Origin of the sequence: Rhizobium sp. GCM10022189, assembly GCF_042656325.1 — a bacterium.
In the GTDB taxonomy this organism is placed as follows: Bacteria; Pseudomonadota; Alphaproteobacteria; order Rhizobiales; family Rhizobiaceae; genus Rhizobium.
In genome coordinates this window covers 1,423-54,395 of the sequence record NZ_JBHSOR010000049.1, presented here as the reverse complement: position 1 = coordinate 54,395, position 52,973 = coordinate 1,423, and the positions used below count along the sequence as shown (strand labels likewise).

At 65.0% G+C, this 52,973-nt stretch carries 62 protein-coding genes and 1 pseudogene (1 of these 63 running past the window's edge); 29 read left to right on the top strand and 34 right to left on the bottom strand.

What is annotated here, in order from left to right; genetic code table 11:
• Positions 1-590 carry the 5' portion of an oxidoreductase gene (locus ACFPWW_RS21300; protein ID WP_377313155.1) on the bottom strand. 382 nt of this gene lie to the left of the window's left edge, so only the first 590 of its 972 coding nucleotides appear in the window; it begins with the start codon at positions 588-590; the stop codon falls past the left edge of the window.
• A 104-nt stretch (positions 591-694) separates the two neighbouring features.
• Here ACFPWW_RS21300 and ACFPWW_RS21295 point away from each other — a divergent pair, with 104 nt between their 5' ends.
• On the top strand, positions 695-1,615 hold the full coding sequence (locus ACFPWW_RS21295) for an AraC family transcriptional regulator (RefSeq protein WP_377313154.1): 921 nt from the start codon (positions 695-697) through the stop codon (positions 1,613-1,615).
• A 73-nt stretch (positions 1,616-1,688) separates the two neighbouring features.
• Here the strand turns inward: ACFPWW_RS21295 and ACFPWW_RS21290 are convergent, their stop codons facing one another.
• Together ACFPWW_RS21290 and ACFPWW_RS21285 are read right to left on the bottom strand one after the other, a co-directional pair.
• Positions 1,689-2,732, bottom strand: a complete 1,044-nt coding sequence (locus tag ACFPWW_RS21290; RefSeq protein ID WP_112757924.1) for a DUF2336 domain-containing protein — start codon at positions 2,730-2,732, stop codon at positions 1,689-1,691.
• Between the two features lie 258 nt (positions 2,733-2,990).
• Positions 2,991-3,197 (bottom strand): hypothetical protein, encoded by a 207-nt coding sequence (locus ACFPWW_RS21285; RefSeq protein ID WP_112568663.1) that lies wholly within the window; start codon positions 3,195-3,197, stop codon positions 2,991-2,993.
• Positions 3,198-3,740: 543 nt separating this feature from the next.
• On the opposite strand from ACFPWW_RS21285, the gene ACFPWW_RS21280 reads away from it, so the two are divergent.
• Positions 3,741-3,911 carry a hypothetical protein gene (locus ACFPWW_RS21280; protein WP_377313153.1) on the top strand — a complete coding sequence of 57 codons (171 nt, stop codon included), beginning with the start codon at positions 3,741-3,743 and terminating at the stop codon, positions 3,909-3,911.
• Between the two features lie 88 nt (positions 3,912-3,999).
• Here ACFPWW_RS21280 and ACFPWW_RS21275 read toward each other — a convergent pair whose 3' ends face one another.
• Positions 4,000-4,959: an NmrA/HSCARG family protein gene (locus ACFPWW_RS21275; protein ID WP_377313152.1), complete on the bottom strand. Its 960-nt coding sequence runs from the start codon at positions 4,957-4,959 to the stop codon at positions 4,000-4,002.
• Between the two features lie 44 nt (positions 4,960-5,003).
• Between ACFPWW_RS21275 and ACFPWW_RS21270 the strand changes: the two genes are divergently transcribed.
• Positions 5,004-5,423: a winged helix-turn-helix transcriptional regulator gene (locus ACFPWW_RS21270; RefSeq protein WP_377313151.1), complete on the top strand. Its 420-nt coding sequence runs from the start codon at positions 5,004-5,006 to the stop codon at positions 5,421-5,423.
• A gap of 119 nt (positions 5,424-5,542) precedes the next feature.
• Here ACFPWW_RS21270 and ACFPWW_RS21265 read toward each other — a convergent pair whose 3' ends face one another.
• Positions 5,543-6,265 carry a helix-turn-helix transcriptional regulator gene (locus tag ACFPWW_RS21265; protein ID WP_377313150.1) on the bottom strand — a complete coding sequence of 241 codons (723 nt, stop codon included), beginning with the start codon at positions 6,263-6,265 and terminating at the stop codon, positions 5,543-5,545.
• Between the two features lie 91 nt (positions 6,266-6,356).
• On the opposite strand from ACFPWW_RS21265, the gene ACFPWW_RS21260 reads away from it, so the two are divergent.
• Complete coding sequence (locus tag ACFPWW_RS21260) at positions 6,357-6,755, top strand: VOC family protein (protein WP_377313149.1); 399 nt, start codon at positions 6,357-6,359, stop codon at positions 6,753-6,755.
• Between the two features lie 82 nt (positions 6,756-6,837).
• Here the strand turns inward: ACFPWW_RS21260 and ACFPWW_RS21255 are convergent, their stop codons facing one another.
• A complete protein-coding gene (locus tag ACFPWW_RS21255; protein ID WP_112568673.1) occupies positions 6,838-7,386 on the bottom strand; it encodes a DUF1254 domain-containing protein in 549 nt (182 codons plus the stop codon).
• Entirely contained in the window at positions 7,379-7,966 is a 588-nt protein-coding gene (locus ACFPWW_RS21250; protein ID WP_112568780.1) for a DUF1214 domain-containing protein, read from the bottom strand. Before ACFPWW_RS21250 ends, ACFPWW_RS21255 begins: the two co-directional genes overlap by 8 nt.
• A gap of 150 nt (positions 7,967-8,116) precedes the next feature.
• On the opposite strand from ACFPWW_RS21250, the gene ACFPWW_RS21245 reads away from it, so the two are divergent.
• Complete coding sequence (locus tag ACFPWW_RS21245) at positions 8,117-8,401, top strand: type II toxin-antitoxin system RelE/ParE family toxin (protein WP_377313148.1); 285 nt, start codon at positions 8,117-8,119, stop codon at positions 8,399-8,401.
• Entirely contained in the window at positions 8,373-8,693 is a 321-nt protein-coding gene (locus ACFPWW_RS21240) for a HigA family addiction module antitoxin (RefSeq protein ID WP_377313147.1), read from the top strand. Before ACFPWW_RS21245 ends, ACFPWW_RS21240 begins: the two co-directional genes overlap by 29 nt.
• A gap of 13 nt (positions 8,694-8,706) precedes the next feature.
• Here the strand turns inward: ACFPWW_RS21240 and ACFPWW_RS21235 are convergent, their stop codons facing one another.
• Positions 8,707-10,890: a transglycosylase domain-containing protein gene (locus ACFPWW_RS21235; protein WP_112705426.1), complete on the bottom strand. Its 2,184-nt coding sequence runs from the start codon at positions 10,888-10,890 to the stop codon at positions 8,707-8,709.
• A gap of 190 nt (positions 10,891-11,080) precedes the next feature.
• On the opposite strand from ACFPWW_RS21235, the gene ACFPWW_RS21230 reads away from it, so the two are divergent.
• A complete protein-coding gene (locus ACFPWW_RS21230) occupies positions 11,081-11,566 on the top strand; it encodes a YcgN family cysteine cluster protein (RefSeq protein WP_112568681.1) in 486 nt (161 codons plus the stop codon).
• A 3-nt stretch (positions 11,567-11,569) separates the two neighbouring features.
• Here ACFPWW_RS21230 and ACFPWW_RS21225 read toward each other — a convergent pair whose 3' ends face one another.
• Entirely contained in the window at positions 11,570-13,078 is a 1,509-nt protein-coding gene (locus ACFPWW_RS21225) for a mechanosensitive ion channel family protein (RefSeq protein ID WP_112568683.1), read from the bottom strand.
• Between the two features lie 126 nt (positions 13,079-13,204).
• On the bottom strand, positions 13,205-13,774 hold the full coding sequence (locus tag ACFPWW_RS21220) for a TetR family transcriptional regulator (protein WP_377313146.1): 570 nt from the start codon (positions 13,772-13,774) through the stop codon (positions 13,205-13,207).
• A 98-nt stretch (positions 13,775-13,872) separates the two neighbouring features.
• Here ACFPWW_RS21220 and ACFPWW_RS21215 point away from each other — a divergent pair, with 98 nt between their 5' ends.
• Positions 13,873-14,787 (top strand): SDR family oxidoreductase, encoded by a 915-nt coding sequence (locus ACFPWW_RS21215; RefSeq protein ID WP_377313145.1) that lies wholly within the window; start codon positions 13,873-13,875, stop codon positions 14,785-14,787.
• A gap of 58 nt (positions 14,788-14,845) precedes the next feature.
• Positions 14,846-15,655, top strand: coding sequence for an endonuclease/exonuclease/phosphatase family protein (locus ACFPWW_RS21210; protein ID WP_377313144.1), 810 nt, complete (start codon positions 14,846-14,848; stop codon positions 15,653-15,655).
• Between the two features lie 38 nt (positions 15,656-15,693).
• On the opposite strand, the gene ACFPWW_RS21205 is transcribed toward ACFPWW_RS21210, so the two are convergent.
• Both ACFPWW_RS21205 and otnK read right to left on the bottom strand, forming a co-directional pair.
• Positions 15,694-16,329, bottom strand: a complete 636-nt coding sequence (locus ACFPWW_RS21205; protein ID WP_377313143.1) for an aldolase — start codon at positions 16,327-16,329, stop codon at positions 15,694-15,696.
• On the bottom strand, positions 16,322-17,584 hold the full coding sequence (otnK, locus tag ACFPWW_RS21200; RefSeq protein WP_377313142.1) for a 3-oxo-tetronate kinase: 1,263 nt from the start codon (positions 17,582-17,584) through the stop codon (positions 16,322-16,324). Before otnK ends, ACFPWW_RS21205 begins: the two co-directional genes overlap by 8 nt.
• A 326-nt stretch (positions 17,585-17,910) precedes the next feature.
• On the opposite strand from otnK, the gene ACFPWW_RS21195 reads away from it, so the two are divergent.
• Positions 17,911-18,879, top strand: coding sequence for an acetylxylan esterase (locus tag ACFPWW_RS21195; RefSeq protein ID WP_377313141.1), 969 nt, complete (start codon positions 17,911-17,913; stop codon positions 18,877-18,879).
• Positions 18,876-19,604: an esterase family protein gene (locus tag ACFPWW_RS21190; RefSeq protein WP_377313140.1), complete on the top strand. Its 729-nt coding sequence runs from the start codon at positions 18,876-18,878 to the stop codon at positions 19,602-19,604. The genes ACFPWW_RS21195 and ACFPWW_RS21190 overlap by 4 nt, the downstream gene beginning before the upstream one ends.
• Positions 19,605-19,626: 22 nt before the next feature.
• On the opposite strand, the gene ACFPWW_RS21185 is transcribed toward ACFPWW_RS21190, so the two are convergent.
• Together ACFPWW_RS21185 and ACFPWW_RS21180 are read right to left on the bottom strand one after the other, a co-directional pair.
• The gene (locus ACFPWW_RS21185; RefSeq protein ID WP_112568784.1) at positions 19,627-20,532 is read right to left on the bottom strand and encodes a S1C family serine protease; all 906 of its coding nucleotides are present in this window, start codon (positions 20,530-20,532) and stop codon (positions 19,627-19,629) included.
• Positions 20,533-20,678: 146 nt separating this feature from the next.
• The gene (locus ACFPWW_RS21180) at positions 20,679-21,599 is read right to left on the bottom strand and encodes an AraC family transcriptional regulator (RefSeq protein WP_377313139.1); all 921 of its coding nucleotides are present in this window, start codon (positions 21,597-21,599) and stop codon (positions 20,679-20,681) included.
• Between the two features lie 101 nt (positions 21,600-21,700).
• Between ACFPWW_RS21180 and ACFPWW_RS21175 the strand changes: the two genes are divergently transcribed.
• Positions 21,701-22,678 (top strand): SDR family NAD(P)-dependent oxidoreductase, encoded by a 978-nt coding sequence (locus ACFPWW_RS21175; protein ID WP_377313138.1) that lies wholly within the window; start codon positions 21,701-21,703, stop codon positions 22,676-22,678.
• Here ACFPWW_RS21175 and ACFPWW_RS21170 read toward each other — a convergent pair.
• On the bottom strand, positions 22,651-24,273 hold the full coding sequence (locus ACFPWW_RS21170; protein WP_112705417.1) for an ABC-F family ATP-binding cassette domain-containing protein: 1,623 nt from the start codon (positions 24,271-24,273) through the stop codon (positions 22,651-22,653). The genes ACFPWW_RS21175 and ACFPWW_RS21170 overlap by 28 nt on opposite strands.
• Positions 24,274-24,439: 166 nt before the next feature.
• Here ACFPWW_RS21170 and ACFPWW_RS21165 point away from each other — a divergent pair, with 166 nt between their 5' ends.
• The 3 genes and pseudogenes from ACFPWW_RS21165 to ACFPWW_RS21155 all read left to right on the top strand — a co-directional run bounded on the left by ACFPWW_RS21165 (position 24,440) and on the right by ACFPWW_RS21155 (position 25,686).
• The gene (locus ACFPWW_RS21165) at positions 24,440-24,880 is read left to right on the top strand and encodes a DUF1801 domain-containing protein (protein WP_113500515.1); all 441 of its coding nucleotides are present in this window, start codon (positions 24,440-24,442) and stop codon (positions 24,878-24,880) included.
• Positions 24,881-24,891: 11 nt separating this feature from the next.
• On the top strand, positions 24,892-25,305 hold the full coding sequence (locus ACFPWW_RS21160) for a DUF1801 domain-containing protein (RefSeq protein WP_377313137.1): 414 nt from the start codon (positions 24,892-24,894) through the stop codon (positions 25,303-25,305).
• A gap of 7 nt (positions 25,306-25,312) precedes the next feature.
• Positions 25,313-25,686, top strand: a pseudogene (locus tag ACFPWW_RS21155) (VOC family protein).
• A 4-nt stretch (positions 25,687-25,690) separates the two neighbouring features.
• On the opposite strand, the gene ACFPWW_RS21150 reads toward ACFPWW_RS21155, so the two are convergent.
• From ACFPWW_RS21150 to ACFPWW_RS21135, 4 genes are read right to left on the bottom strand one after another with little or no spacing between them, the layout of a single operon-like run.
• Complete coding sequence (locus tag ACFPWW_RS21150) at positions 25,691-26,461, bottom strand: SDR family oxidoreductase (protein ID WP_377313136.1); 771 nt, start codon at positions 26,459-26,461, stop codon at positions 25,691-25,693.
• 25 nt (positions 26,462-26,486) lie between these two features.
• Complete coding sequence (locus ACFPWW_RS21145; RefSeq protein WP_377313817.1) at positions 26,487-27,326, bottom strand: alpha/beta fold hydrolase; 840 nt, start codon at positions 27,324-27,326, stop codon at positions 26,487-26,489.
• Positions 27,327-27,381: 55 nt separating this feature from the next.
• Positions 27,382-27,984, bottom strand: a complete 603-nt coding sequence (locus ACFPWW_RS21140; RefSeq protein WP_377313135.1) for a TMEM175 family protein — start codon at positions 27,982-27,984, stop codon at positions 27,382-27,384.
• Between the two features lie 25 nt (positions 27,985-28,009).
• Positions 28,010-28,720, bottom strand: a complete 711-nt coding sequence (locus ACFPWW_RS21135; protein ID WP_112757904.1) for an alpha/beta fold hydrolase — start codon at positions 28,718-28,720, stop codon at positions 28,010-28,012.
• A gap of 160 nt (positions 28,721-28,880) precedes the next feature.
• On the opposite strand from ACFPWW_RS21135, the gene ACFPWW_RS21130 reads away from it, so the two are divergent.
• The gene (locus tag ACFPWW_RS21130; RefSeq protein ID WP_112757903.1) at positions 28,881-29,501 is read left to right on the top strand and encodes a CGNR zinc finger domain-containing protein; all 621 of its coding nucleotides are present in this window, start codon (positions 28,881-28,883) and stop codon (positions 29,499-29,501) included.
• On the opposite strand, the gene ACFPWW_RS21125 is transcribed toward ACFPWW_RS21130, so the two are convergent.
• From ACFPWW_RS21125 to ACFPWW_RS21110, 4 genes are all read right to left on the bottom strand, one after another.
• Positions 29,488-29,949 (bottom strand): SRPBCC domain-containing protein, encoded by a 462-nt coding sequence (locus ACFPWW_RS21125; RefSeq protein ID WP_112568714.1) that lies wholly within the window; start codon positions 29,947-29,949, stop codon positions 29,488-29,490. The genes ACFPWW_RS21130 and ACFPWW_RS21125 overlap by 14 nt on opposite strands.
• The gene (locus ACFPWW_RS21120; protein WP_112568716.1) at positions 29,949-30,293 is read right to left on the bottom strand and encodes an ArsR/SmtB family transcription factor; all 345 of its coding nucleotides are present in this window, start codon (positions 30,291-30,293) and stop codon (positions 29,949-29,951) included. The genes ACFPWW_RS21125 and ACFPWW_RS21120 overlap by 1 nt, the downstream gene beginning before the upstream one ends.
• The gene (locus ACFPWW_RS21115; protein WP_377313134.1) at positions 30,293-30,976 is read right to left on the bottom strand and encodes a glutathione S-transferase family protein; all 684 of its coding nucleotides are present in this window, start codon (positions 30,974-30,976) and stop codon (positions 30,293-30,295) included. The genes ACFPWW_RS21120 and ACFPWW_RS21115 overlap by 1 nt, the downstream gene beginning before the upstream one ends.
• A gap of 106 nt (positions 30,977-31,082) precedes the next feature.
• Positions 31,083-31,946, bottom strand: a complete 864-nt coding sequence (locus ACFPWW_RS21110) for a DMT family transporter (protein ID WP_377313133.1) — start codon at positions 31,944-31,946, stop codon at positions 31,083-31,085.
• 88 nt (positions 31,947-32,034) lie between these two features.
• On the opposite strand from ACFPWW_RS21110, the gene ACFPWW_RS21105 reads away from it, so the two are divergent.
• Positions 32,035-33,474: a PLP-dependent aminotransferase family protein gene (locus tag ACFPWW_RS21105; protein ID WP_377313132.1), complete on the top strand. Its 1,440-nt coding sequence runs from the start codon at positions 32,035-32,037 to the stop codon at positions 33,472-33,474.
• On the opposite strand, the gene ACFPWW_RS21100 is transcribed toward ACFPWW_RS21105, so the two are convergent.
• The 9 genes from ACFPWW_RS21100 to ACFPWW_RS21060 form a co-directional block, all read right to left on the bottom strand.
• On the bottom strand, positions 33,452-34,309 hold the full coding sequence (locus tag ACFPWW_RS21100) for a Pnap_2097 family protein (RefSeq protein WP_112756491.1): 858 nt from the start codon (positions 34,307-34,309) through the stop codon (positions 33,452-33,454). The genes ACFPWW_RS21105 and ACFPWW_RS21100 overlap by 23 nt on opposite strands.
• Positions 34,310-34,311: 2 nt before the next feature.
• Positions 34,312-35,583, bottom strand: a complete 1,272-nt coding sequence (locus ACFPWW_RS21095; protein ID WP_112756488.1) for an MSMEG_0569 family flavin-dependent oxidoreductase — start codon at positions 35,581-35,583, stop codon at positions 34,312-34,314.
• A gap of 14 nt (positions 35,584-35,597) precedes the next feature.
• Positions 35,598-35,885, bottom strand: coding sequence for an MSMEG_0570 family nitrogen starvation response protein (locus tag ACFPWW_RS21090; RefSeq protein ID WP_112568728.1), 288 nt, complete (start codon positions 35,883-35,885; stop codon positions 35,598-35,600).
• Positions 35,878-37,272 (bottom strand): MSMEG_0565 family glycosyltransferase, encoded by a 1,395-nt coding sequence (locus ACFPWW_RS21085; protein WP_112756486.1) that lies wholly within the window; start codon positions 37,270-37,272, stop codon positions 35,878-35,880. The genes ACFPWW_RS21090 and ACFPWW_RS21085 overlap by 8 nt, the downstream gene beginning before the upstream one ends.
• Positions 37,269-38,246 (bottom strand): sll0787 family AIR synthase-like protein, encoded by a 978-nt coding sequence (locus ACFPWW_RS21080; RefSeq protein ID WP_112756484.1) that lies wholly within the window; start codon positions 38,244-38,246, stop codon positions 37,269-37,271. Before ACFPWW_RS21080 ends, ACFPWW_RS21085 begins: the two co-directional genes overlap by 4 nt.
• Positions 38,246-38,788 (bottom strand): MSMEG_0567/Sll0786 family nitrogen starvation N-acetyltransferase, encoded by a 543-nt coding sequence (locus ACFPWW_RS21075; RefSeq protein WP_112568734.1) that lies wholly within the window; start codon positions 38,786-38,788, stop codon positions 38,246-38,248. Before ACFPWW_RS21075 ends, ACFPWW_RS21080 begins: the two co-directional genes overlap by 1 nt.
• Positions 38,785-39,903, bottom strand: a complete 1,119-nt coding sequence (locus tag ACFPWW_RS21070) for an MSMEG_0568 family radical SAM protein (RefSeq protein ID WP_377313131.1) — start codon at positions 39,901-39,903, stop codon at positions 38,785-38,787. Before ACFPWW_RS21070 ends, ACFPWW_RS21075 begins: the two co-directional genes overlap by 4 nt.
• A complete protein-coding gene (locus ACFPWW_RS21065; protein ID WP_377313130.1) occupies positions 39,830-40,870 on the bottom strand; it encodes a Nit6803 family nitrilase in 1,041 nt (346 codons plus the stop codon). The genes ACFPWW_RS21070 and ACFPWW_RS21065 overlap by 74 nt, the downstream gene beginning before the upstream one ends.
• Before the next feature lie 62 nt (positions 40,871-40,932).
• Positions 40,933-41,415, bottom strand: a complete 483-nt coding sequence (locus tag ACFPWW_RS21060) for an MSMEG_0572/Sll0783 family nitrogen starvation response protein (RefSeq protein WP_113427328.1) — start codon at positions 41,413-41,415, stop codon at positions 40,933-40,935.
• Positions 41,416-41,815: 400 nt separating this feature from the next.
• Between ACFPWW_RS21060 and ACFPWW_RS21055 the strand changes: the two genes are divergently transcribed.
• From ACFPWW_RS21055 to ACFPWW_RS21040, 4 genes are all read left to right on the top strand, one after another.
• Complete coding sequence (locus ACFPWW_RS21055) at positions 41,816-43,219, top strand: PLP-dependent aminotransferase family protein (RefSeq protein ID WP_112568742.1); 1,404 nt, start codon at positions 41,816-41,818, stop codon at positions 43,217-43,219.
• Between the two features lie 377 nt (positions 43,220-43,596).
• Positions 43,597-43,965, top strand: a complete 369-nt coding sequence (locus ACFPWW_RS21050; RefSeq protein ID WP_112573175.1) for a DUF983 domain-containing protein — start codon at positions 43,597-43,599, stop codon at positions 43,963-43,965.
• Positions 43,966-44,172: 207 nt separating this feature from the next.
• Positions 44,173-44,634, top strand: a complete 462-nt coding sequence (locus tag ACFPWW_RS21045) for a DUF1348 family protein (RefSeq protein WP_112573173.1) — start codon at positions 44,173-44,175, stop codon at positions 44,632-44,634.
• A gap of 16 nt (positions 44,635-44,650) precedes the next feature.
• Positions 44,651-45,217, top strand: coding sequence for a TetR/AcrR family transcriptional regulator (locus ACFPWW_RS21040; RefSeq protein WP_377313129.1), 567 nt, complete (start codon positions 44,651-44,653; stop codon positions 45,215-45,217).
• Between the two features lie 84 nt (positions 45,218-45,301).
• Here ACFPWW_RS21040 and ACFPWW_RS21035 read toward each other — a convergent pair whose 3' ends face one another.
• Complete coding sequence (locus tag ACFPWW_RS21035; RefSeq protein WP_377313128.1) at positions 45,302-45,436, bottom strand: hypothetical protein; 135 nt, start codon at positions 45,434-45,436, stop codon at positions 45,302-45,304.
• 157 nt (positions 45,437-45,593) lie between these two features.
• Between ACFPWW_RS21035 and ACFPWW_RS21030 the strand changes: the two genes are divergently transcribed.
• Together ACFPWW_RS21030 and ACFPWW_RS21025 are read left to right on the top strand one after the other, a co-directional pair.
• Positions 45,594-46,241: a hypothetical protein gene (locus ACFPWW_RS21030; RefSeq protein WP_112756474.1), complete on the top strand. Its 648-nt coding sequence runs from the start codon at positions 45,594-45,596 to the stop codon at positions 46,239-46,241.
• A gap of 134 nt (positions 46,242-46,375) precedes the next feature.
• Positions 46,376-46,687, top strand: coding sequence for a Dabb family protein (locus tag ACFPWW_RS21025; RefSeq protein WP_112705397.1), 312 nt, complete (start codon positions 46,376-46,378; stop codon positions 46,685-46,687).
• A gap of 424 nt (positions 46,688-47,111) precedes the next feature.
• Here ACFPWW_RS21025 and ACFPWW_RS21020 read toward each other — a convergent pair whose 3' ends face one another.
• Positions 47,112-48,326, bottom strand: coding sequence for an MFS transporter (locus ACFPWW_RS21020; protein ID WP_377313127.1), 1,215 nt, complete (start codon positions 48,324-48,326; stop codon positions 47,112-47,114).
• 274 nt (positions 48,327-48,600) lie between these two features.
• Between ACFPWW_RS21020 and ACFPWW_RS21015 the strand changes: the two genes are divergently transcribed.
• The 6 genes from ACFPWW_RS21015 to ACFPWW_RS20990 form a co-directional block, all read left to right on the top strand.
• The gene (locus tag ACFPWW_RS21015; RefSeq protein ID WP_377313126.1) at positions 48,601-48,849 is read left to right on the top strand and encodes a hypothetical protein; all 249 of its coding nucleotides are present in this window, start codon (positions 48,601-48,603) and stop codon (positions 48,847-48,849) included.
• A gap of 53 nt (positions 48,850-48,902) precedes the next feature.
• On the top strand, positions 48,903-49,574 hold the full coding sequence (locus ACFPWW_RS21010) for a response regulator transcription factor (protein ID WP_112573160.1): 672 nt from the start codon (positions 48,903-48,905) through the stop codon (positions 49,572-49,574).
• A complete protein-coding gene (locus ACFPWW_RS21005) occupies positions 49,564-50,967 on the top strand; it encodes an ATP-binding protein (protein ID WP_112573158.1) in 1,404 nt (467 codons plus the stop codon). Before ACFPWW_RS21010 ends, ACFPWW_RS21005 begins: the two co-directional genes overlap by 11 nt.
• 120 nt (positions 50,968-51,087) lie before the next feature.
• Positions 51,088-51,516: a hypothetical protein gene (locus tag ACFPWW_RS21000; RefSeq protein WP_112573156.1), complete on the top strand. Its 429-nt coding sequence runs from the start codon at positions 51,088-51,090 to the stop codon at positions 51,514-51,516.
• Between the two features lie 99 nt (positions 51,517-51,615).
• Positions 51,616-52,770: a c-type cytochrome biogenesis protein CcmI gene (gene ccmI, locus ACFPWW_RS20995; RefSeq protein ID WP_377313125.1), complete on the top strand. Its 1,155-nt coding sequence runs from the start codon at positions 51,616-51,618 to the stop codon at positions 52,768-52,770.
• On the top strand, positions 52,767-52,973 hold a 207-nt coding region (locus ACFPWW_RS20990; RefSeq protein WP_377312816.1), incomplete at its 3' end, for a cytochrome c maturation protein CcmE. The genes ccmI and ACFPWW_RS20990, both read left to right, overlap by 4 nt.

Here is a 52,973-nt window from a genome sequence, read left to right as displayed (position 1 = left end):
AGCGCGAAGAGCGCGTTGGCGGTCTTCGACTGGCCGTAGGCCTTCCAGGCGTCATAGGGGCGGTGCCGGTAGTTCGGGTCGTCGAAATCGATGGCCGAGAAGCGATGCGCGCCCGACGACAGCGCCACGACGCGGGCCTTGCCGGCGCGTTTCAGCGCCGGCCAGAGCCATGCGGCAAGCTGGAAATGGCCGAGATGGTTGGTCGCGAACTGCCGTTCGAAGCCCCTGCCGTCATGGGCAAGCGGCGTGGCCATGACGCCGGCATTGCCGATGAAAAGATCGAGCGGCCGGCCGCTGGCGGCAAATTCCTGCCCGAAAGCATCGATCGAAGCCGGGTCGGCAAGGTCGAGCGGGCGGATCTCGATCCGCGGCAGGCCCTTGAGCGCCGCTTCGGCCTTGGCGGTATCGCGCGCCGGCACGACGATCGACGCCCCCGCCTTCGACAGCACGCGCACAGTCTCCAGGCCGAGGCCGGCATAACCGCCGGTGACGACGGCAAGCCTGCCGGTGAGATCGGCATGGCCGAGCGCTTCTGCTGCCGTCGTTGCGCGGCTGAACCCGGAGGGAAGGGGATATTGGGATGTCGGCATCAAATCCTCGCATCTGTTTTGTCAGTGGTCGAGGCTAGACCTAGACCATCGGATGTAGGATGATCCATGCGCTGAAATCCAATCTGCTTGCGTGATCGTCCTAAATGCTGGCTGCCGACCCCCTTTCCGATGTCCTCTCGCTGCTCTCGGCCAGGAGCCTGCTGTCGGCCAGTCTCCGGGCCAGGGGCGACTGGTCGATCCGCTTCGCCTCCGATGGGGTGAAGTTCAATGCCGTGCTGGAAGGCGGCTGTTATCTCGTCTCGGAGGGCGGGCAGGCACGCCGGCTGGAGGCCGGCGACTGTTTCCTGCTCGTCAATTGCGGCGCGCATGTCCTCTGCAGCGACCCGTCGCTGCCGCCTGTTTCGCCCTCCGAGGTGTTCGGCCCCGACCACACCGCCTGCATCCGTCCCGACCTGCCGGGCGAGGGACTGTTTGCGGTCGGCGGGCGCGTGACTTTCGACGATGTCGATGCCGGCCTGCTGCTCGATGCACTGCCGCCGATCCTCTTCGTCAGCGGCAGGTCGCGACAGGCGGCCGCCATCCGCTGGCTGCTGGCGCGGCTGGGCGAGGAATGGGACGAGAAGCGCCCCGGCGGCTCGGTTGCAGCCGATCATCTGGCCCAGCTTCTCTTCGTCGAGCTCATCCGCGTCTGGCTCGATCAGGCGGAGGCGGCAACGCCCGGCTGGCTGCAGGCCCTGGGCGACCGGCGCATCGGCGCGGCGATCCGGCTGCTGCACGGCGATCCCGCACGGAACTGGCGGCTGCAGGATCTGGCCGAAGCCGCCGGCATGTCGCGCTCCAATTTCGCGCTGCGGTTCCGCAAGCTTGCCGGCATGTCGCCGCTCGACTACCTGCTGCGCTGGCGCATGCGGCTGGGCGCCAAGGCGCTGCGCTCGGGCGCGCAGCCGATCGCGGCCATTTCCTATTCGCTGGGCTATCGGTCGGAAAGCGCTTTCAGCAATGCGTTCAAGCGCATCAACGGCATTGCGCCGCAGCAGTACCGGCGCGACCGGCAAAACGGCTAGAGCAGTCCCAGGAATTGCAGGGAAAACAATGCGCTAGAGCATCGAAGGCGCACCGCTTTCGCCTCAAATGCGTTCAGCGCGCCCGGATGACGCTCTTCAGATCGCGCAGCGGCGCCTGCCGGGTGAAGCGGTGGGCCGGAGCCTGCGGCTGGGCCGCCGGCTGGGCGGCGGCGGGGCCTTGCGGATTGTAGGTATAACTGTCGGCCCGCCGCCAGGCCTCCACGCGGGCATGGCACTCTTCCGGGTCCAGCGCGTCGAGGATGAGGAAGGCGCGGCTGACATTGTGCTGCACCTCGCCAAGATGCGGATAGAGCTTTTCCAGCACGAAGACGGCATCGAGGAAGCCCATGCCGAGGCTCGTCAGGGTCGTGGCGAGCTGCTGGCCCGAGAGGTCGAGCATGATGCGCTCGGCCAGCCACCGGCTGGCCGACAGCGCATCGGCAAGGGCGGTGGCGAAATGCGTGGCCTCGCGCGTGCGGGCAAAGCGCACCAGCAGCGCCTCCTGAATGGGAGAGAGCGTGCGAAGGCCAAGCCGGTCCTCGTCATCGCGGCCGAGATGGCCGGCAAGGCCGCGGATGCGCTCGCGCAGCGCCTCTTCACCGGCAAGGCGCCGTGCCTCCTCCTGGTCGGCTTCGGTTGCCGCCGGCATGGGCGAAAGCGGCATGGCCGGCGGCTCGGCGGGGGCTGCGGCCGAGGGGCGCGGCTCGGCCTGGCGCAAGGCCACCAGCGCGTCGATGACCTTTGGCGACAGCGCGTCGCGGCTGACGATCGCCTTCACATGCGCCGCGCCATGGGTGCGCGCGATGGTGATCAGCGTGTCGTCGCTGATTGCCTTGGAGGCGGTAAGGAAGGGGGCTGCGACCTCGATCGGCTGGTTGCCGATGAAGAGCGCGACTGCGGCCGGCATGTTCTCGCACTGGGAAAGGGCCGCCACGGCCTGGCGCCTTGCCTCCTCCGAGGAGGCCTGGAACAGCGGCATGAAGAGTTCGGCAAACTGGCGCAGTTCGGAGCGTGTCGGATGCGACAGGTTCTCGAAACTGCTGACAGTCGCCATTAACACCACGTCCTTCTTCCTGATGGCCATGGGGCCTTCTAGGTCTCGAAACCGGTCACGCACACGAACACCCTGAAAAACGCAGAACGAGCGGGAAACCGTGGGCCGACAAGCGCTGGCGGGACGCGCGTCAGACCATACGGTTATGAACAAATCCTACACCGGCAGGGTTAATGCATGCTGAAGATTCTATTAAAATGCAACAGAATTATACACGTTTCGCGTGTCGCGACTTGGTAAGCCGGCAAAATAAATCCGCGCACCCCGGAAGCGGGGCGATTTGCGTCAATCAGCCATGTGGATAAATAGCCGGCGAAGAATCTAGAGACCCTTGCGGCCCCTCAGCGCCGACAGCAGCTTATCGTGACTGTCGTGGCCCGATTCGTAAAGGTCGAGCGCGGTCGAGGCGGCGAACTGCGCTTCGACGCTTCCGATGTCGATATGTTTTTCCGCGCACCAAGCATCCAGCGCGCCGCGCAATACATCCAGATCTTCCGGCGTGAATGCGGAACTATACAGAAAGGGCATGGGTTGCTCTCCGTCCGACGGCAAGAGCGCGTATGATCTCCCAAGCGGCCGACGCCTGAAAACTTTCGGCCGATGGGGGCAGAATACACGCAGCCGCCCCCGCCGCAATTAATATTTTTGTGACGTATATTTGCAACAGCGGCCCCGCAGCCGCCGATTCTGCGGGCATGTGCGATTAACTATATGAATTGTTTCTAATTTTATCCGGCCCCTTGCGGCCCTTCTTTTCTTGGCCGCGACTGAAACCAAACAACTGTTCTGCGCGTTATCTCAGCGTCGAGCAGACTGCTGAGAGCAGTGGCTGAATATTAGTAATCTGTTAACGGTCGTGTGTCTCAATTCGGACAGGAACGACGCGATTTGGAGAATACGGATCGTGGAAGCTCCGCAGCATCACGGTATTTCAGTCAGGTGCCGTGAGAAAGGCGCGAATGCCCTCGGTCCGGTCCACCCGGCGCCTGAGGACGCGCTGGCCCGCAGCATGGCGGGCAGGGTGAAATCCATCGCAAGTTCATCCGTCTCGGGCAGTGCATGGAGACGAGAATGGCAATTGTAGTCGCATTGGCGGATCGGCTGCGTGAGGAGCCGCGCCGCACGGGCAAGGAGCCCGGCGAAGCAAAAATCCTCTGGTTCACCGGCGTTCGTTACGAACGGATCGCCGAAACGTCCGACAAGAAACCGGCGCATTCTGCGCCGCGCGTCAAGAACAAGTAAGACACGAAAACAACCCTAGGTATTTGACCCCAGGCTTTGACGGCGCATTGTCGTCGCCGGCTCGGAGAGAGGCACCGTGGGACAGGTTCTACACGGCCGCGCCGGGCTTCCGCAGCACGGCACGGAGCGCGGCCCGGCCGCTGCCGGCAAGCCAGGACCGGAACGAGAGGAGTTCCGGATTGAGTTCGCGCATGAGGTTCAAATCGACGCGCTCGGCAAGCGGACCGTCTTCCAGGCTCGAAGCCATCTGCGCCAGGTCGGCATTAGCGGCCAGGACATCATCCGCAAACCGGGCATAAACGATGGGTTCGCCGGCAACCTGGGTGAAGGCGGCGGCCAAATCGTGGCCGGTCAATCTGTCGCCGGCAATTTTCATCGTCACGCCACCAAACCGGGCCGTGTCCGCGAAAGTCGCCGCAACGATTTTCCCTATGTCTTCCACCGCGATCAGCTGTATTGCGTGATCCGGCCGGATCAGAGAGAGCAGCCGTCGATCCTCGAGCCCGAAGCCGGGCCGAACGAGCATTTCCATGAAGATCATCGGTCGGACAATGGTGGCGGTGAGCGGTAGCTTACGGATATGCTCCTCGATACGCGGCTTGGCATCGAAGCGCGGAACGCCCGTCAATTTGTCACCGGCGCTCGCGCCCGAGGAATAGATGAAGTGATCGATCCGGCTCCTTGCGGCCAGATCGGCGATGGTCTTTCCGTAACGGACCTCGTCTTCCGCCGACAGATTGCCGGGCAGCACGCTGAAGACGCCAAATATGCCCTTCATCGCGTCCTCGATTGTCGCCGTCTCTTCGAATGACCCGCGCACCAGTTCCGCACCGGCTTGCTGCAGGGCAAGCGAGGCGGGCTTTGAAGGATCGGGCACAAGGGCTCGGACAGGCCATCCGGCTTTCAGTAGTGCCCTGGCAACGGATCCGCCCTGCCGGCCGGTGGCGCCGAAGACCAGAATCGGAAGTCGATCATGTGACATGGGATGCCCTCGTGTTGGACAAGGGCTATCCATATATACGGTTTTCGCCAGGCCGGAAGACGGCACATTCCTGAGCCTCGGGCACAAAAATGTATGTTTTGGAGAAGACGATGGTCAGCAATGCAGGAAACGAGACAAATGACGGCCGTCGCTTCAAGCCGTATCCGGCCAACGGCATTTGCGCAAAACTGGGTGACAAATGGACCGCTCAAGTGATCTGGCATCTGTCGCTCGCCAGCGGGCGAAGGCTTCGCTTCTCGGCTCTCCAGTCGGCGATCGACGGGATCACCCAGCGTATGTTGACGCTCAGCCTGCGGAACCTTGAGCGAGACGGGCTGGTGACGCGCCACTACTTTCCCGAGGTCCCCCCGCGCGTTGAATATGAATTGACCGATATGGGCGCGGAACTGTTGCGTGTACTTGAGGGCGTCAACACCTGGATATGGGATAATCTGCCGCGCATCGAGGAATGCAGGCGAATCTACGATCAGGGCGAACTGGCTGCGGAAGATAACGTCAAAGCAACGTGACGCCGCGCGGTGCATCCACGATGCACGAATTCGCGAGCGAAACCATTGCACGCGGGAGCAACGGACACCTGCGCCAATTGTTCTGACCGCGCAGAACCGCATGTACGAGAGGGTCGGGATCACTCTGGCTCGTCGGGCTGCGTGGCCGCCAGATCGGTCGTGACGCGGCGCCTCATCTCCTCCCATATCCGCAGCAGTTCGTGACGACGCCGTGGCGGTTTGCGCTCCAGAACCCTGATGTCGGACATGCGTTCGACGCGGAAATGGCGGATGGCTTCGCGCCGTTCGCACCAGGCGATCAGCAGGCAATGTACGTCATCGTAGCCTAGAAGGATCGGCCAGACGCAGCGCTGACCGGCCGCGCCTTCAAGCGTGCGGTAGGTGAAGGCCAGTACGCGTCCCCGCCGAAGCGCATCTCGCACCGGCGTTGTATCCAGCTTCTCCCGAGCGGCGGTGTCGACGGGACGTATGCCCAGCGTCGGCTGTTCCAGCACGAAACGGCTGCCTTCAGGCAATGCAAACCGGATCTTCGACAAGGCGTCCTGCGCTAGTCGGGCAAGTGCCTGATCCGGATGCTGAGCGACCCATTGCCCCCCGAGCGCGAGCGCCTCGGCCTCTTCCGGGCTCAGCGCCAACGGTGGCATCTCATAGTCGTCCGCCAGCAGGTATCCCAGGCCTGCCTCACCTTGTATCGGAACCCTCTGGCCGATCAATTCGGCAATATCCCGGTAGACCGTGCGCCGTGACACCTCGATCTCGGCCGCGATGGCCGCAGCCGTGATCGGCCGCGATGTGCGGCGCAGGATCTGGATGATCTGAAAAAGACGGTCGGCGCTGCGCATTCATTGACTCCTGTTGCCATAATGCTGGCAGCAGCATTCACCTACAAGGCTCCTGCTCCGATCATCGATCGGGTCGAAACAGGAGACCAAAATGAAATTCGCCTCTCTTCGCCTCATCGCGCAGGACATCAACCGCCTAGTCGCCTTCTACGAAATGCTCACGGGTCTAACGGCCGACTGGTTGGCCCCCGTCTTCGCCGAGATCGTGACGCCATCCGCGACCCTCGCCATTGGCAGCGCGGAGACCGTCGCTCTTTTCCAGGAGGGGACGGCCGAGCCAGGCGCCAACCGCACCGCCATCATCGAGTTGCAGGTGGCCGATCTGGAAGCGGAATTCGAAAGGCTGAAGGGACTTGTCGAGATTGTCCACCCGCCGAAGCTCTTGCCCTGGGGCAACCAGACCTTCCAGCTGCGCGATCCGGAGGGAACGCTGGTCAGCCTCTACATGCCGGTGACTGAACCGGCCAAGGCCCGTTTCGAAAACCGCTGAACTCCGGTTCTGAATTTCGGCAGTCCCGCTTTGGCGCATCCGGTGCGATAGCGGGGCGGTCATTCCTTGATCCTTATGGCGTCTAGCGGACGTCGAGTTCGTCGCAGCCCGCCCCGGTGAGGAAAGCGCGCGCGGCTTCGTCGAAGCTTGCCTGCGGCGCCAGCGTGCGCAGCACCGCATAACCTTCGGGATGCGTCATCTCCACCATGATCGTCTGCTGCAGGTCCTGCGGCAGGTTCTTGCGCAGGTCCGTCAGCTGGATCGGGCCGGCCGCCACGACGTCGAGCGCGCCGCCGACGGAGGTGCGGTCGTTCATGCTGAAGACCTCGTTGGAGGCGCTGTCGTAGATGGCGATCGACCAGAAGGGCACGTTGCCCTTGGCGGTGAAATGCACCGGCGCCTCGCCGACATCGAAGGAGCAGACGGCGGTGCGCACGAAAGGATCGCCATTGGCAAGCCCCGCCTCGTCGTAGCGGCCGGTCAGCAGGTAGAAATTGTTCGGATCGCCTTCCGCCTCCACCCGCGTCGCCGCGTCGCGCCCGGTGAAGTGCGGCAGCGCCAGAATAATGACGAGATGCAGCAGTGCCGCCCCGAAAAGCCCGGCCAGCAGCGCGAAGAACAGCCTAAGCATTGCCGCATCCGATCTTGGTCAGCTTCGGCATGGAAAGGTCGATCACGCCGGAACTGCCGGCCGTCGGCGTGTCGAACAGCGTCAGCACCAGCCGGAACGTGCCGGCCTGCGGCAGCGCCAGCCAGTTGCCGGGTGCCGCGCGCGTGGCGATGTCGATGGTGAAGCTGCTGTCCGGCTGGCGCAACACCGTCCACGAATTCAGCGCCGCCGGCAGGGTCTGCTGCAGCGAGGCGGGGTTGCCGGAATTGTCGGCGGTAAACAGCGTCCACAGCCGCGCCGGCGGCGTCTGGCCGACGATGCGGTAGCGGCAGGCGGCGTTCAGCCGCTCGCCGCTGTCGTCCACGCTGGCGGTAAAGGTCAGGCCCTCGGCGCTGCCGTAGAGCAGCTTGCCGGCGCGCGCCCGGTGCGATTTCGCATAGGGATCCGCATCGACGGTCTGGAGTTCCGGAAAGGCCTCCCAGGCGCCGAGCTTGATCGCCCCGAACCCTTGCGTCGCATCCAGCGCGTAAAGCGAGATCATGATGCCGCCGCCGAAGGCGACGATCAGCGTGACCAGGATGAAAAGGGGAAACCGAAACACCTTGCGCCCTTGAAGATCAAACTTGAAGATCAAATCAGTTGAAAGGGTTATCACTGATTCTGGCAGGGTGGAATGCCGTGAGGCGATGTGTCCCCGGCGCAAAAGGCTATAACGCCTTGCGTCATATGACACGGGGCGTTCTAAACACCCGTGATCGCGGGCTTCGCCGACGCCGGGACGGAACGAATCCGGAGCGGCGCAAGAAGCCGGAAATTGCCGCCCGATATCCAGGCCGTTGCGCTGCGCAAGCGGCGCCTGCTCAATCAGGCGAGGCGGGTGGACGATCTGCCCATACCGCCCGGACATTGGCTGGAAATCCTGAAGGGAAGCCGGCGCGGACGGTTTTCGATCCGCATCAACGATCAATGGCGCATCTGCTTCAACCGGGAAGGGGGGACGGCTCACCATGTCGAAATCGTCGATCATCACGACTGAAGACGCTCGTCTTGCGAATCCCCATCCGGGCGAGATCCTGCTGGAGGAGTTCCTGAAGCCGCTGAACCTCAGCCAGAACGCCCTGGCGCGCGCGATCCACGTGCCGCCGCGCCGTGTCAATGAAATCGTGCCGGGCAAGCGCAGCATCACGGCCGACAGCGACCTTCGGCTGGCCCGCTATTTCGGCCTGTCGGAAGGTTTCTTCCTCGGCCTCCAGGCCGATTACGATCTGATGGAAAGGCGCCGCGAGATCGGCGGCGATCTGGCGACGATCACCCCGCGGGCCGCCTGAACGGCCCGCATCCCTACTCGGCGCTCGCCACCTTCTGCACTTCGAGCGGCGCGGCATCCTTCAGCTTCTCGCCGATGCCTTTCAGGATGTTCGTCGATTGCACGGAGAGCATGCGCGGGCGGATCAGCGTCGGCACGCCGTCCTTCGGCTTGTTGGCCTGCGCCTTGGCGACGTCCTTTTCCGAGGGGAACGGGTTGTCGACGCCGGGAATGGCGCGCAGCGTCACGCCCTGATGGGCATAGTCCATGGCGCGCTTGAAGGTCATGGCGGGCAGCGAGCCGCCGGTCATGTTGTTGGTCGAGGTATAGTCGTCGTTGCCGAACCAGACGGCGCAGGTGTAGTTGCCGGTGAAGCCGACGAACCAGGCGTCGCGATAGGCCTGTGTCGTGCCGGTCTTGCCGGCGGTGAGGATGCCGTTGTCGAGCGCCGCCTTGCGCGCCGTGCCCACATAGGGCACGCGCGACAGCATCTGGTTCATGTAGGTATCGGCCTGTTCGGAAAGCACCCGCTGGGCGGGCGGCTCGTCACGGTCGAAATCGTAGAGAATGTCGCCGTCGTAATCGAGGATCTGCGTGATGCCGTGGCGGCGCGACTGGTAGCCGCCGGCCGGAAACACGGCATAGGCCGTCGCCTGGTCGAGCACCGTCACTTCCGACGTGCCGATCGGGATCGTCACGTCGTCGCGGATCGGCGTTTCCACGCCCATTGCCTTGGCCATGGCGCGGATCGGCTGGATGCCGAGCTTTTCCTTGGCGAGCCGCACCGGGATCGTGTTGATCGACTGGGCGATCGCGGTTTCCAGCGTGATGCGGCCGGCATAGCGGTTTTCGTAATTGTGCGGGCTCCAGTTGCCCCAGGAGATCGGCGCGTCGATGATCGTCGTCTTCGGCGTCATGCCGCTCTCCATGGCCACCGAATAGGTATAGACCTTGAAGGAGGAGCCCGGCTGGCGCAGCGCCTTGGTGGCGCGGTTGAACTGGCTCTCGCCGTAGTCGCGCCCGCCGACCATGGCGCGCACGGCGCCGCCATTCTCGATCATCACCATCGCGCCCTGCTTGGCGTGATAGGCCTCGCCATATTCGCGCAGCGACGTTTCGATGGAATCGTCGGCCGCCTGCTGGATGCCCATGTCGATCGTGGTGCGCACGATCAGCGAGCGCTGGTGGAAGCGCGGCGACAGGCGCTGCACCTCGTCGAATGCCCAGTCGAGGAAGAAGTCGGGCGATTCCACCTCGTTGCGGTCGACGACGGTGGCGGGATTGCGCCGCGCGGCGATCACCTGTCCCTCGGTCATCAGCCCGCTCTGCACGAGATTGGTCAGCACCTCGTTGGCGCGCGCGCGCGCCGCCGGCAGGTTCACATGCGGGGCATATTTGGCCGGCGCCTTGAACAGGCCGGCCAGCATGGCGGATTCGGCAAGGTTCACGTCGGTAATGTTCTTGCCGAAGTAAAATTGCGCCGCCGCCGCCGCTCCGAACGTGCCGCCGCCCATATAGGCGCGGTCGAGATAGGTGGCGAGGATCTCCTTCTTGGAGAGGTTGGCCTCCAGCCACAGCGCCAGGAAGGCCTCGGTGATCTTGCGGTCGATCGAGCGTTCGTTGGAAAGGAACAGGTTCTTGGCAAGCTGCTGCGTCAGCGTCGAGCCGCCCTGGACGACCTCGCCGGCCTGGGCGTTCGTCACCATGGCGCGGAACAGGCCGATCACGTCGATGCCGAAATGGTCGAAGAAGCGCCGGTCCTCGGTCGCCAGCACCGATTTGATCAGCGAATCCGGCAATTCGTCGATCGGCACGGAATTCTGGTGGATGACGCCGCGATGGCCGATGACGTTGCCGTAGCGGTCGAGGAAGGTGACGGCGAAATCGCCGCGGTTGCGCCAGTCTTCCTTGGTGGCCTCGAAGGCCGGCTGGGCGAGCGCCAGCATCAGCACCATGCCGACCGCGCCCAGCGACAGCCCTTCGCCGGCCAGTTCGAAAACCGCGCGTTTCCAGCCGCGCATGCGGAAGCGGCGGAAGAAGATGGTCGTGTCTTCCCAGATCTCGGCGGCGCGAAAACCGGCATTCCAGACAGTCGAATCGATCCACGAATCGATGCGCAGCAGCAGGTGGCGGTTTTTGCCTTCCCGCCTGCCTGGCGTCTTGCCTTGCCCGCCTTCGGGTTTATCTGTCCCACTATCGGGGTTGTCCGGGTCCTGCACGTCCTGTATTCCCGCCTGATCGCGCTCGGCGGCCGTTCTGAACCCGGACGCCGGAGCGGGGCCTGAAAGGGCCGCCTGACTCTCCGGTTAGCCGGAGCATGTTGAATAATTGGTTGATTTTGCGCACGAGAACAAGAGAGTTGAACGGTCGTCACGCGAATTTGCGGGCGGCTGTTGCAAGAAACGAACGATGAACGATCTGCCCTTCTGGAAGCGCAAGACGCTTGCCGAAATGAATGCCGAGGAATGGGAAAGCCTGTGCGACGGCTGCGGCCTCTGTTGCCTCAACAAGATCGAGGAATGGGATACCGGCGACGTCTATTTCACCTCGATCCGCTGCAAGCTGCTCGACAGCGAAAGCTGTCGCTGTTCCAGCTATGCCAACCGCTGGGATTTCGTGCCCGACTGCGTGCAGCTGACCAAGGAAAACGTGCCCGAGATCGAATGGCTGCCGCCGACCTGCGGCTATCGCCTCGTCAATGAGGGCCGCGATCTCTACTGGTGGCATCCGCTCGTCTCGGGCGATCCCGAGACCGTCCACCTTGCCGGCATTTCCGCCCGCGGCCGCACCGTCAGCGAAAACGATGTCGATCTCGACGACTTCGAGGATTATGTCGTCGACTGGCCATTGACGGTCGGGGACGATGCCGGGGAGCCGGTGGAAAAGGCGGGCTGACGGTTACTGCCAGCTGCTGTGCGGGATCTGGAACAGGTGCCGGATGCGCGTCGAAAGCGTCGTCGGGTGGCTGGCTTCGGCCGACACGCCGGCGCTGAAATGGTGTTTTTCGGCTTCGATCCGCCGCGACAGCAAGAGGCCGAGTTCTTCGGCCAGCGCCGGCCGCTCCTGCATGATCGCCGCCAGGTGATCCTTGGCGATCTCGTAGACCACGACGGATGTGAGCGCGCGGATATTGGCCGGCTCCAGCGCCCCCATCAGCACGCCGCGTTCGCCGAAGAGATCGCCGGGCGCGATCCTGGCGAGCTCGATCGTCTCGCCGCCTTCCTTGCGCTCCACCACGGCAACGCCGCGCCGCACGATCATCAGCGAGGTCAGCGACGTATCCTGCGTCGCGATCAGCGCGTCCTTGCGGAAGCTCAGCCGCTTCATGTCGGCCGCCAGCGATTCCTTCTCGTCTTCCGTCAGCGTCGAGAAGAGCGGGATGGCGTTGAGCAGCCGCCAGGCGGAATTCGGATGTTTGCCCGCCGCCTCCGCCGGATCGGCAACGGGGGCGGCCGGCGACCCGGCGGGCGAGGCCAGCTGCAGCCCCGCCGCCTTGGCATGACGATAGATGAGATCGTAGATCTCGTTGCGGGCGGCGGTCGCCTCGCCGAGCCCGGAAACGCGGAACGAAAGCTCGAACTCGACGGCATTGCTGTCGAGCCCGGTGACGCTGACGACGGGGGCGGGCGATTTCAGGATGGCGTTGCTGCTGAGCAGCACGGCGCGCATCGTCTCCTCGATCGCCGCCGGCGTGTTCGACGGCACCAGCCGGATCTTCAGCGAGACGCCGTGCGCTTCCTCGGGACTCGTCAGGTTCGTCAGCCGCGCCTTGGCGAGCGCGCTGTTCGGCACGATGACGAGGTCGTTGGTGCCGTTCAGAAGGTGGGTGGAGCGCCAGTTCGTCTCCACCACGCGGCCCTGCACGCCGTCGTCGAGGACGATCCAGTCGCCGACGCTGTAATGCCGCCCGAGATTGAGCGCGATGCCCGAGAACACGTCGTTCAGCGTGCTCTGCAGCGCAAGGCCGAGCACGATGGCGAAGACGCCCGACGTGGCGATCAGCGTGCCGACCGGGACGTCGAAGACATAGGACACGACCGACAGCGCCGCGCCGACATAGATGATCGCCACGAGCAGGTCCTGCAGCAGCCGCCCTTCGCGCGGTATGCGCTCGAAGATCAGGAAGAGCCGCACCGAGCTTGCCAGCACCATCGCCCCGCCGATCCACCAGACGGCCTTGGCGATCCCGACGAAGACGCGCCGGAACAGGTCCTGGGCCTCGCCCATGTCCGACGTATAGGGCGCGATCTTGTGCTTGACGAGCAGCGAGGTCAGCAGCGCGAAGAAGAAGATGTTGGCGATCAGCCGGAAGGTCGGGTTTCGCCTGAAGATGAATTGTGCCGCCGCGCTGAACAATACGAGGACGACGAACTGGAACAGCGGATCTTCCAGCATTGGCGATGACATGCATCCGTTCCTGGTTGGAGCCTCTGCCGCTATATCACGAATGCGCAAGGCCTGTCCCGGACACGAACGTATAGGTTGCCGGGCCGACCGGCCCGGTCGCGAACGGGCGGAAACCCGCGGCAGGCCCTAGTTTGGCCGGGGTTCAAGCGCGGCGAGAAAGAGCCGCAACTCCCGTTCTACGCAATCGGCAACCGCGCCCTCGGACGAAAAGCCCCACCACAGAAGCGACCCCTGCCATTGCGAAAGCATCAGCCGGGCAATGGTCCGCGCCTGCGCCGTCCCCTCGAAGCGCGCGGCCAGCGCCTCCGTCAGCGCCGCACCCCAGGCCGCACCTCGGGCGCGCAGCACCGGATCGCGGAAATCCTCGCGCAGCAGCAGCAGGCCTTCCGCATAGGAGGCGGGATTGTCGCCATAGTCCTGCGAAAGGCCGCTCAGCAGGGCAATCGCCCCGTCCGCTGTCTTCGGCAGTGTCGCGGCAAGCAGCGCCGTCTGCGCGTCCAGCCGGTCCCAGGCATGGAGCAGGGCGGCGCGCAGCATGCCGGCCTTGGTGGCGAAGCGCTGCACCAGCGTCGAACCGGAAAGGCCGCTCGCCCTGGCGACCGCCGCAAAGGTGGCCGCATCCGGCCCCTCGGACTGGATCACGTCGAGAACCATCGACAGCAGCTGTTCGTCGGAAAGCGTGCGCGGGCGCGGCATGAAATCTCCTCTTGCTTTCGCTGTATTTATGAACGAACATTCGTTTATATACAAGTTCGCCGGTTCGGCGGGATGTTTTTAGCGGGGAGGACAGCGAAGTGACAGTGGACCTGAAGGGAAAGGTGGCGCTTGTTGCCGGCGCAACGCGCGGGGCAGGGCGCGGCATCGCCGTGGAACTGGGCGCGGCGGGTGCGACCGTCTATGTGACCGGCCGCACCACCCGCACGCAGCAATCCGAATATGGCCGGCCGGAAACGATCGAGGACACCGCCGAACTGGTAAACGCGGCCGGCGGCCGCGGCATCGCCGTGCAGGTGGATCATCTGGTGCCCGAACAGGTGGAGGCGCTGGTTGAGCGCATCCGCGCCGAAGAGGGCAGGCTCGATATCCTCGTCAACGATATCTGGGGCGGCGAGCACCTGACGGAATGGGACAAGCCGGTCTGGGAACATTCGCTCGACAAGGGCCTGCGCATGCTGCGGCTTGCGCTCGACACCCATTTCATCACCGCCCGTTACGCTCTGGCGCTGATGATCGAACGGCCGGGCGGCCTGCTGGTGGAGATGACCGACGGCACGGCGGATTATAACGCCACCCATTACCGGCTCTGCCCCTATTACGATCTGGTCAAGACGGGCACGAACCGCATGGCCTGGGCGCATGCCAGGGATCTGGCGCCGCACGGCGCCACCGCCGTCTCGCTGTCGCCGGGCTGGATGCGCTCGGAAATGATGCTCGAAATCTTCGGCGTGACGGAGGAGAACTGGCGCGAGGGCGCAAAGGTCCAGCCGCATTTCGTCATCTCGGAAACGCCGCGTTTCACCGGCCGGGCGGTCGCCGCACTCGCCGCCGATCCCGACCGCGGCCGGTGGAACGGCCAGTCGCTCTCCAGCTTCCAGCTGGCCGAGGCCTACGGCTTCACCGATCTCGACGGCACCCGGCCGGATTGCTGGCGCTACCTCGCCGAGGTGCAGGAACCCGGCAGGCCGGCCGACGATACCGGCTATCGCTGATGCTCCATGAGGCATCCGCAGGCGAATCTGCTAGTCTCCCGCCCGAAAGGGAGTCTGCATGTCTCTGCGTATCGTTTCGTTGAATGCCTGGGGCGGCAGCGTCCACGCGCCGCTGATCGATTATCTTGCAACGGCCGATGCCGATGTCTTCTGCCTGCAGGAAGTGGTGCGCTCGGCTGCCGATGCGCCGCACTGGCTGGAATATCGCGACGGCGGCATCGTGCTGCCGCAGCGCGCCCATCTCTGTGACGAGATCGCCGCCGTCCTTCCGGATCACGACGGCTATTTCTGCCCGTTTGCGCGCGGCGATCTCTACCACGGCGCGAGGGCCTGCCCGACCGAATTCGGCATCGCTACCTTCGTGCGCAGGTCATACCCGGTGATCGGCCAGGCGGCGGATTTCATCCACGGTCGTTTTTCGCCCGACGGCTGGGGCGAGCATCCGCGCTCGCGCAACGCCCATTGCATCCGCCTGTTCGATTGCGCCGGCGGCTTTTCGCTCACCATCGCCCAGCTGCACGGCCTGCGCGATCCCGCCGGCAAGGGCGATATTCCCGCCCGCCACGCCCAGGCCGACGCGCTGGTCGAGCTGATCGAGCGCCTCTGGCCGGGTGACGAGCGCCTCGTCGTCTGCGGCGATTTCAACGTGCTGCCCGACAGCATAACCTTTGAAAAGCTCGGCCGCCTCGGCCTCGACGATCTCGTCACCGGCCGGGGTTTTACCGATACCCGCACCTCGCTCTATCCGAAGGAAGGTCGCTTTGCCGATTACATGCTGGTGACGCCGCAGGTTACGGTGGAGCGTTTCGAAGTGGTGGAAGCGCCCGAGGTTTTCGATCACCGGGCGCTGCTGATCGAGCTTGCCTGAACTATTCCGGCAGGTGCGCGGCGGCCCTGCCTCCGCAATCAACGCAGCTTGAAGTGCTTTTCGAGATCGGCGATCTGCGCGCCGTTCAGATGCCGCACTTTCATGCCGCGGGTGATGATCGAAAGCTTGGCCGCCTCTTCCAGCTCTTCGATGGCGAAGACGGCCGAATCGAGCGTGGCGGCCGAAACGATCGGCCCGTGGTTTTCCAGAAGCACGGCGCTGTGTTCGCCGGCGATTTGCGCAATCAGCGGCTTCACGTCCGCCGAGCCCGGCCGCGTATAGGGCACGACCGGCACCTTGCCGACGCGCATGACGACATAGGGCGTCAGCGGCGCAATGGCGTCGCTTGGGTCGGTATCGGCAAGGCAGGAAAGGGCGGTCGCATAGGTGGAATGCAGATGCACGACGGCGCCGGTCTGCGGCCGCTTTTCGTAGAAGGAGAAATGCAGCGGCAGTTCCTTGGTCGGCGCATCGCCCGAAACGTGCCTGCCGTCGCCGTCGAGCTTCGACAGGCGCTCGGCATCGAGAAAGCCCAGGCAGGAATTGGTCGGCGTCGCCAGATAACCGTCCGCCGTCTTCATCGAGATATTGCCCGAAGAGCCGGCCGTAAGCCCCCGCTCGAACAGCGATTTTCCCCAGCGGACGATGGCTTGGCGCAATTCTGTCTCATTCATGGCCGGCAATCCTGTCGAGAGCCTTGGCGAAAAAGTCGGGCGATCCGAAATTGCCGCTCTTCAGCGCCAGCCCGAGCGGCCGCATCGGCCGGCCGCGCTCGGAGACGAGAACCGGCACGCCGGGATCGATCTCTGCGCCGATCGTCATCTGCTTGAGGCCGAGCGCCTCGACGACCGCGCCCGAGGTCTCGCCGCCGCCGACGACGATCTGGCGCGTGCCGGAATCCGCAAGCCGCCTGGCAAGGCTGCCGAAGAAATCTTCGAGGATCCTTGCCGATTCCTCGCGGCCGAAGCGCTGCTGCACGAAGCTGACGACATCGGGCGAGGTGGTGGAATAGACGATCGGATTGTCGGCCGCGTTGGCGGCCACCCAGCGGGCGGCGTGCTCCACCGACATGGAGCCGCGCACGATGGCGGCCGGATCGATGGAAAGGCCGGGATGGTTCTGCAGGTGGCAGGCGACCTGGTTCTGCGAGGCGAGCGAGCAGGAGCCGCAGAGAATGACGCCGGGGCCGTCGACGGCCGGCACGTCGGGCGGAAGGTCCGACAGTTTGCCGCGCATGGCGAAATTGCGCGCCAGCCCCTGCGCCAGGCCCGATCCGCCCGTCACCAGCGCATGGTCGACGACCGCTTCGCCGATGGTCAGGAGGTCGGCATCCTCGATGGCGTCGACGACGACGAGGCGGTTGCCGTCGGTCAGCTCGTCGCGCAACCGGCTGCGGATGGCGGCGGAGCCCTCGCGCACCGTATCGAGCGTGATGCTGCCGACGCCGCCGCGCGTCTGCAGGCGCAGCCAGCGGCGGATATCCGGATCGGTCATCGGCGTCAGCGGATGGTTCTCCATGCCGGATTCGTTCAGCAGCTTGTCCTTGACGAAGAGGTGGCCCATGAAGACCCGCCGGCCGGTTGCCGGAAAGGCCGGACAGACCACGGTCACGTTGGCGCCCGTCAGCCGCTGCAGCGCTTCGGCGACGGGGCCGATATTGCCCTCGGGCGTGGAATCGAAGGTCGAGCAATATTTGAAGAAGATCTGCTCGCAGCCCTGGTCGAGCAGCCAGCGCGCCGCGTCCATCGATTGCCACACGGCATCCTCGGCCGAAATCGAGCGCGTCTTCAGCGCCACGACGCCGGCTTCGCAATTCACCTTGCCGCGGCCGGGGCCGACGAACTGCATCGTCGACATGCCGCCGCGGGCAAGGGTATTGGCAAGATCGCTGGCGCCGGTGAAATCGTCGGCAATGGCTCCAAGCAGCATGTCAGGCAGGCTCCGGCAGTCTGTTGTTCAATGCGTCCTCGATGCGGACGCGGATAATGTCGTCAAGGCATGTCCCGGCTGTGAAGCCGAACGCAAGAGCGCGGCCGCGCCGATCACAAGGATTTTCATTTGAAACGGTCCCTCCGACCGGTGAAACGAACGCAGACCAGGATATGCCGCCGCCCGAGTCGGCTCCGGCGGCGCCTGACAGTTAAGACCAGCCGGGCAGGGCTGTCACGCAATTTCGGCCGCAGCCGCCGGTTTGACTGTGGCTGGAACCGGCCGCGGGCCTTGCGACGGCCGCCGTTTCGCGGCAACAGAAGCGCATGAGCATCCCGACAGACCATCCTTTCGACTTCGACCCCACCTACGGCATGACGCTGGCCGGGCTGCAGGCGATCCGCCCGCCGCAAGCCCCGCCGGGCTTCGATGCCTTCTGGCAGAAACGGTATGGCCGGGCGCTCGCGGTCCGGCCCGAGCCGCGCCTGAGCCCGGGCGGCGATGCCCATGCGGACTGGCAGGTGCGCGATATCGCCTACACCTCCACCGACGGCATCGCCATCGGCGGCTGGCTGCTGACGCCCCGCAACGGGCAAGTCCGGCGCGGCCTGGTCGTCGGCCACGGTTACGGCGGCCGCGACCAGCCGGAATTCGACCTGCCGGTGGAGGAGACGGCCATCCTCTTTCCCTGTCTGCGCGGCATGCCCTCGCGCAGCATCCACCCGCCGATCTCGCCGGACGCCCCCTGGCACGTGCTGCACGAGATCGACGATCCCGACCGTTACGTCATCGGCGGCTGCGTCGAGGATGTCTGGGTCGCGGTTTCCGCCCTGCTTGCGCTCTATCCGGCCATCGACGGCCATATCGGCTATAGCGGCATCAGCTTCGGCGGCGGCATCGGCGCGCTTGCCATTGCCTTCGACGGCCGGATCAGGCGCGGCCATCTGACGGTGCCGACCTTCGGCGACCGCAAGCGCTGGCTGACATTGCCGACCGTCGGCAGCGCTCATTCGGTGCAGGAATACGCAAAGACCCATCCCGATGTCTTTGAAAAGCTGCGCCTTTTCGATGCCGCAACGGCGGCGGCCCGCATCGGCGTGCCGATGCTGGCGGCCGTCGCACGCTTCGATCCGGCAGTGGCGCCTCCCTGTCAGTTCGCCGTGGCGAACGCTCTGCCGAAGTCAAAATTTAACGAAATCTTCATCCTGGACGCCGGCCATTTCGACTATGCTGATAGTGCGGTGCAGCAGACTGCGCTGCGCGAGCGAGTCGGGCGGTTTTTCAGGGGTCTATGAACCGAGAATATCTGCGCTGGTACAGCGATCGGCTCCATCGTGACATGGAGCTTCTGGTGTTCGGACATGCCGGCGCCAAAGTCCTGATGTTCCCAACGCGGGAAGGGCGCTTTTGGGAATATGAACATCTCGGCATCGTCGCCAGCCTCGCCGAAAAGCTTGAGGCCGGGCAGCTGCAGCTCTTCTGCATCGAGGGCCTTGCCAGCGAGACCTTCTACGATTTCGCCCGCCACCCGGCCGAGCGCATCCGCCGCCATGTCGCGTTCGAGGAATATGTGCTGAACGAGGTCCTGCCGTTGATGGAAAGCCGCAACGGCCACGAATGCACCATCGTCCACGGCTGCAGCCTCGGTGCCTTCCAGGCCGCCAGCCTCGTCTTCCGCCACCCGCATCTCTTCCGCAAGCTGGTGGCCTTTTCCGGCCGTTACGACCTGACGATGAAGGTCGAATCCTTTTCCGATCTCTTCGAGGGCTATTACGACGAAACGGTCTATTTCCACATGCCGACGCATTTCCTGCCGGGGCTCACCGCCGACTGGCGGCTGGAGAAGCTGCGGCAGGTCGATATCGTGCTGACCATCGGCAACGACGACCCCTTCCTCGACAACAACCGCCACCTCAGCCGCCTGCTCGCGGAAAAGGGCGTCGGCCACCAGCTGCATTTCTGGGACGGCAGGGCGCACCGCGCCGGCGCCTGGCGGCGGATGGCGCCGCTTTACATCTAGGATGCCGGCAAGGACGCCGGCACTATTGCATCAGCGGCTTCTTGAGAAAACTGTTGCGGTCGGCGGATTTGATGCGCAGCCAGGCCTCGCGGCCGTTGCGCAGCACGCGCATCGGGATTTCCGCGCCCGCCGGGCCGCTCTTCCAGACCTTGCGGTAGAAATCGGCAAGCCCGTCCACTTCGCCGTCGCGAATTTCCGAAATCACGTCGCCCTGCTGCAGGCCGGCCTGCGCGGCGGGGCTGCCCTTGGCAACGCTCATCACCACCACTTCGCCGTTGCTTTCGGCCGAGAAGGCGCCGAGCCAGGGGCGGGGCGGGCGGTCGATCTGGCCGCGGTTGAGCAGGTCGTCGAGGATCGGCGGCAGAAGGTTGATCGGCACGACCATGTTGATGTCGGCCACCTCGTCGCCCTGCACCATCTGCAGGCGCAGCGAGCCGATGCCGAGCAGCTTGCCGTCGTCGCTGACGAGTGCCGCACCGCCCCAGGAGGGGTGTGCGGGGGCGATGAAGATCGCCTCGTCGAGCAGATATTCCCAATAGCCGGCAAATTCCTGCTTGGCGACGATATGGGCCTGCACGAATTCGCCGAGCCCGTCGGCGAAGATGACGGCATCGCCGACCCTGGTCTTGACCTTGTCGCCGATTTCGAGCGCCGGCAGGTCGAGAGGCGCCAGCGACTGGATGAGGCCGAAGCCGGTTTCCTGGTCGTAGGCCAGCGCATGGCCGGGCACGACCTTGCCGTCATGGCGCGTCAGCCAGATTTCGTCTGCTTCGGTAATCAGGTAGCCGATGGTCAGCACCAGCCCGTTTTCCCTGATGACGACGCCGCTTCCTTCCCGGCGGGTGCCCAGCGTGTTCGCGGTAAAGGCATCTTCGGGGATGGAGGCGCGAACGGCCACAACTGACCGTAAAATCCTGTCGATATTCATGGTTTCATCCTCGTAAGGCGCGGCGCGGAGGCCGAGAATGCTGCCCAGAACGATGCGAGGGCCGGCAGGGGCCGCCGGACGCATACCATTCCCTCTATAGGTATGAAACGACATGCGATCCTGCAAGACCCGCCGGCTGCGGTCTTTTACCCCGGCCTGCGGCCGTATTGCCGCGGCGAGCGCGCCATCACCCGCTTGAAGGCGGTGCTGAAGGCGCTTTCGGATTCATAGCCGAGCGAAAGCGCGATCTTACCGATCGGCTCGCTGCCGTTGGCCAGCCGCTCGCCCGCCAGCCTCATCCGCCAGCGGGTCAGGTAATCCATCGGCGCGGCGCCCACCTTCTGCTTGAAGCGCTCGGCAAAGGAGGAGCGCGACATGCCGGTCATGGCGGCCAGCTGCTGCAGCGTCCAGCGCCGCGCGGGTTCGGCATGCATGGCGCCGATCGCCATGCCGATCTGCCGGTCGGCAAGCGCAAACAGCCAGCCCGTGCCTTCCGTATCGGGCGCCGCAAGATAGAGCCTGAGGATCTGCGCCAGCATGATATGGGCCAGATGCTCGGTCATCAGGAAACCGCCCGGATGCCGGCCGCGCAATTCCCGCGCCATCTGGTCGATGGCAAAACGCAGCACCGAGGCCTGGTCGGTACGCGCGCTGACAGGGACGACCGGCGGCAATATGCCGAGCAGCAGGTCGGCGCCGGCGCCGGAAAAGCCGAAGCGGCTGCCGACGAGGAAGAAGGCGCCGCCGCCGTTGCAGGTCGCCACCCCGTCCTTGGCATGGGCATAGATGTCGTCGGCCGGGATCGCCGGCAGGCCGCGGTCGCTCGCCATCCGGAAAGGCCGGCTCTGCGTCAGGAGGAAACAATCGCCCTCTTCGAGCCTGACAGGCTCGGCCCCGTCCACCTCCAGCCAGCAGCCGCCGGAAAGAACGGCGTTGAACTTGATGCCCTGCGGCGGCGGAAAATCGATCGCCCAGTCGCGGCCGGCATCGAGCCCGAGCGAGACGTAGCTTTTCGGCTTCAGCAGCGCCAGCACATCGGAGAGCGGGTCAACCGAAGGGGAGTTCATGGCAAAATCCGGACGATCGCAAACATATCATGGACTTTAACGCATGGATCGTATGGGCGCCACCGCCTTACCCTGCGGCCGGAAGCAGAAAGGAGACTTTTATGGAAAAGGCGCAACACCCGATCGGTTCCGGCTTCGGCCCCCGCTCGACGGCCGACGACGTGCTTGAAGGCATCGATCTTGCAGGCCGGCTGGCCATCGTCACCGGCGGTCATTCCGGCCTCGGGCTGGAAACGACGAAAGCCTTGTCGCGGGCCGGCGCCCATGTGCTCGTCGGCGCGCGCCAGCCGGAAGCGGCGGCCAGGGCACTCTCCGATATCGCCAATATCGAGGTCGACAGGCTCGATCTCGCCGATCTCGACAGCGTGCGGCAGTTCGCCGGGCGCTTCGTCGCCTCCGGCCGCAAGGCCGATATGGTCATCAACAGCGCCGGCATCATGGCCTGCCCGCAAACGCCGGTCGGGCCGGGCTGGGAGGCGCAGCTCGCCACCAACCATCTCGGCCATTTCGCTCTCGTCAACCGCCTCTGGCCGGCAATGGCGCCGGGAGCCCGCGTCGTCTCCGTTTCCTCGGCCGCCCATGGCATCACGCCGATCCGCTGGGACGATATCCACTTCGCCAACGGCTACGACCGCTGGCAGGCCTACGGGCAGGCAAAGACCGCAAACGCACTTTTCGCCGTGCATCTCGACCGCTTGGGCCGCGATGCCGGCGTGCGCGCCTTCTCGCTGCATCCCGGCAAGATCCTGACGCCGCTGCAGCGGCATCTGGAGAAGGCGGATATGGTCGCCGCCGGCTGGATCGACGCCGACGGCAATCTCGCCGACCCGACGTTCAAGACGCCGGAGCAGGGCGCCGCCACCCAGGTCTGGGCCGCCACCTCGCCGCAGCTTGCAGGGCTCGGCGGCCTCTACTGCGCCGATTGCGATATCGCCACTGTCTCCGAAGACGGCGCGGAAACCAGCGTGCGCGCCTATGCCGTCGATCCCGGCGAGGCGGCCCGCCTCTGGGCGCTCTCGGCGGAACTGACCGGCGTGGATACCTTCAGCCGTTATGCGTGGATGCCGGGCGCCTCGTAGCCGGTGCGCTCGACATATTCGGTATAACCGCCGCCATACTGGTGGATGCCGTCGGGTGTCAGTTCCAGCACGCGGTTGGAGAGGGCCGCCAGGAAATGCCGGTCGTGCGAGACGAAGAGCATCGTGCCCTCGAAATCGGCGAGCGCCTTGATGAGCATTTCCTTGGTGTCGAGGTCGAGGTGGTTGGTCGGCTCGTCGAGCACGAGGAAGTTCGGCGGGTCGAACAGCATCTTGGCCATGACGAGGCGGGCCTTTTCGCCGCCCGAAAGCACGCGGCAGCGCTTGTCCACGTCGTCGCCCGAAAAGCCGAAGCAGCCGGCCAGCGCCCTCAGCGGCGCCTGTCCGGCCAGCGGGAAGGAATCCTCCAGCCATTCCAGCACGGTGCGCTCGCCGTCGAGCAGGTCCATGGCGTGCTGGGCGAAATAGCCGAGCTTGACGCTGGCGCCGATCGTCACCGTGCCGGCATCCGGCTCGGCCGTGCCCGTCACCAGTTTCAGCAGCGTCGATTTGCCCGCACCGTTGACGCCCATGATGCACCAGCGCTCCTTGCGGCGGACCATGAAATCCAGCCCCTCATAGATCGTGCGGCTGCCGTATTTCTTGTGCACGTTCTTGAGGTTGACGACGTCTTCGCCCGAACGCGGTGCCGGCTGGAATTCGAAGGCCACCGTCTGGCGGCGCTTCGGCGGCTCCACGCGCTCGATCTTTTCCAGCTTCTTGACGCGGCTCTGCACCTGCGAGGCATGGCTGGCGCGCGCCTTGAAACGCTCGATGAACTTGATCTCCTTGGCCAGCATCGCCTGCTGGCGCTCGAACTGCGCCTGCTGCTGCTTCTCGTTCTGCGCCCGCTGCTGCTCGTAGAAGCCGTAATCGCCGGAATAGCTGTTCAGCGAGCCGGCATCGATCTCGATGATCTTGGTGACGATGCGGTTCATGAACTCGCGGTCGTGCGAGGTCATCAGCAGCGCGCCCTCGTAGGTCTTGAGGAACTCCTCCAGCCAGATCAGGCTTTCGAGATCCAGATGGTTGCTCGGTTCGTCGAGCAGCATCACGTCCGGGCGCATCAGCAGAATGCGGGCGAGCGCCACGCGCATCTTCCAGCCGCCCGAAAGCGCGCCGACATCGCCGTCCATCATTTCCTGGCTGAAGCTGAGGCCCGCCAGAACCTCGCGCGCCCGGCCTTCCAGCGCATAGCCGTCCAGCTCCTCGTAGCGCGCCTGCACTTCGCCGTAACGCTCGATGATCGCGTCCATCTCGTCCATGCGCTCGGGATCGGACATGGCCGCTTCCAGCTCGCGCAGCTCGGCGGCGACGATACTGACGGGGCCGGCACCTTCCATCACCTCGGCAACGGCGCTGCGGCCGGACATTTCGCCGACATCCTGGTTGAAATAGCCGATGGTCACATGTTTTTCGACCGAAACCTGGCCCTCGTCCGGCAGTTCCTCGCCGTTGATCATGCGGAAAAGCGTCGTCTTGCCGGCGCCGTTCGGGCCGACGAGGCCGATCTTTTCGCCGCGGTTGAGGGCGGCGGTGGCTTCGATGAAGAGGATGCGGTGGCTGTTCTGCTTGCTGATATTTTCGATACGGATCATGTCTGACGTGAAAGCTCGGGAGAATTTTGGCGCCCTTATGCCACGGGTTTTCGCCCGTGTCGCAGGTTTTCCGCGTCATGAAGCTGTGATCTTTGCAGCCTGTGTCCATTCTGCACGACTGGAAATCGAGGCGTCCTTCCTTATTATCCCGCAAAGGGAGGCGCTCATGACCGACAAGACACCCGGCAGGCCCGCAAGACCGGCGCAACCGAAGCTTCTGTCCGGCGGCAATCCGCAGATCGCCAAGGGTTTTGGCGACGGCCCGGTGCAGGCCTATATCGCCGCCATGCCCGGCTGGAAAAGCGAGGTCGGCCGCCGCCTCGACGCGCTGATCATGCGCACCGTCCCCGAAGCGGAGAAGGCCGTCAAATGGAACTCGCCGCTCTACGGCATGAAGGGCGACGGCTGGTTCCTGTCCATCCATTGCTTCGACAGATACGTCAAGCTGGCCTTCTTCCGCGGCGCTGCCCTGCAGCCGGTGCCGCCGGAAGAATCCCGGACGGCGCAGACGCGTTACGTCCATATCCACGAGAACGACCCGATCGACGAGGCGCAGCTTGCCGACTGGGTCAAGCAGGCAAGCCTGCTGCCAGGCGAGAAAATGTAAGGAGAGTGACGATGAAGAAAGCGGCGACGACGAAAAAGGAAACGGAACTCAGGCAGGCCCCGCCTTCCGACCTGATCGACGCCAGGATCGCGGAACTCGGCGACTGGCGCGGCGAAACGCTCGCCCGCGTGCGCGCCGTCATCCGGCAGGCCGACCCGGAGGTGGAGGAGACGTGGAAATGGCGCGGCGTCCCGGTCTGGGAACATGCCGGCATCATCTGCACCGGCGAAACCTACAAGGCCGTCGTCAAGCTCACCTTCGCCAGGGGCGCCTCGCTGGACGATCCCGCCGGCCTGTTCAACGCCAGCCTCGAAGGCAATACGCGCCGCGCAATCGATATTCGCGAAGGAGAGGCGATCGACGAGGCGGCGCTGAAGGCGCTGGTGCAGGCGGCCGTGGCGCTGAACACGGCGCGCAGGTCGTGAGAAACCGATGGGCCGGCTGAAGGAAATCGTCATCGATTGCGACCACCCCGCGCGCGTTGCCCGCTTCTGGGCCGAAGCACTCGACGGTTATGCGCTGCTGCCCTACGACGATGACGAAATCGCCCGCCTTGCGGCACTCGGGCTGACGCCGGAAACCGACCCGGTCGTGCTGGTCGAAGGGCCGGGAACGCGCCTCTGCTTCCATCTTCGCCGCGGCGAGCGCCCGGCCCGCAACCGCGTGCATCTGGACATCGCCGCCGCGACCGGGAAAGGGAGGTCGCGCGCCTGATATCCCTGGGCGCGGCCTTCGTGCGGGAGGCGTCCGGCTACACCGTGCTGAACGATCCGGAAGGCAACAATTTCTGCGTCACCTCCGGTTAGGCCGTCAGACGGATTTCACTTCGCCGCCATCCATGCGCAAGGTCGCGCCCGTCATCCAGTGCGCGCCCGGCGAGACGAGGAAGGCCATCAGCTCGGCGATCTCTTCCGGCTCGCCGTAGCGGGCAATGCCGGCCTCCTTCGGAAACCGCGCCGTCGCCTCTGCCACGGTCATGCCGTGCAGCGGCGCCCAGTGCTCCAGATAGCTGCGGCGGCGTCCGGTCATGACCGGGCCGGGCAGCACGCTGTTGACCTGCACGCCGTCCTCGATGCCGCGATCGGAAAAGGCCTTGGCGAGCGCCGATATCGCCGCGTTGATCGTGCCGACCGCCGCATAGGCCGCCTTCGGAAAGACGGCCGAATTGCCCGACATCAGCACGACGGAGCCCTTTGCCTGTTTGAGCGCCGGCCATGCGGCGACGGTCAGCCGCCGCGCGCCGTGCAGCTTCAGCGCCATGCCGTCCTCCCATTGCCGGTCCGTCATCTCGAACAGGTCGATCTGCGGCACGGCGCCGGCAATGTTGAGCAGCGCGTCGATGCGCCCGAAAGCGGCAAGCGCCCTGTCCACGACGGCTTGTGCTGCCGCCGGCTCGGCAAGATCGGCATCGACGACGAGCGTCCTGGCGCCTGCGGCCTCGGCTTCCCTCGCGGTTTCGGCAAGATTGGCCTTGTTGCGGGCAACGAGCACGAGCCCGGAAAAATCCCTCGCAAGGCGGATGGCGGTTGCCTGGCCGATGCCCTGGCTGGCACCGGTAACGACAGCGATCCTGTCGGACATGGTATCTCTCCTGTTTGCTTCCGTTTCAGCCGAGGAAATCGCGGATCGCTGCCGCAATCTCGCCGGCATGGGTTTCGAGCGCGAAATGGCCGGTGTCGAAGAACTTGATGACGGCATCGGGAATATCGCGGGCAAAGGCCTGCGCCCCCGGCGGCAGGAAGAAGGGATCGTTCTTGCCCCAGACGGCGAGGAAGCGCGGCCTGTAGGTGCGGAAATAATCCTGGAAGGCCGGGTAGAGCGCCACGTTGCTCTTGTAGTCGCCCATCAGGTCGAGCTGCACCGCTTCGGCGCCCGGACGCGACAGGTAGAAATTGTCGAGCGAATAGCCGTCGGGCGAGACCCGGTCCGGATCGGCAACGCCGTGCGTATATTGCCAGGCCGTCGTCTCCGGCCGCAGGAACGCCTTCAGCGCGTTGCGGTTTTCTTCCGTCGCATTCTGCCAATAGGCCTGGATCGGGTTCCAGCCCTCGCTCAGGCCCTCCTCATAGGCATTGCCGTTCTGCGAAATGATCGCCGTGATGCGCTCGGGATGTTTCACCGCCAGCCGCAGGCCGGTCGGCGCGCCGTAGTCGAAGACATAGACGGCGTAGCGGTCGAAGCCGACGATCTCGGTGAAGCGGTCGATCGTCTGCGCAATGCTGTCGAAACTGTTCGTCACCGGATCGTCCGACTGGCCGAAGCCCGGCAGGTCGGGGGCGATGATGTGGTAGCGGTCGGCCAGCAGCGGGATGAGGTCGCGGAACATATGGCCCGACGTCGGGAAGCCGTGCAGCAGCAGCAGTTTCGGGGCGCCCTTTGTGCCGGCCTCGCGATAGGCGATCTTCAGGCCGTCGACGGCGGTGGTGCGGTAGCGGATATCGGTCATCGTCATGTTTCCTTCTGTTGACATGGTTGGCAATTTCAGAGGCCGGGACGGGGCCTCAGCGGCCGCCGCCCTGCCGTTCGCGCCGCCTGAACGCTTCGGGCCGCAGGTAGAGCAGGAGGGCCGAGCAGATCAGCGCGAAACCGAGAAGCGGCAGCAGAGGGGCGGCGAGCCCCGCGACGGCAAAGGTCGTGAGCCCCAGCCAGGTGCGCCGGCGGGCAAGCCTGCGCGCCTCCTCCGGCACGTCGCCGGCATCGGCATGGGCAAGGATTTCCCGCTCGAACAGCAGGTAGGCGATGTTGACCAGCACGAAGACCGCGGCATAGGCGGCCACCGGAACCGGCGAAAGGTTCGTGCGCGCCATCCAGGCCGTCGTGAACGGCAGCAGCGAGACCAGGAACAGGTGCGCGAAATTGATCCAGATGAGCTGCGGCGAGGCATAACGCACCAGCCGCAGCAGGTGATGGTGGTTGACCCAGATGATCGCGATGAACAGATAGCTCAGGCCATAGCTGAACAGGGTCTGCCACAGCGCCAGGATGGCGCCGAGCGTGGCCTCCTCCGGCGCTTTCAGTTCCAGCGCCATGAGCGTGATGACGACGGCGATCATGCCGTCCGAAAATGCGCCGACGCGTTCCGTCGTAACCTTGTGCTCGCGCATCTGCTTCTCTCCTCGAAAGCTGGATTCAGGCAGCGGCCGCGGCTGCCGCCGCTTCGCGCAGGACCTGCAGCACCGGCTGCGGCGCCGTCACCATCGGCGTATGGTCCACCGGGAAGGGCCGCTGCGCCGCCCCCATGCGCCCGGCCATGAAGCGCTGGTTGGCCGCCGCGATCATCCGGTCGTCTTGCGCCACCAGGAACCAGGACGGGCGATCCTTCCAGAGCGGCCGACCGACCGGCACCGTGATGCAGGCCGGCGAGATCGGCCGCTGCACGGCGGCAAGCACCGCCAGTTCGTCCGCCGCCGCATTCTGCGCATAGGCCGTGGCAAAGGCTTGGCGCGGATAGTGGATCAGGCCGTTGCCGTCCGGCGCCAGCTGCGGCGCGCGCGCATCCGGCTCGCCGCGATAGAAGACGTCGGCCACCGTCTCTCCCTCGTCGGGGGCAAGGGCTGCGACATAGACCAGCGCCTTCACATTGTCGTTGCGCACCCCGCCGATAACCGCTCCGGCATAGGCGTGGCCGGCAAGGACGACCGGCCCGGCCAGCCGCGAAAGCGCCTGGTCGAGCGCTTTCACGTCGTCGCCATAGGAGGTCAGCGGCAGCGGTGCTGCGGTCACGGAAAAACCTTCGGCGGCAAGCGGTGCGATAATCTTGGCCCAGCCCGATCCATCGGCCCAGGCGCCGTGGACGAGCACGATATTCATGGTCTGCTGATCTTTCGGCTGCGACGGCATCGGTTTTCTCCTCTTTCGATGCGTAACCGTTTAAAGCGATGTAGAATGGTTACGCCAAGATGGTGTAACTTGTCAACAGCCTTTTGATCGGTTACATATGAGTCACGATTTGAAGCGGACTGCCAAAGCTCGTCTGGCGGCAGTCGGAATAGGACCTGTGATGGACAAGCACTCTCCCGCCCTGTTTCTGGGCGACGCGCTGGCGCTCGATTTCCTGAATTCGGTGGCAACCCCGGTCGACACCCCGGTCGATTGGATCGAGGACGGGCAGGGCCTGTTGCGCTGGCTGGAACAGGCGGGGCTGGTCTCGCGCGAAACCCTCGAAAGCCTGCAGGCCCAGGCATTGCCGGGAGAGCTCGACAAGGTCGCCGATCAGGCGCGGAACCTGCGCGAGTGGTTCCGCGCTTTCGTGCGCGCGCACAAGGGAAAGCCGCTGAAGCCGGAAGCGCTGGCCGAGCTCGAGCCCTTAAACCGCCTGCTCGAACGCGACGAGGGGTTCGGCCGCGTCGTCACGCGCCGGACGGAGGCGGGCGAGATCTTCGATTTTCAGCCGATGCGCAAATGGCGCTCGCCGGAAGCCCTGCTGCTACCGGTCGGCGAAGCGATCGGCCGCTTCGTCTGCACCGAGGATTTTTCCAATGTGAAGGCCTGCGAAGGGCCTGTCTGCACGCTGCTCTTTGCCGACCATACCCGTGGCCATCGCCGGCGCTGGTGCAGCATGGCCATGTGCGGCAACCGCGCCAAGCAGGCCGCGCACCGCGACCGGGTCAGGCAGGCGTAACCCTCATTTCCTCGGCAAGCCGGTCGAAGCCGATGCCGGTGCCGCTTTCCCTGATATCGCCGTCGCTCGCCTCGCCGAACACGGCCTGTTCGGTGTAGGTCATCCGCGTCGTGGCGCCGCGCCCGGTAAATTCCACCGTCACCAGCGAGGAGGAGATGTTCCTGCCCGCCGTCAGCATCGTATAGGCATAGACGATGCGCTCTCGCGGATGGATTTCGAGAAAATAGGCGCGCATCGCCTGTTCGGTTCCGTCGGGCATGCGCCATGTCAAACGCTCGCCGCCGCCCGCCTCGAAACTGAACTGGTCCTCCGTCACCTGCCAGTCGTCATGGCAGGCGGTCCAGCGCCGTTTCAGCCGGTGGTCCGACCAGAAGCGGAAGGCATGCGCCACGCTGCCGGGCAGGTCGCGCTCGATGACGAAAGTGCGGTGATTGACGCTGACACCCATCAGTGATCCCTCTCTTCGGGAGTTTCTGCCATCAGAAGCGCGAGCCGGTCGAAGGCGGCGTGCATCTCGGCCTGGCGCTGCTCGATCCAGCGGTTGATGGCGCCGAAAGCCTGCTCCTGCATGCGATAGGTGCGCACGCGCCCCACCTTTTGCGAAACGACGATGCCGCTTTCCTCCAGGATGCGCAGGTGTTTCAGCACCGCCGGCAGGCCGACATCGGCCGGTTCCGCCAGTTCCGTGACGGAGGCCGGCCCCCTGGCAAGCTGCTCCACGAAGCCGCGCCGATAGGGATCGGCAAGCGCCTGGAACATGCGGTCGAATTCGGCTGACGCCGGTTCTGCCATCAGAATGCCTCGAGATAACGCGCCGGCATCGCCTCCCGGTAGGGAAACATCGAAAAATAGGGCCGGGCTTCGGCCAGCACGCGTTTGACGGAAGCCCGTTGCAGCAGGCGCTCCAGATAGGCGGAAAGCGCCGGCCGCCCCGCCTCGAACGGATGCACGATGGAGGCAAAGAACAGGCCCGGCAGGGCCGCGCAATCGGCCATGGTGAACGTGTCGCCCGTCGCCCAGGGCCGCCCCTTCATCTGCGCCTCGATCATCCCGGAGGCCTGGTCCAGCATCGCGTGCGCTTCGCCGACCCCGTGCGGATCATGCGCGCCGGCCGGCCGGATCCTGTCGGTGACGATCTTCTGCATCGGCGCGCTGACATGGAGATCGTAGAACCGGTCCCACAGCCGCACCTGCAGCAGCGCCTCGGGATCCTCGGGCAGCAGCCGCACCGGCCCCGGATAGCGGGCCTGCAGATATTCGATGATGATGCTCGTTTCCGGTATCGTGCGCCCGTTCGCCTCGTCCTGCAGGATCGGGATCTTGCCGACCGGCCATTTGTCGAAGAGGGCCGCCGCCGAACCCGCATCGGCAAAATCGACGATCCGGCTGTCGAAATCCGTACCGTTTTCGTAAAGCGCGATCAGCACCTTGTGGCAGAAGGAGGCGAGCGGATGCAGGTAAAGGGTCAGCGTCATGGAGCACCTATGGTTTCCAATTGTGGAAACTATATCTCCGATCCTGCTATCCCGCAAGATGCTTTCCAGATCTGGAAAGTTTTATGGCGATGTGCCCAGGCCGCGCCTATTTCGCAAACCTGCGCGCCCCGGCCACGCAGAGAATGACGGCGACCGTCACCGCCAGCATGGACGGGCTCACCGTTTCGCGCAGCAGTGTCGCGGCCAGCGCCAGGCCGAAAAAGGGCTGCAAGAGCTGCAGCTGGCCGACGGCGGCGATGCCGCCCTGCGCCAGGCCGCGATACCAGAAGACGAAGCCGATCAGCATGCTGAAGAGCGAGACATAGGCAAGGCCCAGCATGGCCGGCGCCTGGATATCGGCAAAGGACGGCGGCCGCCAGGCGATGGCGGCAACCAGCATGACCGGCAGCGAAACGACCAGCGCCCAGGAAATCACCTGCCAGCCGCCGAGCCGGCGCGACAGTCGCGCGCCCTCGGCATAACCGAGCCCGCAGACGATGACGGCGGCCAGCATCAGCGCATCGCCGACGGGCGAGGCGGTCAGCCCCTGCGCCAGCGCAAAGCCCGCCACCAGCGCGCTGCCGAGCAGCGAAAACAGCCAGAAGGCCGGTTTCGGCCGCTCGCCGCCGCGCATGACGCCGAAGATCGCGGTTGCCAGCGGCAGCAGGCCGATGAAGACGATCGAATGCGCCGAGGTCACATGCTGCAGCGCCAGCGCCGTCAGCAGCGGAAAGCCGACGACGACGCCGAGCGCCACGACGACGAGCGAGACGAGATCCTGCCGCGACGGCCGCTTCTCGCGGAAGAGGAGCAGCAGGCAGAGCGCCAGCACGCCGGCGATCGCCGCGCGCGCCACCGTCAGGAAAACCGGGTCGAGCTGCATGACGGCGACACGCGTGGCCGGCAGCGAGCCGCTGAAGATCAGCACGCCGATAAAACCATTGATCCATCCGGTCGCGGTGCGATCCATGCGGGCACTCCTCTTGTTCGTCCCGTGTTTATCCGTTGTTCGCACTGGCGCTGCCAGCCACAGTTCGGTACAGTTTGCGCAAACTGTTATGGTGAGGGGACCAGTACGGATGGACGAGCAGCGACAGGCAAACACCCGCGTCGGCATGGTCATGGCCACCATCCGCCAGCGCATCGCCGCCCGCAGCCTGACCCCCGGCGCCAGGCTGCCCTCGATCCGCGGCCTGTCGGCAAGCTTGAAAGTTTCGGCCTCCACCGTGGTCGATGCCTATGAGCGGCTGGTGGCCGAAGGCGCGATCCTCTCGCGCCCCGGCTCCGGCTTTTATGTCGCCAGCCACGCGGCACCGCTTTCGCTTGCCGATATCGGCCCGAAGCTCGACCGCGCCGTCGATCCCTTCTGGGTGTCGCGGCAATCGCTGGAGGCGGACGAAAGCGACCTCAAGCCCGGCTGCGGCTGGCTGCCGCCGGCATGGCTGCCGCAAGAGGCGATCCGCCGGGCGCTGCGCTCGCTGTCGCGCGCCGATGCCGCAAGCCTTTCCGATTACGGCGCCCCTCTCGGCCTCAAGCCCCTGCGCCAGCTGATCGCGCGCCGCATGGCCGAGCGCGGCATCGAAGCTTCGCCGGATCAGGTCATGCTCACCGAATCCGGCACGCAGGCGATCGATTTCCTCTGCCGTTTCCTCATCGAGCCCGGCGATACCGTGCTGGTGGACGATCCCTGCTATTTCAATTTCCATGCGCTGCTGAGAGCCCACCGCGCCAGCGTCGTCAGCGTTCCCTATACGCCCGCAGGACCCGATATCGAGCTCTTCGCCGCAGCGCTTGCCGAGCACCGGCCGCGCCTCTACATCACCAACTCCGCCATCCACAATCCGACCGGCGCCACGCTCTCGCCGGTCACGGCCCACCGGCTCCTGAAGCTTGCCGAACAGCACGGCCTCACCATCATCGAGGACGATATTTTCGCCGATCTGGAACTGACGCCGGCCCCGCGCCTTGCCGCCTTCGACGGGCTCGACCGCGTCATCCATATCGGCAGCTTTTCCAAGACCCTCTCGGCCGCCGCCCGCTGCGGCTTCATCGCCGCGCGGCCGGAATGGATCGAAGGCCTGATCGACCTCAAGATCGCCACCTCCTTCGGCGGCGCCCGGCTCTCCGCCGAACTGGTGCTCGGCGTGCTCAGCGACGGCAGCTACCGCAAACATGCCGACGGCCTGCGCAGCCGTCTCGCCAGGGCGATGTTCGAGGTCACGACGCGGCTGAAGACCCTGGGCATCCGCCCCTGGCTGGAGCCGCAGGCCGGCATGTTCCTCTGGTGCCATCTGCCGGATGGCCTGGATGCGGCAGCCGTGGCGCGCGCCGCACTCGCCCGCAATGTCGTGCTGGCACCCGGCAACGCCTTCAGCCTCTCGCAATCGGCCACCGGCTTCATGCGCTTCAACGTTTCCCAGACGCTGGACAACAGGGTGTTTGACGTGCTGCGCGATGCGCTGAGGCAGGCGTCGATCAGCCAGCCCGCCACTCCATGAAGGCCTTGCCGATCACCTTGCCATCTTGTTCCCGCCGCAGCCTGCAGAAGGCGTGCAGCCGGTCGGGGGATAGTCCCATCAATTCCACCCGCACGGCTTCGCCAACCCGGATGTTACCGGAAAAGAAGATCTCCCGCCGGGACACGTGCGAAAGCTCCGGAAACCATCGCCCAAAGGCGCGATCGGTGAGCGCCTGGAATTCGGCGAAGTAGAACAGCCCGGCCCCGTTAAATTCCTGCGATACATCCGGCTCGAAGCGGAAGCCGCGTAGTGCCTTGACCGGATTGGCCGGCAGGCCGAAATGCGTCTCCAGCGTGCCGGCACGCAACGCCGCCGCCGTCGCTGCCAGTCTATTGTCCTCGTCGGCGGCCGCCATGCCGGGCAGGGGAACGCGGGCGATCGAATAATTGTCGCCCTCCCGCATGCGGCAGACGAAGGTGGAGATCAGCTCGACCTCGCCGATCAGGCCGCCATGCACGAAAAGCCGGTGACGGGTGGAAACCTGCGTGCGCGAGACCGGCGAAAGCACCGAACGGATCGTCAGCACGTCGTTGGCGCGAACTGTGCCGAAATTCGCCTGCTCCAGCGAGGTCGCGCAGATCGCCGCATAGGCCTCGCCGCCATCGGGTGTGCGGAAATCGGCATTCTCCATGCCGAGATGGCGCGCGAGCATCAGCCAATGGCGATGCCCGAGTTCCTTCATCGCCCAGGTCTCCGAAAGGCCCGCGGGCGTCAGGTGCGGCATGCCGATGAGCATGTGCGGCGCAAGCGCCTGTTCCATCAGTTCGCGCGCGGACGGAGCAGGCGGATGAAAATCGAGGATCGCGACATTCATGTTCAAGCGCTGGCCGCCTGTTTCAGGAGAGGACGGGCGGCCTCGAGATGGCCGGCAAGGTGGTTCACCACATGCTCGGCATCCTTGCCGACGGCAAGGAAACGGCCGGAACCCCAGGTCCAGAGCCAGGGCAGGCCGAGCACATAGACGCCGTCGATGCCCGTCACGCCGCGCCGCTGCACCGGATAGCCGGTGCCGTCGAAGATCGGCAGGCCGACATAGGACCAGTCGGGCGAAAAGCCGGTCGCCCAGATGACGGAGGTGACACCTTCCGCCTTGAGATCAAGCTCGGTCGGCTCGCCCTGCGGCTCCCAGAGCGGCGTATAGACGCTGGCCGGCGGCGCATCGATGCCCTTTTCGGCGATATGCCGGTCGATCAGCGCGTTGATGCCGTTATAGACCCGGTCGGCATTGTCGAGATTGGCTTTCAGGTTCGGCTCGAACAGCATGCGCCCGCCCGAGACGCCCTCCATGCGGCCATAGAGCGCCATGCCCTCCAGCGCGAATTTGCGCAGGTCGATATCGCGTCCGCCGTCGCGGCCGGTGAGGTAGTGGTTGGTATCGTGTTTCTTCTTGGTCATGCCGTCATGCTCGACGGTAATGTCGTACTGGCCGACATCGGCGAGCCAGTCGACCACATCGCGGCCGCGGTAGAAGCGGGCGCAGCGCGGCGCGTTGCCCGTCACCATATGCACCTTGCGGCCGGCCAGATGCAGGTCCTCGGCGATCTGGCAGCCGGACTGGCCGGAGCCGACGACGACGACCGCACCGTCAGGCAGCTGGCCGGGATTGCGGTAATCGGCCGTGTGGATCTGCAGGATATCGTCCGGCAGGCGCTCGGCGGCGCGCGGGATCGCCGGCGCGCTGTAGAGGCTGGTGGCGATGATGACGCTGTCGGCGGTCAGCGCCCCCGCCGAGGTCGACAGCCGGAAGAGATCGCCGGCCTTTTCCAGCGAGGTGACCGTCGAGCCTTCCAGCACGGGCGCGTTCACTTTCTTCACGAAGCGGTCGACATAGGCGATGATCTCGTCCTTGACCATGAAACCATGCGGATCATCGCCGTCATAGGGGTGGTCCGGCAGCTGGCATTGCCAGTTCGGCGTCACCAGGCAGAAGGCGTCCCAGCGCTCGTTCTTCCATTTATGCGCCACGGTCTTCTTCTCGAAGACGACATGGTCGATGCCGTGTTTCTGGAGATAGTGGCTGGCCGAAAGCCCGGCCTGACCGCCGCCGATGACGACGGCGCTGTAATGCGGCTTGAGGGAAAAGGTCATGGGTCGGGTTCCTTTCAGAGAATGAAGCTTTCGCAGCGCACGCGGGCATCGGCATCGGCAAGAAACAGGCTGCCCGCCTCCTCGATGCGGGCAAGCTGGCCGCGGGCGAGCGAGCAGGGATAGCCGTATTTCGCCTCCACCCGGTCGCTGGCGATGGTCAGCGCCTTGCGGCTGCGGTCGAGAAAATCGCGGATCGGATAGGTCTGGCCCTCCTCGAAGAAATCGCGGATGACGAGCGAGGGCGAATAACAGGTCTCCTCGCGGCCATCCGGCCAGGCGATGACGAAACGCATTTCAGGCATGGGCAGGCTCCTTCAATGTCTCGTAGGCTTGGAGATGGGCGGCAGCCGTGCGCTGCCAGCTGTGGCGGGCGGCAAGGTCGAGCCCGCGCGGGATAAGCCCCGCACGCACCGGCGGCATGAGCGAGATCGCCATGGCCTCCGCGATCGAGCCGGCATTCTGCGGATCGCACCAGACGACGTCGTCGGCGCCGAGATATTCGGTGAAAGGCGCAATCGAGGAGACGACGACGGGCACGCCGCTCGCCATCGCCTCCAGCACGACGAGGCCGAAACCCTCCTTGACCGAGGCGAAGACCAGCGTATCGGCCAGCCGGTAAAGTGCGGGCATGTCCGCGTCGGCAACGGTGCCGAGGATATGGACGGCCGCCGCATGTTCACCGAGCGAGGCAAGCACGGCGCGGAATTCGCCCTGATAGCCGCGATGATCGAGCAGCGAAGCACCGCCGGCGATGACGAATTGCGCGTCCGGGCGGATCGCGCGCACTTGGCCGAAGGCTTCGAGCATGGCGATCGTATTCTTGCGCGCCTCGATGCCGCCGACGGCGAGGAAAACAGGGCCATCGCGCAGGCCGAGCTTGCCGCGCAGCGCGCCGGCATCCACGGCGGGCGAGAAACGCCCGGTATCGACGCCGTTGCCGACGACGGTGGAGTCGATGCCGCGCCTTTCCTTGAGCGTCTTGCGCCACATCGAGCTGACGGTGAAGAACAGGTCGGCCCGGTCGATGGAACGGTCCTGCAGCTGCATCAGCCTGGGATCGGCGAACTGGTCGATGTGGTGCACGGTGCGGACGAAGCGCGGGATCAACCCGCGCTCCTTCAGGGTTGCCAGCGCATTGCCGGAAATGCCGTCATGGGCGTGGAAAATATCGAAGTCGCGGGCGGCGGGGGTCTCGAAATAGCGGACATAATCGGCGATCCGCTGCTCGACCATGGCTGTCATCTCGGATGTTGCGACTTCAGTCCTCACGCTGCTGGTTGTGGCAGAGGCAGTGCCACCTGCTCCCCCTTCTCCCCCGCGGGGGTCCGAAGGACGGGTTGAGACCAGTGACTCAACCCCGGTCGATGCTCGCAGGGCAGATGAGGGGGCGGAGCGAAGCGACGCCTCGAGCGGCAGGCGAGAGGCAGACTCTATGTCCGCGGCCCCCTCATCCGACCCTTCGGGCCACCTTCTCCCCGCTGGGGAGAAGGGAGAAACGGCCGCAACCGGCACACACACAGCACCACAGGCCGGCTTGCGAAAGAAACCCGCCCCCTTGGCATCCGGCGCATGCAGAACCACCTCATGGCCGAGACCAGCAAGCGCCTCGGAAAGCTGCATGGCATGCACCACGCCGCCGCGCGGGTTGGTGGAGTGGGAGAGCATGGCGATGCGCAGCGGCCGGCTCATGCGGCATCCTCCCGCCGGCCAAGCTGCAGCAGCGGCGTCTCGGCATGATCGCGGATCACGACACGGTCGGCGCCATCCGTTATCGCCACTTCGCTGCCGGCTTTGACGGTGCCGATCGCGGCCGCGCTGATGTTGCGCTTGGCAAAACGCAGGATCACCGCATCGGCCTTTTCGGGCGCGGTGGAAATCAGGTAGCCGAAGCTTGGGAAGGTCGCGAGCCAGCGCTCCAGCGCCACGCCATCCGGCAGCGGGATTGCCGGAACATCGATATCGATGCCGACCCCGGAACATTCCGCGAGCATGATCGCCGTGCCGACAATGCCGCCCTGGCTGATATCCTTGGCGGCGAGCGCCAGTCCGGCCTCCGCAATCTCGGGCAGGATCTCCAGATCGCCGCGCAGCCGGGCGGGCGGCGCATCGGTTGCCGCTTCCCAGTTGCTGAACGGTTCGCGGTAGCGGCCGCGATGGTCGATCGCGCCAATCAGCACATCGCCGGGCTTCGCATCGAAACTCGTCAGCAGCTTTTTCGCCCTGCCGAGAATGGCGACCGAGAGCTGGCCGCGATCGCTGCGGATATTGGTATGGCCGCCGACAACAGGCACGCCGAAGGTGCTGGCCGCCGCCCGCATGCCTTCGAGCACGGGGGCCGCACCCGCCTCGCCATTCGCCCAGACGGCATCGACGACGGCGAGAGGGCGGCCGCCCATGGCGGCGACATCGGAAATATTGACCATCACCCCGCACCAGCCGGCAAACCAGGGATCGGCCGCGACGAATTCGTTGATGAAGCCCTCGATGGCAAAGAGCAGGTAGCCGTCGCCGTCGGGCAGGGCCGCGCAATCGTCACCCACCGCCACCGGCTGGCCGGCAAGGCCGAGGCTTGCGGCAACCGTGCCGATATCCGCCTTGGCGGCGATGCCGGAGGAGGCCGAAAGTTTGGCGGCGAGCGCCCTGATGTCGATCCTGTCGCCCATCACGCCGCCTTCTTCGCAAGCGCCACCAGCCCGGTTTCCGGCGTCGGGCAGGGCGGATACCAGGCAAGATCGGCCTTCATCCTCAGATGCGGCTTGCCGTAGACCTCGAATTCCTCGATCACCTCCCAGTGCAGCCGGCGGAAGAGCAGCCCGTTCTGCACCTGCACATTGGCAAGAAACGTGTGGCAGCCCATCGCATTGGCCGAGGAGACGGCAAGCCGGATCAGCGTGGCACCCAGCGCGCCGATCTTGCGGAAATCCTCATGCACGGCGAGCCGCGAACCCCACCAGAGGCCGGGCTCCTCCTGATGGATGCGCACGGTGCCGACCACCCGGTCGGCCGCAACGCCCATCATCGACAGCGCCACGATCGGGATGGCGTGATCGTCGGTCGCATCGCGGTCGTCGCTCTCGAAAATCCTCTGCTCCTCGCAGAAGACGGCGCGGCGCAGCGCATGCGCTTCCTGCCGCTCCCAGTCGGAGGTGGAAAACTTCACCTGGAATTCGCTGGCGCGATAGGGCGGGAAGGGTTCCAGCATCATTTGCTCAGCATCCTTTCATAGGAGGAAAGGGCAGAGCAGGCGCCGCACTTGCCGCAGCCGGCCTTGATATCGACGGCCTTCAAGCCGCTGTCGACCAGCATTTTCGAGAGCGGGCCGAGGATCGAATGCATGAAATCAGGCTTCGGCGCCGGATGGCTTTCGAGCGGCGTTCCCGAAATCGGCACGAAGGGCACGACGAAGGGATAGACGCCTGTTACAACCAGCTTTTCGCAGATATCGAGGATCGCCTCGCGCGTGTCGCCAAGGCCGGCGAGGATATAGGTCGAGACCTGGCCGCGTCCGAACACCTCGACGGCGGCCTTGAAGGAAGCCATGTATTTCGAGATCGGCACCTGCGCCTTGCCGGGCATGATGCGTTCGCGCAGCTCCGGCGTGACGACTTCCAGATGCATGCCGAGCGCATCGACGCCGGCTTCCTTCATGACCGAGAACCAGATGTCGTCTTCCGGCGGCTCGCACTGCGCCTGGATCGGCAGGTTGACGGCGGCCTTGATGGCGCGGGCGCTGTCGGCAAGGATGGAAGCGCCGCGATCCGGCCCCTTCGGCGTGCCTGTCGTCATCACCATATGCTTGACGCCATCGAGCTCGACGGCGGCCTTGGCGACTTCCGCCAGCTGCTGTGGCGTCTTGTGGGCGACGGTGCGGCCGGCCGCCAGCGACTGGCCGATGGCGCAGAACTGACAGGTCTTGGTGCGGCTCTGGTAGCGGATGCAGGTCTGCAGCACCGTGGTCGCCAGCACGTCGCGCCCGTGCAGCACGGCAATCTGCGAATAGGGGATGCCATCGGCGGTAGACCGCTCGTAGAAGCGCGGGCGCAGCGGGAAGGAGACTTCGCCGAGCACGCGCCCGTCGCGGCTGATGCGGCTCTTGCCGGCCTCGTCGGGCTTTTCCACCAGATAGGGGCTTTCGAAGGCCGGCGCGGTATGGACCGGCACCATCACCGTCATGCCGTCGATGGTCAGCGCCTTGTGGTCGGACGGGCCGGCGCCGCCGCGGCGGCTCTCGTGCCCGGCCTTGGGATCAACCAGCCTGGCTCCGAAGGACTGCAATTCGTTGATCAGCGTCTCGGTCGGCAGAAACGTCGTGTTTTCCATCGCTTTTGGTCCCTATGTCTGTTTCAAAGGAATGTGCGGAGCCGACCATCGGCTGGGTGGCGCGGCCGTCCATGACGAGATGCAGCAGTTCCGGGCGGGCATAGTGGCCGACCGAATCCATCATCCGCTTGCGCTTGGTGATCAGGCTCATGTCGAGATCGGCGATCAGGATGCCTTCGCCCTCGGTGATCGGCGGAGCGAGATGCTTGCCCTCGGGCGAGATGATGGCGGTCATGCAGCCGCCGCGCAGCGCCTTCTGCAGGCCCTGGTCGGGCGTGATGGAGGCGATCTGCTCGTCGCTCAGCCAGCCGGTGGCGTTGACGACGAAGCAGCCGCTTTCCAGCGCATGATGGCGGATCGTCACCTCCATCTGCTCGGCAAAGATCGGCCCGACCATCGAGCCCGGAAACTGGGCGATGTGGATTTCCTCGTGCTGGGCCATCAGCGCATAGCGGGCGAGCGGATTGTAATGTTCCCAGCAGGCCAGCGCGCCGAGCCGCCCGATGCGGCTGTCGACCACCGAAAGCCCGGAGCCGTCGCCCTGGCCCCAGATCATCCGCTCATGATAGGTCGGCGTGATCTTGCGGCGCTTGAGAATGAGGCGACCGTCGGCATCGAAGAGCAGCTGGGTATTGTAGAGCGAGCCGTGATCGCGCTCGTTGACGCCGAGCGCCACGACGATGCCGTGCTCGCGGGCCGCCGCTGCGACCGCATCGGTGGCCGCGCTCGGAACGGTGACAGCCTCTTCATAAAGGCGCAGATGCTCGCGGCCGGAGAGAACCGGCGGCAGCACGAAGGAGAAATAGGGATACCAGGGAACGAAGGTCTCCGGAAAGACGACGATCTCGGCACCCTTGGCAGCCGCCTCGGTTATTGTCTCCAGCACGCGCGCCAGCGTCTTTTCGCGCGAGGTCAGGTCCGGCGCGATCTGCGCGGCGGCGGCCCGGACGGTCATTTTCTTTTCCATGGCGAAATCCTTCTTTGCTTTCCCCTTCTCCCCGCCGGGGAGAAGGGTTCGCTCCCCGCGGGTCAGAGCGTCCAGGTGTCGAGGATGAAGGCGCCGTCGCGACGGTGGATCAGGATCATGTCCAGCACGTCGAGCGGACTGATCGGGCGGATGCCGGGGATGAGCGACTGCTCGCCATGGCCATAGAGCGCCTGCAGCGCGAAGCGGCAGGCATAGACCTTGCCGCCTTCTTCCATGAAGCCCTTGATCTGGTTGTTGAAGTTCAGATGGCCGGGAAAGGCTTCCGCGCCGAGTTTGGGAAAGCCGCGCTGCACGCCGAGTGTGACGCCGGGACCATAGAGAAGCACCGATGTTTCGAAGCCCTTGCGCTTCAGGCGCTTGGCCTGCAGCAGGTTCACAAGGCCGATCGAGCCTTCGAAGGCGACGGTATGGAAGGTGATGAGGGCTTTCTCGCCCTCCTTGGCCTGGACGTCTTCAAAGACCTTCTCTTCGTAATCGACGAAGAAGTCTCCATCTGCGTGGGCCGGTGCGGTAACTGCGGGCATGAATGGCTCCTGTGTTTGAAGTCAGGCCCCTGTCGCGGGGTACAGCCATTGAATTGCAAGCACCGTGCCAAATTGACTTTGCACAAATAGCAGTCAATTCATGTTTAAAAGCATTCAATTATGCATTCAATTCGGAGGTGAGTTGGAATTGACGCCGATTTGGCAAGCATTTTCGTGCAAAAAATGAATGCAAATGTGAATGAAATGAATGCAATCAATGTGCTATCAATGCAAGGAGGTTTTCCGCGTCGCGGAACATGCCAGTCTCAAATGCGGCATTCGGTCATCCGTCAGGCTCCTGTCGGCCGACGTTTTTACGTGACAGCGGGATCATGCAACAATATACGGTCAATGTCATCAGGAATCCCTTCTGCGCCGATCACGAATTGCGGATCATGAAATGAAAGACTGGCATCCCGACCTTGCCCGCTCCTCCAGCCCCCGTTACATGGCGATTGCCGATCTCATCGAGATGGATCTGAGAAGCGGCGTGCTGGCTGTGGGCGACAGGCTGCCGCCGCAGCGTGAGCTCGCCAGGCGCCTCAACATCGATTTCACCACGGTCGCGCGCGGTTATGTGGAAGCGCAGAAGCGCGGCCTGGTGGATTCCCATGTCGGCCGCGGCACCTTCGTCACCGGCGGGCAGGACCGCGAGCGGCGCGGCTTCGCCTCCGATGCCGCGCCCGATCCGCGCCGCGCCTCCGTCGTCGACTTTTCGATGAACCTGCCGCCGGAGCCCGACGATCAGGACCTGATCGCCCGCATGCGCGAGGGCATGTCGGCGGTGGCGACCAATCTCATTCCGCTCCTGCGCTACCAGGGTTTCGGCGGTTCCGGCATGGACAAGGAGGCCGCCGCCGCCTGGCTCAGCCGCCGCGGGCTGGTGCCCTCGCAGGAGCGCATCTTCGTCACGCCCGGCGCCCATCCGGCGCTGCTTGCGATCTTCGGCCTGCTGGCAAAGCCCGGCGAAACCGTGCTGTCGGAAAACATCACCTATCCCGGCATGCGCTCGATCGCCGCCCAGCTGCGGCTCAACCTCTCCGGCCTGCCGATGGACGAGGCGGGCATCCTGCCCGATGCTTTCGCGGAAGCCTGCGAGCGCCTGGCTCCGAAGGCGCTCTATCTCAACCCGACCCTGCAGAACCCGCTGACGCTGACCATTCCGGAAAAGCGCCGCGAGGAGATCGCCGCCGTCGCCCGCAAATATCACGTGCCCGTCGTCGAGGACGACGCCTACGGCTTCATCCCGCTGCACGGCCCGCCGCCGCTCGCAGCAATCGCGCCGGATCTTACCTGGCACATCGGCGGCCTTGCCAAATGCATCGGCGCCGGCCTGCGCCTCGCCTATGTCGTGGCGCCGGATACCAAGGCGATCTGGCCCTTCGTCAGCGCCATGCGCGCCAACACTGTCATGGCCTCGCCGATGACCGTGGCGCTCGCCACCCGCTGGATCGAGGACGGCACGGCAGACGCGATCCTCCGCTTCATCCGCGCCGAGGCGGGCGCGCGCCAGCAGATGGTGGCCGATATCCTGCCCGAAGGCAGCTACAGGGCCGATCCGATCAGCTTCAACATCTGGCTGCCGCTCACCAACGGCTGGACCCGCTCCACCTTCGGCAGCCACATGCGCGCCTCCGGCATCGGCGTGGTGGCAAGCGACGCCTTCACGGTGGAAGGGGCGGCCGCCGAAGCCGTGCGCGTCTGCCTCGGCGGCCCGATCGGCCGCGAGAGGCTGAAGGGCGCGCTGGACTTCATGGCCCACGCGCTCGAAGGCCCGCCGGAACTGTCGGCTTCGTTTTTTTGAGCCGCTGGTCCGCCTTCCGCTTCAATTCAATCTGTAAAGACCCCGCCCCAAACCCCTCCCCACAAGGGGGAGGGGCTTAACCTGCTGCACTCGCCCTCACTTCTTCAGTGTTTCTAGCTGGGTGATGCGGTGCCACGGGTTAGTCCCTCCCCCTTGTGGGGAGGGGTTGGGGAGGGGTTTTGGCGAGCGCGCAAACTTGTTCCAGCGGTGACAAATCCCGCCGCCGCCAAACCGCGTAAACCCAGCCCACAAAATCGCTGCGTCATTCTGACGAATGGACTGGCAATCCGCTTTCAATGTAATTATATTGTATGCATACAATAATCGGCATTGAATGGATTCTCCCAATGCCCCGCAACGCCGAAAGCGAGATCGCCATGGACACCGAATATCCTCCGCTCCCTCCGATGCAGACCGGCATCCGGGGCCGCTGCCCGCGCTGCGGACAGGGGCATATGTTCAAGGGTTTCCTCACGCTCAAGAAGGAATGCGAAGTCTGCGGGCTGGATTATTCCTTCGCCGACCCGGCCGACGGCCCGGCCTTTTTCGTCATCTGCTTCGCCTGCGTGCCGAGCGTGCTCCTGGGCGTGTGGCTGGAAGTGGCCTTTTCCGCCCCGCTCTGGGTCCAGCTTCTGGTCACCGGTCCCTTCATGTTCGCCACCTGCATTCCGCCGCTGAGGCCGCTGAAGGGATGGCTGGTCGCAAGCCAGTATTTCTACAAGGCGGAAGAGGGCAGGCTTGCCTGATCTCGGGCAATCAAGGATCGCGCGGGACACCCTGATCTCTGCGTCTGAAGGCCGCTCGCACCGTCGGGCGGCCTTTTTGCTGCTCGGGCGGCCGTCGTTCTGCGACGCCAAAATGCCGCAGGAAACGGCTGCCCAAGTCCCTTGTGTAGATTGTACCGATCGGTACAATGCGGAACGAAAGGTACAGATCAACCAAGGAGACCAGGCATGCCCGCACCGCTTCCCCCCTTCACCGAGGAAACCGCAGCCCGGAAGGTCCGCCTTGCCGAAGACGGCTGGAACAGCCGCGATCCGCAGCGCGTCTCGCTCGTCTACACGCCGGATAGCCGGTGGCGCAACCGCGCCGAATTCGTCACCGGCCGCGCCGAGATCGTCGCCTTCCTGACCCGCAAATGGGCCAAGGAACTGGATTACCGGCTGATCAAGGAACTCTGGGCCTTCACCGACAACCGCATCGCCGTGCGTTTCGCCTATGAATGGCACGACGACAGCGGCAACTGGTTCCGCTCCTATGGCAACGAGAACTGGGAATTCGACGCCGAGGGCTTGATGCAGCGCCGTTTCGCCTGCATCAACGATCTGCCGATCCGGGATTCGGATCGCAAGTTCCACTGGCCGCTCGGCCGGCGGCCCGACGACCATCCGGGCCTTTCCGACCTCGGCCTCTGAGGCCCCGGGGTGACGCGTGAAAACCGTTTATGAACGTGCCGATATCGTGCCGCTGCTCGCCGAGATCTTCCGCGAGCTCGGCTACGAGGGCACGACGCTGAGCCGCATTACCGAGCGCACCGGCATCGGCAAGGGCAGCCTCTATCACTTCTTCCCCGGCGGCAAGGAGGAGATGGCGGCCGCCGTCCTTGCCGATGTCGACGTCTGGTTCGAACGCGCCGTCTACGAGCCCCTGCGCCGCGACGACGCGGCCGCGGCGATCGATGCGATGTGGGCGAACGTGATGGATTATTTCCGCTCCGGCCGCCGCATCTGCCTCGTCGGCGCCTTTGCGCTGGACGAAACCCGCGAGCGCTTCTCGCCCGCCATCCGCGATTATTTCGTCCGCTGGATCGAGGCGCTGTGCCGGGCGCTGGTCCGCGCCGGCTGCGGCGAGGCTGCGGCCCTTGCCGCCGCCGAGGAGGCGGTATCCGGCATTCAGGGCGCGCTGGTGCTCTCGCGGGCGCTTGACGACACGGATATGTTTCGAAGAACGGTGGACCGGCTGGCCGGCAGGCTGGCCGCGGCGCAACCTGGAAGATAGGTTATGGCCGCCGCCCCGGCAGCGGAGCGAATGCCGCAAGCGGGTGAGGGGGGGCCATGACGCCCTCACCCGTCAGGATTGTGTTTAGGCGTCGTTCCGGGAGGGCAGGCTGACCGGGCGCGGATTCTCGCGCTGCGTGCGGACCTGGCGCCACTCGTTTTCCATCTGGTCGACGACGTGCTGGGGGATCTTGGTCGGAGTTTCTGCGGTGGTTTGCATCGTATACCTCTCTTCCTCAGCAAGGGTGTGGTTACGAATTGATGCATCGCACAATAAAATCTGCGTGTAAATGAACCGGCGTCACACTTGAAACGATTTAGTTAATTTCAATCGATTAAGCGGACGTTAACCACAAAGGACCTGCAGGAAGCGTATCATGACTGTCTCGCTCGATCGGCAATTCTTCTTTCGCAGCGTAAGCCGCTCGCTGTTCAAGGGCAGCCTTAACCCTGCCCGGATCGAAGGCATGAACGCCATCCTTGACTACTGGGACGCGAATCTGGCTACCGCAGATCGGCGCTGGCTGGCCTATATATTGGCGACCGCCTTTCACGAGACCGCCTATACGATGCAGCCTGTGCGCGAGACGCTGGCGGAAAGCGATTCGCGTGCCGTCGAGATCCTCGAGGCCGCATTCGCCGCCGGCCGGCTCTCCTGGGTGAAGTCGCCCTACTGGCGCGCCGACGAGGAGGGCAAGTCCTGGCTCGGCCGCGGCCTGGTGCAGCTCACCCACAAGCGGAACTACGAGGCGATGAGCGAGGTCACTGGCATCGATCTCGTCGCCCGGCCCGACCGCGCCATGGAAATGGCGCCGGCCGTGACGATCCTGGTCGAGGGCATGCTGCGCGGCAGCTTCACCGGCCATCGGCTCTGCGACCATTTCAACGCGGAGAGGGAAGACTGGGTCAACGCGCGCCGCATCGTCAACGGCACCGACCGGGCCGAAAAGCTTGCCGACTACGGCCGGACATTCCTCGCCGCCATGCGCGAAAACAAGGGGCGCAAGCGCCGCAAGCCGGTCTGAACGATCGCCACGCGGCCGGCGCGGCATTGTGGCCCGGTTGAAGGCGCGGGCGGCGCGTGTTATCGCCCGGCGGGTCCAAAGCTTCAGGCCCCCAGAGCTTTCGGGCCTATAGACGTCCCACAGGAGTATTCCGCGTGATCCGCCATATCGTCTTCTTCACCGTGCCGGAGCAAAACCGCGAGGCGGTGCGCAAGGGGCTTTCGATATTGACCGGCATCCCGCACGCGCTGAAGCTGGAAATCGGCGAAAACGTCAAGACGGACCAGTGGGGCAACGCGGTCGATTTCGTCGTCTATGGCGAATTCGAGAGCGAGGAAGCGCTCGCCGCCTACAAGGCGCATCCCGATTACGATCGCTCCACCCGCACGGTCAAACCGCTGCGCGACACCAGGACGGCGGCCGATTTCGACAGCGCCAGGGCCGTCACACGCCCCCTGCAGGACTGACGGCAGCGGCCGCGCCGCTCTATCCCCTTGAATCTGAATAACTATTCCGTTCAGTGCGCCGGCAATGCAGCCATTCTTCGGCTAAGTCATTGATTCTGAATAAGTGATGCTGACAGGCGAAAAAACTTTTATAAAAAATTTCGTTCGGAGCCCGCGTTCCCCGATTTTGAATTTCTTTATGCGTATTTTTGAGGGTTTGTGGATCACCTATTCAGAATCAATGACTTAGCCCGAAAAAACGGCACTTTTGCTACACTAAACGAAATTCTTATTCAGGATCAATGGGTTAGAAGATGGCCAAAAACGGCCTTCGGCCACAGCTGAACCGGGTTGTGAACTGCCGGATGCAGGCTCGGAAGAAAAAGTCGTAAATGATTCAGAAGCTTGGCGGATCGGCGGCTGCCGCTGCCGGGGTCACGGGCTGTCAGGCCGGCTGCGCGCTCGCGCTTGCGCCGCGCACCAGCGCCGAAAGCATCATCACGAAAACCAGCGCGATAGCCGCCAGCGCCGCGCAGGTGACAAGCGTCGGGCCGGCGCCGGCGCGGTCGAGGATGGCGGTGAAGACGACGGGCGCCACCGCATTGGCGAGGTTCTGCGGCATCGACAGGCGGGCCGCCTGCAGCCCGTAGTCTTTTGCCGAGAAGAGGGCGAGCGGCAGCAGCGCGCGGGCGACCGCCAGCACGCCGGAGCCGAAGCCGTAGAGCAGCACGAAAGTGACGAGCAGCGGCGTCGATGGCGGCAGGACGAAGAGCATCAGGAAACTGAAGAACATCAGGCTGACGCCCATGACCGATGTCAGGATCGGATTGCCGCGTCTGCCGAGCAGCATGTCGAGCGCGCGCGCCGAAATGCCGATGACGCCGCGCGCCGAGCCGAGCTGCAGGGCAAGCGCCGGCGAGGCGCCCGACTGGCGGAAGATTTCGATCAGCGACGGCGACACGCCGAAGGTGACGAAGGTGCAGAGCGTGGTGAAGACGGCAATCAGCAGGAAGGCCCTGCGCCGGTCGGCCGGCGAAAGCTCCACCGGTGGCGTTTCGGCGCCGGTCCCCTGCGTGTGCGCCGCCACCGGCTTCGGCAGCCCGAAGAGATGCAGCGGCAGGCAGACGAAGAAGTGCAGGCCGGCCGAGACGAGGAGGGTGACGCGCCAGCCGAAATTGTCGCTGAGCAGCGTCAGGATCGGCCAGAAGATGGTGGCCGAAAGGCCGGTGAACAGCATCAGGATGGCGATGACGCGTTTGCCGTTGGCGCCCTCGCGCTCCACGACGGCGGTATAGCAGGGCGCCGAAAGGCCGAGCGCGCCGCCGAAGCCGATCACGACCCAGGCGAGCGCATAGACGGCGATGTTGGCGGCGGCGGCAAGCAGCAGCAGGCCGGCCGCAATGATGACCGAAGAGGCGGCCAGCACCCTTGCTGCTCCGTAGCGGCCGAGCCAGCGCCCGGTGGCCGGGCCGGCAAAGGCGCTGATGACCATCATGACCGTCAGCCCGGCAAAGATCGCCTCGTTCGGCAGCCCGAGCGAGGGCGCGATGACGCGGCCCATGACGCCGAGCATGTCGAAAGTCGTGCCCCAGCCGATCAGCTGGGTGACGGCGAGCACGCCAACTGTCTGCGCCGTACGAAACGGGAATGATGTCTGCATGGACCCGGAGATGGAACGGATGAAGGAGCCGCAGCGATAGCAGATTCAACCAGACGGGGAAAGGTGCGGCCGGACAGATCCGGCACGCGTCTGCCGGGTGCCGGGATTTTCGCGGCGGCAGAAGACCTTAGCCGTATCGTTCGGAATTCATGTATATTTCGCGCAATAGTCGAGAATTGTTCTAAAAAACCTTCATTACCGTGCATTCATTTGCCATTCAGGTCGCTTGAGTACATAGTCTCAGCACGTTGGCATTACATTGAAAGCACAGCACATGGCCTCTCCTCTGAGCGTCGCAGCATTGGCCGCCGGCCTGGCGGTTTCGGCGCCCTCACCGGACGATACGCACACGCTTGTCCTGCGTGTGGCCGGCGATTGCAGCACCGCAGCCCAGCAGGTCGTGGACGAGACCGGCGGCCAGCTTCTTTCCGTGCAGCCGGTGGGCAATGTCTGCATCATAACCGTTCTCGTCCAGGGTAACGGCCAGCGTCCGCGCAAGCTAACGGTAAAGGTTCCGATGTAAGCGGAATCGGCTTATCAAGGTTCCAGTGATTTGCAGCGGAAGAAGGCGAAGCGATGCGCATTCTGGTAGTCGAAGACGACGTCAATCTGAACCGGCAGCTGAGCGACACGCTGAAAGAGGCGGGTTACGTGGTCGATCAGGCCTTCGACGGCGAGGAGGGCCACTTCCTCGGCGATACCGAACCCTATGACGCCATCATCCTCGATATCGGCCTGCCGGAAATGGACGGTGTGACCGTGCTCGAAAAATGGCGCGGCGCCGGCCGCACCGTGCCGGTGCTGATCCTGACCGCGCGCGACCGCTGGAGCGACAAGGTGGCCGGCATCGACGCCGGCGCCGACGATTACGTGACCAAGCCTTTCCATGTCGAGGAAGTGCTCGCCCGCATCCGCGCGCTCATCCGCCGCGCCGCCGGCCATGCCTCCTCCGAAATCGTCTGCGGCCCGGTGCGGCTCGACACCAAGACCTCGAAGGCGATCGTCAACGGTGTGACGCTGAAACTCACCTCGCACGAATACCGCCTGCTTGCCTATCTCATGCATCACATGGGCGAGGTGGTCTCCCGCACGGAGCTGGTCGAACATATGTACGATCAGGATTTCGACCGCGATTCCAATACGATCGAGGTCTTCGTCGGCCGCCTGCGCAAGAAGATGGGCGTCGATCTGATCGAAACGGTGCGCGGTCTCGGCTACCGCATCCAAGCGCCGACCAATGCGAATTAAGTCGCTCACCGCACGCGTGCTGCTTCTGACCACGGTCTGGTCGACGGTGGCGCTGGTGGTGATCGGCCTTTTGATTTCGACGCTTTACAGGCGCAGCGCCGAACGCGGCTTTCAGGACCTGCTGCGCGCCCAGCTCTACAATGTCATCAATTCCGTGACGATCGGCGATCAGGGCGCGCTGTCCGGCAGCCCGCAGCTCGGCGACCTGCGCTTCGCCCAGCCGAAGACCGGCTGGTACTGGGTGGTCGAGCCGCTCGGCACCTATACGACCGCGCCGCTGGTTTCGCCCTCGCTCGGCTCGGCGACCATTCCGGTCCTGTCGGTGGTCGAAGCGCCCTTCGACAAGAATTACGAGCGCTATTACCAGGTGACGGACGCTTCCGGAAACCGCGTGCAGGTGGCCGAAACCGAAGTCGTGCTCGATACCGACGGCCGCGCCGCCCGCTTCCGCGTCACCGGCAATGTCGATGTCGTGGAAGACGACGTGCGCAACTTTTCCCACCGGCTCTATCTGGCGCTCGCCGGCTTTGGCGTCGGCAGCCTCATCGTCAATGCGCTCGCCATTCTCTACGGCCTCAAGCCGCTGGACAAGGCGCGCGCCGCCCTCGAGCGCATCCGCGCCGGCGAAAGCGAGCAGCTGAAGGGCGATTTCCCGCGCGAAATCCTGCCGCTTGCCAACGAGGTCAATGCGCTGATCGACAGCAACCGCCGCATCGTCGAGCGGGCGCGCATGCAGGTCGGCAATCTCGCCCATTCGCTGAAGACGCCGATTGCCGTGCTGCTCAACGAGGCGCGCGTGCTCGACCGGTCGCATGGCGACCTCGTGCGCAACCAGGCCGAGGCCATGCAGGGGCAGGTGCAATCCTATCTCAACCGCGCCCGCATCGCCGCCCAGCGCGAATCCGTGCTGGCGAGAACCGATGCCGAGCCGGCGCTGGAGCGGCTGGTGCGCGTCATGCGCCGCCTGAACGTCGAGACCGAATTCGAGCTGATCGTGCAGCCGCCGCATCTGGCCGTCGCCATGGAGCAGCAGGATCTGGAGGAAACGGTGGGCAACCTCCTGGAAAACGCTGCCCGTTTCGCCAAAAGCAAGGTGCGCCTCCAGGCCGTCGAAGCCGGCGAGGACGTGCGGGGAACCGAGGCGAGCGCCCGCAAGCACTGGGTCGAGCTTTCCGTCGAGGACGACGGCCCCGGCCTGGAGCCCGACCAGATCCGCGAGGCGCTGAAGCGCGGCCGGCGGCTGGACGAAAGCAAGCCCGGAACCGGCCTCGGCCTGTCCATCGTCACCGAGATTTCCAACGAGTACCAGGGCCGGCTGGAGCTTTCGCGCGGCGAGTGGGGCGGGCTGAAAGCCAAGCTTATCCTGCCGGGTGTGACAAAGGATGTTGCATGAGCAACTGCTTGATGTCACAAAGATAGTGGCAAATGTATAGCATGCTTTGCCTTAATGCTGACACGGGGACGCTGCACTTCGATCGGCTGAACTCCCACCCCTGATCGTGGTTCGATTGCAATGACTCTACGTTCGCAAGGCATGATCGTTTCCTCCCTTCTCGTCGCCGTCGCGCTCTCTGGCTGCACGACGACGAAGGGCGCCACCTCGCGAGGCCTTTTCGGCGCCAGCAAGCCGCCGGCCTCGGCCGCTTTCATCTCCGCGCTGCAGGGCGGCATTGTCGGGCGCACCGGCGTGCAGCTCGGCGACAGCGACAGGCAGCGGGCGCTGGAGGCCGAATATCGCGCGCTGGAAGGTGCCGCCGTCGGCCAGCCCGTCACCTGGACCGGCCGGGATGCCAAGGGCAGCGTCGTGGCCGCCGCCCCCTATCAGGTCGGCTCGCAGAATTGCCGCCAGTACACCCATACGGTGACGGCCGACGGCAAGGATGCGCTGGCGCGCGGCGTTGCCTGTCGCAACGAGAACGGCACCTGGTCGCCGCTCGGCTGAGCCTGCCCGCCGGCCCCGCTTGCGGCCAAAAGCCTCAAATCTTCGTCATTCCGGCATTGGCAGTTGGAATGAGGGCGCGCTTCAAGTATTTGGGCCGATATGCTGTTCTGGATTCTCGTGGCTGTCCTGACGGCGGCGGTTGCCGTCATCCTGCTTTACCCTCTTTTGCGTCGGGCAAAGGCGGTGGAGGACACGCGCGCCGGCGAAGCGGCCGTCTATCGCGACCAGCTGCGCGAACTCGACCGCGACCTTGCGGGCGGCCTGATCAATGCCGACGAGGCCGATTACGCCCGCGCCGAGATCGGCCGGCGCCTGATCGCCGTTTCCGGTGCTTCCCCCGCCGAGGCGCGCCAGCCGGCGCGCCGCCACCGGCTGGCGGAAGCCTTCATCGTTTTGCTCCTGCCGGTCGTCGGGCTCTGTCTTTATATCAATACCGGCAGGCCCGACCTGCCGTCGCAGCCGCTGGAAGCCCGCCTTGCCAATCCCGGCAGGGACATGGCCGTCCTCGTCGCCAAGGCCGAGCGGCATCTGGCCCAGAACCCCGATGACGGCCGGGGCTGGGACGTGCTGGCGCCGATCTATTTCAGCACCATGCGCCTGTCCGATGCCGAGGCCGCCTATCGCAACGCCATCCGTCTGCTCGGCCCGAGCCCGGCGCGTCTCGACGGCCTTGCCGAAACGCTGATGGCGACTGCCGAAGGTGTCGTGACCGAGGATGCGCGCAAGGCGCTGGAACAGTCGCTCGCCCTCGAACCCGACAACCCGCGCGCCCGCTTCTACATTGCCTTGAGCCTGGAGCAGGCGGGACAGGCGGAGGCGGCACGCGGCGCCTTCGAGGCGCTGGCGAAGCAGTCGCCGGCCGATGCGCCCTGGCTGGCGCTGGTCAACGAACATATCGCCCGGAACGGCGGCACGGCGTCTGCGCCTGCCGCCCCGCCGGCCGCCGGCTCCGCCGCGCCGGATGGCCCGACGGCCGAGGACGTGGCGGCGGCCGGAACGATGAGCAGCGGCGAGCGCCAGCAGATGATCCGCGGCATGGTGGAAAGCCTCGACGCCAGACTGAGCGCCGATCCCGACAATTTCGAGGGCTGGATGCGCCTTGTCCGCTCTTACGCCGTATTGAACGACAAGGATCGCGCTGCAGACGCGCTGAAGCGCGGCCTGGCCGCCTTCCCGGCCTCCGGGAACGAGGGCCGGCAATTGCTGGCGCTGGCCAGGGAACTCGGCATCGCCACGGAGGGGTTGACGGAATGACGCGCAAGCAGAAACGCCTGGCGGTGATTGCCGGCGGCATGGGCTTCATCGCCGCCGCCGTGCTGCTCGTGCTGTTCGCCTTCAGCCAGTCGGTCGCCTATTTCTACATGCCGGGCGATCTCGCCGGCAACCCGGTCGCACCCGGCACCCGCATCCGCCTCGGCGGGCTGGTGGGCGCCGGCAGCGTGCTGCGCGGCGAGGGT

Excerpts from the sequence above, each read along its gene's own strand:
- ACFPWW_RS21125 (WP_112568714.1), bottom strand. The coding sequence starts at position 29,949 with ATGGGTGTCAGCGTCAATCACCGCACTTTCGTCATCGAGCGCGACCTG.
- ACFPWW_RS21050 (WP_112573175.1), top strand. The coding sequence starts at position 43,597 with ATGGACACCGAATATCCTCCGCTCCCTCCGATGCAGACCGGCATCCGG.
- ACFPWW_RS21115 (WP_377313134.1), bottom strand. The coding sequence starts at position 30,976 with ATGACGCTGACCCTTTACCTGCATCCGCTCGCCTCCTTCTGCCACAAG.
- ACFPWW_RS21120 (WP_112568716.1), bottom strand. The coding sequence starts at position 30,293 with ATGGCAGAACCGGCGTCAGCCGAATTCGACCGCATGTTCCAGGCGCTT.
- ACFPWW_RS21100 (WP_112756491.1), bottom strand. The coding sequence starts at position 34,309 with ATGAATGTCGCGATCCTCGATTTTCATCCGCCTGCTCCGTCCGCGCGC.
- ACFPWW_RS21185 (WP_112568784.1), bottom strand. The coding sequence starts at position 20,532 with ATGAATATCGACAGGATTTTACGGTCAGTTGTGGCCGTTCGCGCCTCC.
- ACFPWW_RS21020 (WP_377313127.1), bottom strand. The coding sequence starts at position 48,326 with ATGCAGACATCATTCCCGTTTCGTACGGCGCAGACAGTTGGCGTGCTC.
- ACFPWW_RS21180 (WP_377313139.1), bottom strand. The coding sequence starts at position 21,599 with ATGAACTCCCCTTCGGTTGACCCGCTCTCCGATGTGCTGGCGCTGCTG.
- ACFPWW_RS21220 (WP_377313146.1), bottom strand. The coding sequence starts at position 13,774 with ATGCCGCGCCCGCGCACGCTTTCCGACGAACAGCTGCTGTCGATGGTT.
- ACFPWW_RS21210 (WP_377313144.1), top strand. The coding sequence starts at position 14,846 with ATGTCTCTGCGTATCGTTTCGTTGAATGCCTGGGGCGGCAGCGTCCAC.
- ACFPWW_RS21270 (WP_377313151.1), top strand. The coding sequence starts at position 5,004 with ATGGTCAGCAATGCAGGAAACGAGACAAATGACGGCCGTCGCTTCAAG.
- ACFPWW_RS21295 (WP_377313154.1), top strand. The coding sequence starts at position 695 with ATGCTGGCTGCCGACCCCCTTTCCGATGTCCTCTCGCTGCTCTCGGCC.
- ACFPWW_RS21160 (WP_377313137.1), top strand. The coding sequence starts at position 24,892 with ATGAAGAAAGCGGCGACGACGAAAAAGGAAACGGAACTCAGGCAGGCC.
- ACFPWW_RS21195 (WP_377313141.1), top strand. The coding sequence starts at position 17,911 with ATGAGCATCCCGACAGACCATCCTTTCGACTTCGACCCCACCTACGGC.
- ACFPWW_RS21225 (WP_112568683.1), bottom strand. The coding sequence starts at position 13,078 with ATGTCATCGCCAATGCTGGAAGATCCGCTGTTCCAGTTCGTCGTCCTC.
- ACFPWW_RS21150 (WP_377313136.1), bottom strand. The coding sequence starts at position 26,461 with ATGTCCGACAGGATCGCTGTCGTTACCGGTGCCAGCCAGGGCATCGGC.
- ACFPWW_RS21060 (WP_113427328.1), bottom strand. The coding sequence starts at position 41,415 with ATGCCCGCAGTTACCGCACCGGCCCACGCAGATGGAGACTTCTTCGTC.
- ACFPWW_RS21140 (WP_377313135.1), bottom strand. The coding sequence starts at position 27,984 with ATGCGCGAGCACAAGGTTACGACGGAACGCGTCGGCGCATTTTCGGAC.
- ACFPWW_RS21015 (WP_377313126.1), top strand. The coding sequence starts at position 48,601 with ATGGCCTCTCCTCTGAGCGTCGCAGCATTGGCCGCCGGCCTGGCGGTT.
- ACFPWW_RS21190 (WP_377313140.1), top strand. The coding sequence starts at position 18,876 with ATGAACCGAGAATATCTGCGCTGGTACAGCGATCGGCTCCATCGTGAC.
- ACFPWW_RS21095 (WP_112756488.1), bottom strand. The coding sequence starts at position 35,583 with ATGACCTTTTCCCTCAAGCCGCATTACAGCGCCGTCGTCATCGGCGGC.
- ACFPWW_RS21145 (WP_377313817.1), bottom strand. The coding sequence starts at position 27,326 with ATGACCGATATCCGCTACCGCACCACCGCCGTCGACGGCCTGAAGATC.
- ACFPWW_RS21260 (WP_377313149.1), top strand. The coding sequence starts at position 6,357 with ATGAAATTCGCCTCTCTTCGCCTCATCGCGCAGGACATCAACCGCCTA.
- ACFPWW_RS21280 (WP_377313153.1), top strand. The coding sequence starts at position 3,741 with ATGGCAATTGTAGTCGCATTGGCGGATCGGCTGCGTGAGGAGCCGCGC.
- ACFPWW_RS21175 (WP_377313138.1), top strand. The coding sequence starts at position 21,701 with ATGGAAAAGGCGCAACACCCGATCGGTTCCGGCTTCGGCCCCCGCTCG.
- ACFPWW_RS21205 (WP_377313143.1), bottom strand. The coding sequence starts at position 16,329 with ATGAATGAGACAGAATTGCGCCAAGCCATCGTCCGCTGGGGAAAATCG.
- ACFPWW_RS21240 (WP_377313147.1), top strand. The coding sequence starts at position 8,373 with ATGTCGAAATCGTCGATCATCACGACTGAAGACGCTCGTCTTGCGAAT.
- ACFPWW_RS21265 (WP_377313150.1), bottom strand. The coding sequence starts at position 6,265 with ATGCGCAGCGCCGACCGTCTTTTTCAGATCATCCAGATCCTGCGCCGC.
- ACFPWW_RS21030 (WP_112756474.1), top strand. The coding sequence starts at position 45,594 with ATGACTGTCTCGCTCGATCGGCAATTCTTCTTTCGCAGCGTAAGCCGC.
- ACFPWW_RS21230 (WP_112568681.1), top strand. The coding sequence starts at position 11,081 with ATGAACGATCTGCCCTTCTGGAAGCGCAAGACGCTTGCCGAAATGAAT.
- ACFPWW_RS21255 (WP_112568673.1), bottom strand. The coding sequence starts at position 7,386 with ATGCTTAGGCTGTTCTTCGCGCTGCTGGCCGGGCTTTTCGGGGCGGCA.
- ACFPWW_RS21285 (WP_112568663.1), bottom strand. The coding sequence starts at position 3,197 with ATGCCCTTTCTGTATAGTTCCGCATTCACGCCGGAAGATCTGGATGTA.
- ACFPWW_RS21080 (WP_112756484.1), bottom strand. The coding sequence starts at position 38,246 with ATGGGCGACAGGATCGACATCAGGGCGCTCGCCGCCAAACTTTCGGCC.
- ACFPWW_RS21130 (WP_112757903.1), top strand. The coding sequence starts at position 28,881 with ATGGACAAGCACTCTCCCGCCCTGTTTCTGGGCGACGCGCTGGCGCTC.
- ACFPWW_RS21085 (WP_112756486.1), bottom strand. The coding sequence starts at position 37,272 with ATGAGCCGGCCGCTGCGCATCGCCATGCTCTCCCACTCCACCAACCCG.
- ACFPWW_RS21135 (WP_112757904.1), bottom strand. The coding sequence starts at position 28,720 with ATGCCGTCGCAGCCGAAAGATCAGCAGACCATGAATATCGTGCTCGTC.
- ccmI (WP_377313125.1), top strand. The coding sequence starts at position 51,616 with ATGCTGTTCTGGATTCTCGTGGCTGTCCTGACGGCGGCGGTTGCCGTC.
- ACFPWW_RS21110 (WP_377313133.1), bottom strand. The coding sequence starts at position 31,946 with ATGGATCGCACCGCGACCGGATGGATCAATGGTTTTATCGGCGTGCTG.
- ACFPWW_RS21105 (WP_377313132.1), top strand. The coding sequence starts at position 32,035 with ATGGTGAGGGGACCAGTACGGATGGACGAGCAGCGACAGGCAAACACC.
- ACFPWW_RS21010 (WP_112573160.1), top strand. The coding sequence starts at position 48,903 with ATGCGCATTCTGGTAGTCGAAGACGACGTCAATCTGAACCGGCAGCTG.
- otnK (WP_377313142.1), bottom strand. The coding sequence starts at position 17,584 with ATGCTGCTTGGAGCCATTGCCGACGATTTCACCGGCGCCAGCGATCTT.
- ACFPWW_RS21000 (WP_112573156.1), top strand. The coding sequence starts at position 51,088 with ATGACTCTACGTTCGCAAGGCATGATCGTTTCCTCCCTTCTCGTCGCC.
- ACFPWW_RS21070 (WP_377313131.1), bottom strand. The coding sequence starts at position 39,903 with ATGGAAAACACGACGTTTCTGCCGACCGAGACGCTGATCAACGAATTG.
- ACFPWW_RS21075 (WP_112568734.1), bottom strand. The coding sequence starts at position 38,788 with ATGATGCTGGAACCCTTCCCGCCCTATCGCGCCAGCGAATTCCAGGTG.
- ACFPWW_RS21090 (WP_112568728.1), bottom strand. The coding sequence starts at position 35,885 with ATGCCTGAAATGCGTTTCGTCATCGCCTGGCCGGATGGCCGCGAGGAG.
- ACFPWW_RS21045 (WP_112573173.1), top strand. The coding sequence starts at position 44,173 with ATGCCCGCACCGCTTCCCCCCTTCACCGAGGAAACCGCAGCCCGGAAG.
- ACFPWW_RS21055 (WP_112568742.1), top strand. The coding sequence starts at position 41,816 with ATGAAAGACTGGCATCCCGACCTTGCCCGCTCCTCCAGCCCCCGTTAC.
- ACFPWW_RS21065 (WP_377313130.1), bottom strand. The coding sequence starts at position 40,870 with ATGGAAAAGAAAATGACCGTCCGGGCCGCCGCCGCGCAGATCGCGCCG.
- ACFPWW_RS21165 (WP_113500515.1), top strand. The coding sequence starts at position 24,440 with ATGACCGACAAGACACCCGGCAGGCCCGCAAGACCGGCGCAACCGAAG.
- ACFPWW_RS21005 (WP_112573158.1), top strand. The coding sequence starts at position 49,564 with ATGCGAATTAAGTCGCTCACCGCACGCGTGCTGCTTCTGACCACGGTC.
- ACFPWW_RS21035 (WP_377313128.1), bottom strand. The coding sequence starts at position 45,436 with ATGCAAACCACCGCAGAAACTCCGACCAAGATCCCCCAGCACGTCGTC.
- ACFPWW_RS21170 (WP_112705417.1), bottom strand. The coding sequence starts at position 24,273 with ATGATCCGTATCGAAAATATCAGCAAGCAGAACAGCCACCGCATCCTC.